Origin of the sequence: Nocardioides sp. zg-1230 (assembly GCF_013155335.1) — a bacterium.
Taxonomy (GTDB): domain Bacteria; phylum Actinomycetota; class Actinomycetes; order Propionibacteriales; family Nocardioidaceae; genus Nocardioides.
Genome location: NZ_JABJQZ010000001.1, coordinates 1,399,884 through 1,456,116, shown reverse-complemented (window position 1 = coordinate 1,456,116; position 56,233 = coordinate 1,399,884). Strand labels below are relative to the sequence as shown.

At 72.5% G+C, this 56,233-nt stretch carries 50 protein-coding genes and 1 riboswitch; of the genes, 18 read left to right on the top strand and 32 right to left on the bottom strand.

All coding sequences use genetic code 11. The features are described from left to right. Nucleotides 1-87: 87 nt before the first annotated feature. From HOO61_RS07070 to HOO61_RS07050, 5 genes are all read right to left on the bottom strand, one after another. Nucleotides 88-954, bottom strand: a complete 867-nt coding sequence (locus tag HOO61_RS07070; RefSeq protein ID WP_367650054.1) for an RNA polymerase sigma-70 factor — start codon at nt 952-954, stop codon at nt 88-90. Beyond that, nucleotides 951-1,475: a carboxymuconolactone decarboxylase family protein gene (locus HOO61_RS07065; RefSeq protein ID WP_253941976.1), complete on the bottom strand. Its 525-nt coding sequence runs from the start codon at nt 1,473-1,475 to the stop codon at nt 951-953. Before HOO61_RS07065 ends, HOO61_RS07070 begins: the two co-directional genes overlap by 4 nt. Before the next feature lie 103 nt (nt 1,476-1,578). Next, the gene (locus HOO61_RS07060; RefSeq protein ID WP_172257889.1) at nt 1,579-2,154 is read right to left on the bottom strand and encodes an alpha/beta hydrolase; all 576 of its coding nucleotides are present in this window, start codon (nt 2,152-2,154) and stop codon (nt 1,579-1,581) included. Beyond that, nucleotides 2,151-2,837, bottom strand: coding sequence for a class I SAM-dependent methyltransferase (locus HOO61_RS07055; protein WP_172257888.1), 687 nt, complete (start codon nt 2,835-2,837; stop codon nt 2,151-2,153). The genes HOO61_RS07060 and HOO61_RS07055 overlap by 4 nt, the downstream gene beginning before the upstream one ends. 1 nt (nt 2,838) lies before the next feature. Further along, nucleotides 2,839-4,908 carry an acyl-CoA dehydrogenase gene (locus HOO61_RS07050; protein ID WP_172257887.1) on the bottom strand — a complete coding sequence of 690 codons (2,070 nt, stop codon included), beginning with the start codon at nt 4,906-4,908 and terminating at the stop codon, nt 2,839-2,841. Between the two features lie 35 nt (nt 4,909-4,943). On the opposite strand from HOO61_RS07050, the gene HOO61_RS07045 reads away from it, so the two are divergent. Beyond that, on the top strand, nt 4,944-5,834 hold the full coding sequence (locus HOO61_RS07045; RefSeq protein ID WP_172257886.1) for a sulfotransferase domain-containing protein: 891 nt from the start codon (nt 4,944-4,946) through the stop codon (nt 5,832-5,834). Nucleotides 5,835-5,838: 4 nt separating this feature from the next. On the opposite strand, the gene HOO61_RS07040 is transcribed toward HOO61_RS07045, so the two are convergent. The 5 genes from HOO61_RS07040 to HOO61_RS07020 form a co-directional block, all read right to left on the bottom strand. Beyond that, on the bottom strand, nt 5,839-7,362 hold the full coding sequence (locus HOO61_RS07040) for a C40 family peptidase (RefSeq protein WP_172257885.1): 1,524 nt from the start codon (nt 7,360-7,362) through the stop codon (nt 5,839-5,841). A 246-nt stretch (nt 7,363-7,608) separates the two neighbouring features. After that, nucleotides 7,609-8,655, bottom strand: coding sequence for a phosphatase PAP2 family protein (locus HOO61_RS07035; RefSeq protein ID WP_367650053.1), 1,047 nt, complete (start codon nt 8,653-8,655; stop codon nt 7,609-7,611). A gap of 21 nt (nt 8,656-8,676) precedes the next feature. Continuing rightward, nucleotides 8,677-9,678: an ABC transporter ATP-binding protein gene (locus HOO61_RS07030; protein WP_172257884.1), complete on the bottom strand. Its 1,002-nt coding sequence runs from the start codon at nt 9,676-9,678 to the stop codon at nt 8,677-8,679. 4 nt (nt 9,679-9,682) lie between these two features. Next, the gene (locus tag HOO61_RS07025) at nt 9,683-11,341 is read right to left on the bottom strand and encodes an ABC transporter permease (RefSeq protein ID WP_367650052.1); all 1,659 of its coding nucleotides are present in this window, start codon (nt 11,339-11,341) and stop codon (nt 9,683-9,685) included. A gap of 30 nt (nt 11,342-11,371) precedes the next feature. Beyond that, entirely contained in the window at nt 11,372-12,463 is a 1,092-nt protein-coding gene (locus HOO61_RS07020; protein WP_172257883.1) for a thiamine ABC transporter substrate binding subunit, read from the bottom strand. Then, a riboswitch (TPP riboswitch) is annotated at nt 12,453-12,562 on the bottom strand. (Overlaps the previous gene by 11 nt.) Nucleotides 12,563-12,605: 43 nt before the next feature. On the opposite strand from HOO61_RS07020, the gene HOO61_RS07015 reads away from it, so the two are divergent. The 3 genes from HOO61_RS07015 to HOO61_RS07005 are packed head-to-tail and all read left to right on the top strand — an operon-like array spanning nt 12,606 to nt 14,685. Then, a complete protein-coding gene (locus HOO61_RS07015; protein ID WP_172257882.1) occupies nt 12,606-13,517 on the top strand; it encodes an alpha/beta hydrolase in 912 nt (303 codons plus the stop codon). Next, on the top strand, nt 13,514-13,969 hold the full coding sequence (locus HOO61_RS07010; protein ID WP_172257881.1) for a GNAT family N-acetyltransferase: 456 nt from the start codon (nt 13,514-13,516) through the stop codon (nt 13,967-13,969). Before HOO61_RS07015 ends, HOO61_RS07010 begins: the two co-directional genes overlap by 4 nt. A 56-nt stretch (nt 13,970-14,025) precedes the next feature. After that, nucleotides 14,026-14,685, top strand: coding sequence for a hypothetical protein (locus HOO61_RS07005; protein ID WP_172257880.1), 660 nt, complete (start codon nt 14,026-14,028; stop codon nt 14,683-14,685). 24 nt (nt 14,686-14,709) lie between these two features. Here the strand turns inward: HOO61_RS07005 and HOO61_RS07000 are convergent, their stop codons facing one another. After that, nucleotides 14,710-15,840, bottom strand: a complete 1,131-nt coding sequence (locus HOO61_RS07000; RefSeq protein WP_172257879.1) for an aldehyde dehydrogenase family protein — start codon at nt 15,838-15,840, stop codon at nt 14,710-14,712. Nucleotides 15,841-15,925: 85 nt separating this feature from the next. On the opposite strand from HOO61_RS07000, the gene HOO61_RS06995 reads away from it, so the two are divergent. From HOO61_RS06995 to icmF, 3 genes are read left to right on the top strand one after another with little or no spacing between them, the layout of a single operon-like run. Continuing rightward, entirely contained in the window at nt 15,926-16,681 is a 756-nt protein-coding gene (locus HOO61_RS06995; RefSeq protein WP_172257878.1) for a helical backbone metal receptor, read from the top strand. Nucleotides 16,682-16,692: 11 nt separating this feature from the next. Beyond that, nucleotides 16,693-17,181, top strand: a complete 489-nt coding sequence (locus HOO61_RS06990; protein WP_172257877.1) for a MarR family winged helix-turn-helix transcriptional regulator — start codon at nt 16,693-16,695, stop codon at nt 17,179-17,181. A gap of 58 nt (nt 17,182-17,239) precedes the next feature. Then, nucleotides 17,240-20,464 carry a fused isobutyryl-CoA mutase/GTPase IcmF gene (icmF, locus tag HOO61_RS06985; protein ID WP_172257876.1) on the top strand — a complete coding sequence of 1,075 codons (3,225 nt, stop codon included), beginning with the start codon at nt 17,240-17,242 and terminating at the stop codon, nt 20,462-20,464. Nucleotides 20,465-20,664: 200 nt separating this feature from the next. On the opposite strand, the gene HOO61_RS06980 is transcribed toward icmF, so the two are convergent. After that, a complete protein-coding gene (locus tag HOO61_RS06980; protein ID WP_172257875.1) occupies nt 20,665-22,629 on the bottom strand; it encodes an ATP-binding protein in 1,965 nt (654 codons plus the stop codon). Between the two features lie 134 nt (nt 22,630-22,763). Here HOO61_RS06980 and HOO61_RS06975 point away from each other — a divergent pair, with 134 nt between their 5' ends. Next, on the top strand, nt 22,764-23,117 hold the full coding sequence (locus HOO61_RS06975) for a response regulator (RefSeq protein WP_172257874.1): 354 nt from the start codon (nt 22,764-22,766) through the stop codon (nt 23,115-23,117). 9 nt (nt 23,118-23,126) lie between these two features. Here HOO61_RS06975 and HOO61_RS06970 read toward each other — a convergent pair whose 3' ends face one another. From HOO61_RS06970 to HOO61_RS06940, 7 genes are all read right to left on the bottom strand, one after another. Further along, nucleotides 23,127-24,203 (bottom strand): ABC transporter ATP-binding protein, encoded by a 1,077-nt coding sequence (locus HOO61_RS06970; RefSeq protein WP_172257873.1) that lies wholly within the window; start codon nt 24,201-24,203, stop codon nt 23,127-23,129. Next, nucleotides 24,203-25,270, bottom strand: a complete 1,068-nt coding sequence (locus HOO61_RS06965; RefSeq protein WP_172257872.1) for an ABC transporter ATP-binding protein — start codon at nt 25,268-25,270, stop codon at nt 24,203-24,205. The genes HOO61_RS06970 and HOO61_RS06965 overlap by 1 nt, the downstream gene beginning before the upstream one ends. Further along, the gene (locus tag HOO61_RS06960; protein WP_172257871.1) at nt 25,270-26,178 is read right to left on the bottom strand and encodes a carbohydrate ABC transporter permease; all 909 of its coding nucleotides are present in this window, start codon (nt 26,176-26,178) and stop codon (nt 25,270-25,272) included. Before HOO61_RS06960 ends, HOO61_RS06965 begins: the two co-directional genes overlap by 1 nt. Further along, nucleotides 26,178-27,119, bottom strand: coding sequence for a carbohydrate ABC transporter permease (locus HOO61_RS06955; RefSeq protein ID WP_172257870.1), 942 nt, complete (start codon nt 27,117-27,119; stop codon nt 26,178-26,180). Before HOO61_RS06955 ends, HOO61_RS06960 begins: the two co-directional genes overlap by 1 nt. Nucleotides 27,120-27,129: 10 nt before the next feature. After that, complete coding sequence (locus HOO61_RS06950; protein WP_172257869.1) at nt 27,130-28,563, bottom strand: extracellular solute-binding protein; 1,434 nt, start codon at nt 28,561-28,563, stop codon at nt 27,130-27,132. Nucleotides 28,564-28,641: 78 nt separating this feature from the next. Beyond that, a complete protein-coding gene (locus HOO61_RS06945) occupies nt 28,642-30,117 on the bottom strand; it encodes an NAD-dependent succinate-semialdehyde dehydrogenase (protein ID WP_172257868.1) in 1,476 nt (491 codons plus the stop codon). Next, a complete protein-coding gene (locus HOO61_RS06940; protein WP_172257867.1) occupies nt 30,114-31,397 on the bottom strand; it encodes an iron-containing alcohol dehydrogenase in 1,284 nt (427 codons plus the stop codon). The genes HOO61_RS06945 and HOO61_RS06940 overlap by 4 nt, the downstream gene beginning before the upstream one ends. Before the next feature lie 138 nt (nt 31,398-31,535). Here HOO61_RS06940 and HOO61_RS06935 point away from each other — a divergent pair, with 138 nt between their 5' ends. The 3 genes from HOO61_RS06935 (at nt 31,536) to HOO61_RS06925 (ending at nt 33,745) form a co-directional block, all read left to right on the top strand. Further along, nucleotides 31,536-32,249 carry a GntR family transcriptional regulator gene (locus HOO61_RS06935; protein ID WP_172257866.1) on the top strand — a complete coding sequence of 238 codons (714 nt, stop codon included), beginning with the start codon at nt 31,536-31,538 and terminating at the stop codon, nt 32,247-32,249. A 68-nt stretch (nt 32,250-32,317) separates the two neighbouring features. Continuing rightward, on the top strand, nt 32,318-32,887 hold the full coding sequence (locus HOO61_RS06930; protein ID WP_172257865.1) for a DJ-1/PfpI family protein: 570 nt from the start codon (nt 32,318-32,320) through the stop codon (nt 32,885-32,887). A gap of 24 nt (nt 32,888-32,911) precedes the next feature. Then, a complete protein-coding gene (locus HOO61_RS06925; RefSeq protein ID WP_216658576.1) occupies nt 32,912-33,745 on the top strand; it encodes an alpha/beta fold hydrolase in 834 nt (277 codons plus the stop codon). A 12-nt stretch (nt 33,746-33,757) separates the two neighbouring features. On the opposite strand, the gene HOO61_RS06920 is transcribed toward HOO61_RS06925, so the two are convergent. The 4 genes from HOO61_RS06920 to HOO61_RS06905 all read right to left on the bottom strand — a co-directional run bounded on the left by HOO61_RS06920 (nt 33,758) and on the right by HOO61_RS06905 (nt 36,455). Further along, nucleotides 33,758-34,561, bottom strand: coding sequence for a SurA N-terminal domain-containing protein (locus tag HOO61_RS06920; RefSeq protein WP_172257864.1), 804 nt, complete (start codon nt 34,559-34,561; stop codon nt 33,758-33,760). A 75-nt stretch (nt 34,562-34,636) separates the two neighbouring features. Further along, the gene (locus HOO61_RS06915) at nt 34,637-35,035 is read right to left on the bottom strand and encodes a hypothetical protein (RefSeq protein WP_172257863.1); all 399 of its coding nucleotides are present in this window, start codon (nt 35,033-35,035) and stop codon (nt 34,637-34,639) included. 17 nt (nt 35,036-35,052) lie between these two features. Beyond that, the gene (locus HOO61_RS06910) at nt 35,053-35,457 is read right to left on the bottom strand and encodes a hypothetical protein (RefSeq protein WP_172257862.1); all 405 of its coding nucleotides are present in this window, start codon (nt 35,455-35,457) and stop codon (nt 35,053-35,055) included. After that, nucleotides 35,454-36,455 (bottom strand): hypothetical protein, encoded by a 1,002-nt coding sequence (locus tag HOO61_RS06905; RefSeq protein WP_172257861.1) that lies wholly within the window; start codon nt 36,453-36,455, stop codon nt 35,454-35,456. Before HOO61_RS06905 ends, HOO61_RS06910 begins: the two co-directional genes overlap by 4 nt. Nucleotides 36,456-36,537: 82 nt before the next feature. Between HOO61_RS06905 and HOO61_RS06900 the strand changes: the two genes are divergently transcribed. Continuing rightward, on the top strand, nt 36,538-37,116 hold the full coding sequence (locus HOO61_RS06900; RefSeq protein WP_172257860.1) for a carboxymuconolactone decarboxylase family protein: 579 nt from the start codon (nt 36,538-36,540) through the stop codon (nt 37,114-37,116). Here the strand turns inward: HOO61_RS06900 and HOO61_RS06895 are convergent. From HOO61_RS06895 to HOO61_RS06885, 3 genes are read right to left on the bottom strand one after another with little or no spacing between them, the layout of a single operon-like run. After that, complete coding sequence (locus tag HOO61_RS06895; protein ID WP_172257859.1) at nt 37,110-38,537, bottom strand: aminobutyraldehyde dehydrogenase; 1,428 nt, start codon at nt 38,535-38,537, stop codon at nt 37,110-37,112. The genes HOO61_RS06900 and HOO61_RS06895 overlap by 7 nt on opposite strands. Nucleotides 38,538-38,560: 23 nt before the next feature. After that, nucleotides 38,561-38,899 (bottom strand): cupin domain-containing protein, encoded by a 339-nt coding sequence (locus tag HOO61_RS06890; protein WP_172257858.1) that lies wholly within the window; start codon nt 38,897-38,899, stop codon nt 38,561-38,563. A 50-nt stretch (nt 38,900-38,949) separates the two neighbouring features. Beyond that, nucleotides 38,950-40,581, bottom strand: coding sequence for a PucR family transcriptional regulator (locus tag HOO61_RS06885; protein ID WP_367650051.1), 1,632 nt, complete (start codon nt 40,579-40,581; stop codon nt 38,950-38,952). A 122-nt stretch (nt 40,582-40,703) separates the two neighbouring features. On the opposite strand from HOO61_RS06885, the gene HOO61_RS06880 reads away from it, so the two are divergent. The 3 genes from HOO61_RS06880 to HOO61_RS06870 are packed head-to-tail and all read left to right on the top strand — an operon-like array spanning nt 40,704 to nt 45,014. Then, complete coding sequence (locus tag HOO61_RS06880; RefSeq protein ID WP_172257857.1) at nt 40,704-42,245, top strand: CoA-acylating methylmalonate-semialdehyde dehydrogenase; 1,542 nt, start codon at nt 40,704-40,706, stop codon at nt 42,243-42,245. Between the two features lie 4 nt (nt 42,246-42,249). Further along, complete coding sequence (locus tag HOO61_RS06875; RefSeq protein WP_216658575.1) at nt 42,250-43,608, top strand: aspartate aminotransferase family protein; 1,359 nt, start codon at nt 42,250-42,252, stop codon at nt 43,606-43,608. Continuing rightward, entirely contained in the window at nt 43,605-45,014 is a 1,410-nt protein-coding gene (locus HOO61_RS06870) for an FAD-dependent oxidoreductase (protein ID WP_172257855.1), read from the top strand. The genes HOO61_RS06875 and HOO61_RS06870 overlap by 4 nt, the downstream gene beginning before the upstream one ends. Before the next feature lie 7 nt (nt 45,015-45,021). Here the strand turns inward: HOO61_RS06870 and HOO61_RS06865 are convergent, their stop codons facing one another. After that, nucleotides 45,022-45,807: an alpha/beta fold hydrolase gene (locus HOO61_RS06865; RefSeq protein ID WP_172257854.1), complete on the bottom strand. Its 786-nt coding sequence runs from the start codon at nt 45,805-45,807 to the stop codon at nt 45,022-45,024. Nucleotides 45,808-45,952: 145 nt separating this feature from the next. On the opposite strand from HOO61_RS06865, the gene HOO61_RS06860 reads away from it, so the two are divergent. After that, complete coding sequence (locus tag HOO61_RS06860; RefSeq protein ID WP_172257853.1) at nt 45,953-46,447, top strand: SigE family RNA polymerase sigma factor; 495 nt, start codon at nt 45,953-45,955, stop codon at nt 46,445-46,447. Next, the gene (locus tag HOO61_RS06855) at nt 46,444-47,547 is read left to right on the top strand and encodes a hypothetical protein (RefSeq protein WP_172257852.1); all 1,104 of its coding nucleotides are present in this window, start codon (nt 46,444-46,446) and stop codon (nt 47,545-47,547) included. Before HOO61_RS06860 ends, HOO61_RS06855 begins: the two co-directional genes overlap by 4 nt. Before the next feature lie 40 nt (nt 47,548-47,587). Here HOO61_RS06855 and HOO61_RS06850 read toward each other — a convergent pair whose 3' ends face one another. After that, nucleotides 47,588-47,932: a hypothetical protein gene (locus HOO61_RS06850; protein ID WP_172257851.1), complete on the bottom strand. Its 345-nt coding sequence runs from the start codon at nt 47,930-47,932 to the stop codon at nt 47,588-47,590. 393 nt (nt 47,933-48,325) lie between these two features. Further along, complete coding sequence (locus HOO61_RS06845; RefSeq protein ID WP_172257850.1) at nt 48,326-49,933, bottom strand: hypothetical protein; 1,608 nt, start codon at nt 49,931-49,933, stop codon at nt 48,326-48,328. Nucleotides 49,934-50,156: 223 nt separating this feature from the next. Here HOO61_RS06845 and HOO61_RS06840 point away from each other — a divergent pair, with 223 nt between their 5' ends. Beyond that, a complete protein-coding gene (locus tag HOO61_RS06840; protein WP_172257849.1) occupies nt 50,157-53,075 on the top strand; it encodes an AAA family ATPase in 2,919 nt (972 codons plus the stop codon). A gap of 63 nt (nt 53,076-53,138) precedes the next feature. Here HOO61_RS06840 and fgd read toward each other — a convergent pair whose 3' ends face one another. The 3 genes from fgd to HOO61_RS06825 all read right to left on the bottom strand — a co-directional run bounded on the left by fgd (nt 53,139) and on the right by HOO61_RS06825 (nt 56,141). Continuing rightward, a complete protein-coding gene (gene fgd / locus HOO61_RS06835; protein WP_172257848.1) occupies nt 53,139-54,152 on the bottom strand; it encodes a glucose-6-phosphate dehydrogenase (coenzyme-F420) in 1,014 nt (337 codons plus the stop codon). A 64-nt stretch (nt 54,153-54,216) separates the two neighbouring features. Next, nucleotides 54,217-55,047, bottom strand: a complete 831-nt coding sequence (locus HOO61_RS06830) for a sigma-70 family RNA polymerase sigma factor (RefSeq protein WP_172257847.1) — start codon at nt 55,045-55,047, stop codon at nt 54,217-54,219. A gap of 119 nt (nt 55,048-55,166) precedes the next feature. After that, nucleotides 55,167-56,141, bottom strand: coding sequence for a helix-turn-helix transcriptional regulator (locus HOO61_RS06825; protein ID WP_172257846.1), 975 nt, complete (start codon nt 56,139-56,141; stop codon nt 55,167-55,169). Nucleotides 56,142-56,233 lie beyond the last annotated feature (92 nt).

The following is a 56,233-nucleotide window of genomic DNA, read 5'->3' as shown; positions in this document are numbered from 1 at the left end:
CTCGTCCAACCGCAGGCCGGACGGCGGTGATACCGGATCCGGTTTCGCCCACCGCGAACGCGGCCCCCGCCGGCTGTAACGCCGGCGTTACAGGCGCGCCAGGGGGACCTCGCCCGCCACCCGGTCCAGCTTGTCGGGGTTGCGCACCAGGAACAGCCGCGTCACCACCCCGTCCTCGACGAGCATCGTGCCGACGCCGTCACGCCGGCCGGCGATGACGAACTGGATCGCCGGCGAGCCGTTGAGCCAGACCGGCTCCATCTCGAGCGCCTCCGGGGTGACGGCGGTGAGGAAGCGGAGGACCTTGTCGCGGCCGTAGATCGGGTTGAGCGCGGCCTGCACCTTGCCGCCCCCGTCGGTCATCAGCACCACGTCGGGCGCCAGCACGTCCATCAGTGACTGGAGGTCACCCGTCTCGGTCGCCGCGCGGAAACGCTCGATCACCGCGTCGCGCTCGGCCGCGCTGACCGACGTCCGCGGGCGGCGCTCGGCCACGTGCGCGCGGGCCCGGCTGGCGATCTGGCGCACCGCGGGCTCGGACTTCTCGACCGCCTCGGCGATCTCGGCGTACGGCACGTCGAAGACCTCGCGCAGCACGAAGACGGCCCGCTCGGTGGGCGGCAGCGTCTCCAGCACGAGCAGCATCGCGGTCGAGACGCTGTCGGCGAGCTCCACGTCCTGCGCGACGTCGGGCGCGGTCAGCACTGGCTCGGGCAGCCAAGTGCCGACGTAGTCCTCGCGGCGCCGGGCGAGGGTGCGCAGCCGGTTGAGGGCGAGCCGCGTGGTCACCCGGACCAGGTAGGCCCGCGGGTCGCGCACCTCCTCGACCGGGACCTCGGCCCACCGCAGCCAGACCTCCTGCAGCACGTCCTCGGCGTCGGCGGCCGAGCCGAGCATCTCGTAGGCGACGGTGAAGAGGAGGTTGCGGTGGGTCACGAAGTGCTCGGTGCTCACCTGCTGATCGTCCCAGCCTGCGCGAGGGGCAGCTCGCAGACGTCGCTGAAGCCCTGCGAGGCCAGGCCCATCGCGGAGTTGAAGCGCGAGCGCTCGTTCTCGACGGCGACCATCATGGTCAGCTCGACCACCGCGGCGTGCCCGAGCCGGCGGTCGAGCTCGGCGACCATCTCGTCGGTGACCTGCGGCGGCGTCACGGTCATCGCCTCGGCGTACGCCATCACGTCGCGCTCGAGGTCGGTGAAGACGTCCGACTCGCGCCACCGCGGCACCTCGCGCACCTTGGCCTCGTCGAGACCCTTGGTGTGGGCGAGGAAGTAGCCGAAGTCCAGGCACCACGAGCAGCCGATGACGCCGGCGCTCGCCATCTCGGCGTACGACTTGAGGTGCGGGTCGAGCGCCGACCACCGGCCGACCTTCTGCTCGAAGCCGAAGACGGCCTTGAGGACCGGCTTGTTGTGCCAGAGGACGTAGGCGTTGTCGGGGACCTGGCCCCACATGCGCTTCGCGACGCGGGTCATCAGGGCACCGTACGCGCCGTCGATTCGGGCCTTCGGCAACCGGAACTGGCTGGGCATGTCATCTCCTCGTGGGTAGGTGGATGGCATGGAGACACCGGCCGGGTCAGACCTGTGACAGGAACCCGTCCACCGCCCGCGCGACCTCGAGGTGGATCTCGACGGTGCGGACCGCGTCGGGGGTGCCCATGGAGTGGTCGGCGTCGGGCACCTCGAGGACCTCGCACCCGGCGTCGGCGAGCTCGCGCGCCACGGCCGGGTCCCACAGGTCGTCGGCGAGGCCGCCGACGAGGAGCTGCCTGCCGGCGTTCGCGGCGATGCCCTCGGCGACGACCGGGTCGACGAGGAGCGGGGTGAACCAGACCGCGTCGAGCCCGCGCTCGGCGGCGTACGACGCTGCGCGGGTGCCGAGCGACTTGCCGACCACCAGCACGTGGTCGGCGTCCTCGCCGGCGTGCGCCGCGGCCACGTGACGGCGTACCCACGCCTCGGCGTCCTCGTCGCCGCGGCTCGTCGCGTCCCACCAGAGCTGCTGGACGGTGAGGTCGTGCTGGAGCAGCGCGCGGGTCGCGAGGTCGAGCAGCGGAGCGGCCGGCGAGTACGCCCGTCCCGGCGCGACGATCGCGAGGCCGCGGCTCGCGCCGACCGGCTCGAAGCGGGTGGGCAGTCCTCCGAAGGTCATCCGAGGTCCTCCTGCTCGATCTGCTGCTTGGTCGCGCGGAAGTAGCCGATCCCGCCGTGCAGCGTGAGGTCGACGTCGCGACAGCCGGACTCCCGCAGCCACTCGACCGCCTCGGCCGTGCTGCACATCGGGCCGAGGATCCCGGCCCGGGTGCCGGCCCACCGCAGCGGCTCGTAGCGCGGGCCGGTGTCGGTGAACAGCGAGCTCCCGGTGAGCACGGCGCCGGGGGCGAGCACCCGCACCATCTCGCCGATCGCCCGGCGCGGGTCGGGGAAGCAGTGCAGGCCGGTCAGCGAGACGACGAGGTCGAAGGAGGTGTCGGCGAACGGAAGGGCGCCGACGTCGGCGAGGGCGGTGGTCACCTGATCCGCGACCCCCAGCCGGGTCGCGGCAGCGCGCGCCCGGGCGAGCATCGTCGTCGAGATGTCCGCGGCGACGTAGTCGATGCCCTGTCCCGGTCGCAGGCCGCGCAGGGCCACCCCGGACCCGGTCGGCACGTCCAGCACGCGCGCCCCGCGCGGCAGGGTGCCGATCTCGGCAGCCGTCTCCCACATCAGCGACAGGTCGCTGCCGGTGCCGGCGCGCCAGGCCGCGCCACCGACGCGGTCGTGCTCCACGAGCCAGGGGTAGACGTAGGACCACAGCGGGTCCTCGTGCCAGCCGCCCAGCCCGGGGAGCTTCACGTCAGGCGTCCGCGCCGATGGGCCAGCCGAGCAGCTCGGGGCTGCGCAGCATCTCCTCCGGCACCCCGAAGGCATCGACGAGGTCGACAGCCAGCGGCCGGACCTTGCGGCACAGCGCGTTGATCTCGCGACTGATCGCCTTGGAGCGGGCGCTGGAGAGGCGGCCGTGCTCCATGAACCAGGCCCGGTCGGCCTCGATCGTGGTCAGGGCGTGGAGGTCGCACAGCAAGTTGAGCGCGACCTTGAGGTCGCCGTCGGGCAGGGTCGCGGTCTTCGCGACGAACGCCTCGAGCACCAGCCGCTCGGTGTGGGCGCGGGCGGCGGCGATGACGTGGTCCTGCACCCGGGAGAAGACCGCACCGGGGTTCATACCCTGGTCGATGCCGCGCTTGAGCCGGCGGGCGACGCCGCCGATCATGTGCTCCTCGCGGAAGCGCAGCATGGCGAGCTGGTAGTTGGGGTCGAGCAGCCCGGCCTCCTGGTCCCACGTGTCACCCCCGGGCAGCAGGTCGCGCACGGACTGCACGAGCTTGTGCACCGCCGTGCGCTCGACGACGGTCTCCACGGCGAGCCCGGCGACGAAGCGGGCCATGCCGAGCTGGTCCATGTCCTCGAACTCGCCGGCGTAGTCGGTGAGCAGGCCCTTGGCGACGAGCTGCAGCAGGACGTGGTTGTCGCCCTCGAAGGTGGTGAAGACGTCGGTGTCGGCCTTGAGCGCGGCGAACCGGTTCTCGCTGAGGTAGCCGGCTCCGCCGCAGGCCTCGCGGCACTCCTGGATGGTGCGGGTGGCGTGCCAGGTGCCGAGGGCCTTGGTGCCGGCTGCGCGCGACTCGAGCATCCGCCGGGCGTGCTCGTCGCTGCCCTCCTCGATCGGCCCCGGGCCGGAGAAGACGTCGTGGAGCTGGCCTGAGACGACCTCCTGCGCGAAGTGGAGGGCGTACGTCCGCGCGAGGAGCGGCAGCAGGCGGCGCTGGTGCATGCCGTAGTCGAGGAGCACCTGCTCCTCGTCGGGCGACGTCGCCTCGAACTGGCGGCGGCGCACGGCGTAGCGGGTGGCGATGGTGAGCGCCACCTTCGCGGCGTTGATGCCGGCGCCGCCGACGCAGACGCGGCCCTGGACGAGGGTGCCGAGCATCGTGAAGAAGCGCTTGTTGGGGTTGTCGATCGGCGAGAGATAGCGGCCCTCGGGGGTCACCTCGGCGAACTGGTTGAGCAGTGCCGTACGCGGCACCCGCACCCCGTCGAACCAGATGCGACCGTTGTCCACGCCGTTGAGGCCCATCTTCGGGCCGCAGTCCTCGATGCGTACGCCGTCGCGGACGCGACCGCCCTCGCGGACCGGGACGACGAAGGCGTGCACGCCGTGGCGCTCGCCGGCAACGTCGAGCTGGGCGAAGACCACGGCGAGCTCCGCGTGGGCCGCCGCGTTGCCGATGTAGTCCTTGCGGCTCGCGTCGTCGGGCGTGGTGATCACGAACTCCTGCGCCTCGGCGTCGTACGTCGCCACGGTGCCGAGCGCCTGCACGTTGGAGCCGTGCCCGCTCTCGGTCATGGCGAAGCAGCCCATCGTCCGACCGCTGACGAGGTCGGCGAGGTACGCGTCGTGGTGGTGCTTGGTGCCGAGCTGCAGGATCGCGCCCCCGAAGAGGCCGAACTGCACGCCCACCTTCACCAGCACCGACAGGTCGCCGTAGGCCAGGGTCTCGAAGGCCGCGATCGAGGCGCCGATGTCGCCGCCCCCGCCGTACTCCTCCGGGAAGCCCATGCCGGTCTGGCCGGTCCCGGCCATCAGCTCCACCACGTCGCGCACGCGCTCACGGAAGTCGGTGGTGCTCATCTGCTCCTGGTCGAGCAGGACCTGCGCGTGCTGGGCGAGGTTGTCGCGGACGAGGTCGCGGACCTCGCGGTAGCGGCCGTCGAGGAGGGTGCGCAGCGCGTCGACGTCGACCTCGGGCTGGCGGTAGCCCGAGTCGTCGGCGTGCACCGCGTCGTCGTCGACGGGCGTTGTCGCGGTCTCCGGCTCGACGGTCGGGAGCTCGTCGGCGATGGGCGGAACCTGGTCGGTCGACATGTCGCCAAGGTAGCCGGGCGGGTAGGTTCACCGCGATGAACGTGTCGGATGCCACCCCTCCGGGCTCCCCGGGCGCGCCGCTGGGGACCATGGCCTACAACTTCGCCGTCGTGGGCGTGCAGAAGGGCGGTACGTCGACGCTGGCGGTGACGCTCAACCAGCACCGGCTCGTGTGCCAGGCGCCCGACAAGGAGCGGCACTACTTCGACGACGAGACGGTGAACTGGTCTGCCCCCGACCACGAGCGCGACTACACCGCACCGCGCCGCGCCCGCGTGCACCGGCTGCTCGGCGACGCCTCCCCGACCTACCTCTACTGGCCGCACGCGTTGGAGCGGATGCGCGCCTACAAGCCCGACATGCCGCTCGTCGCGGTGTTCCGCGACCCGCTGGAGCGGCTGTTCTCCCACTGGGTCATGCTGCGCTCACGCAACCTCGCCTGGCCCGACTGGCCGGACTTCCTCACCGAGTGGCCGCACACGTCGCTGCCCGACGAGGTGCCCGACCCCGCTGAGGTACGCACGATGCGGTGGCGGCACATGACCGGCTTGGCGCGTGGGTTCTACGGCGAGCAGCTGCAGCGCGGCTTCGAGCTCTTCGACCGGCCCCAATGGCTCCTGCTCGAGCTGCGCACGATGCTGGCGGACTTCCCCTCGACCGTCGACCGCACCACCGACTTCCTCGACCTGCCGCGCTTCGAGCACGTGCCGCCGCTGCAGAACTGGCACGCCGGGGCCGAGCAGGTGCCGGGCACCGCCCCCACCGCCGGCGACCTCGCCCGTGTCGCCGAGGTCTACGCCAAGGACCTCGCGCTCTTCGAGGAGCTCTCGGGCATCGACACCTCGGCCTGGCCGACCCGCCTCATCCTCGACGGGCGGCTCGACCCCGGCGAGCTGGCGGCCCGCTTCGCGCGGAAGGTGCGCTGAGGGTTCAGGGGCGGGCGAAGAAGTTCGGCGCGCGCCAGTAGTACATCGACTCCTGGCTGACCGGTCGGCCCGTGCGCGGCGCATGGATGATCTGGCCGTCGCCGATGTAGATCGCCACGTGGTAGATCGAGCTCGGGCTGCTCGAGGACCCCCAGAAGACGAGGTCGCCGGGCGCCAGCTGGGCGGCGCTGATCTTCGTGGACTGGGTGTACTGCGCGACCGAGTAGTGGGGCAACGTCTTCCCGCCCGCGGCCCAGGCGCCCGACGTGAGGCCCGAGCAGTCCCACGCGTCCGGGCCAGCGGCACCCCACTTGTAGGGGTCGCCGAGCTGGGACGTGGCGAACGCGATCGCAGCAGACGCGCCCGACGCCGCCGGTGGCGGGGGCGGGGTCGGCGTCGGGGTCGGGGTCTCCGTCGGTGCGGGGGTCGGCGTCGGGGTTTCGGTCGGCGTCTCGGTTTCGGTCGGCGTCGGCGTCGGGGTTTCCGTCGGCGTCTCGGTCGGCGTCTCGGTCGGCGTCTCGGTCGGCGTCTCGGTCGGCGTCGGAGTCACCGTGGCCGTCGGCGTCGGAGCTGCGGACGGGGTCTCCGTCGGCGTGGGGGTAGCGCTCGACGTCGGGGTCGGCTGCTCGGCCTGTTCCTGCTCGGCCTGGTCCTGGGCTTCCGCCTCAGCCTGCGCGTCCGCCGCAGCCTGGGCCGCAGCCTGGGCCGCAGCCTCCGCCTCCGCCTGGGCGGCGGCTGCGGCTGCCTCGGCGGCGGCCCGCTCGAGCGCGGACTGGCGCTTCTCCGCCAGCCGCACGCTGATCCCCTCGAGCTCGGCGAGCTCGGCGACGAGGTCGGCCTTGGTGGCGGAGACCGACTGGGCCTCGGCGCCGGCGGCTGCCTCGGCAGCCGCCGCGGCATCGCGGGCCTCCTCGGCCTCGGCCTCGGCGGCCGTGGCCCGCTCGGAGGCCTGGGTGGCCGTCGACGCGGTGACGTCAGCGACGGCCGACGAGGCGAGGAAGGCGTCGTACTGCTGGTCGAGGGCAGCCGAGGTGTTGCCCATCGTCACGGTGCGGTCGATGAGCGACTCGATGCCGTCGGCCTCGACGACGGCCGAGAGTCCCTGCACCTGGGTGCCGTCCTCGTAGGACTGCACGACCGTGGCGGCGTAGAGCGCTCGTTGTGCCGCCACGTCGTCGCGAGCAGCCTCCGCGGCCTCCTCCGCCTCCACGGCGTCGGCGCGGGCCTGCTCAGCCCGCCAGCGGGCACCGTTCCACGCCTCGGCGGCCTGGGCGGCGCGGTCGCCGGCGGACTCGAGGGCGAGATCGGCGCGGATGAGGTCGGCCTGCACGGCCGCGACATCGCGGCCCTTCGCGTCGGCGCGCTCCTCGGCGGCAGCGACGTCCGCCGTGCTCGGGACCGGGTCCCCGTCGGCGTACGCCGCGTGCCCGCCGCCCACCGCCAGCCCGGCGACGAGCACGACCGCGCTGGCCCAGCGCGACGTCGTACGACGCTGCGGCTCGTGGTCCTGCGGCGCTGTGACGGGCACGGGGCTCCCCTGGTGGTCTCGGGCCCGCGCGACTTCCCCTTCGCACGGGCAACTCGAGGCACGTTAGTGAACTTTCGTCACACGGGGAACAGTTTCCTCAACTTTTTCACCCGCCACCGGCGTGTCGGCTTGCGAACTACATCGCTGTAGTTCTCACGAGCGCGACGTCATCCGAACCCGCACCCATGGCTGCCGGTTCGTATGACGCAGCGGCCGGAGGCCGAGGAGGAGCAGGGCGTACGCCGGTCAGTCGGCGTCGACGGGCACCTGGCTGGTCGTGGAGGTGGGGTGGCTCGACAACCCCTTGCGATCGAACTTCTGCCCGCTGGCCAGCCCGCCGAGCCAGAAGGCGAAGAGGGCGATGACGACGCCGGCGAGGTCGTCGGCGATGTAGTGCCAGCCGAAGTAGAGGGTCGCGACGACGGTGATGGCGAAGTTGGCCCAGAAGACGATGTGGAGCACCTTGTTGCGCAGCGTGTACTGGACCATCAGCGCGACGAGCAGGGTGATCGCGACGTGGAGCGAGGCAAAGCCCGCGACGGACTGCACGGCTCCCTCGGCGCCGTCGCGGATGACGCCCTTGCGTCCGTAGAACAGCGACTCCATCAACGCGCTCGACCCGGTCTCGGGGAGGTCGGCGTAGAGGTAGCTGTACTGGAACCCGGGGCCGAGGGTGGGCAGCGCGTAGTAGGACGCGGTGCCGAGCGACCAGGCCAGGCACTGCGAGGTGGCGAACCAGTAGCCGAAGGTGATGTTGCGCGACCACACCAGCCAGGCGGCGAGCGCGAGGGGCACCAGCGGCAGGAACCACAGGTAGATCGTCGACAGGATGTGCGCGGAGAAGCCGGTGCCGAAGATCGTGTGCAGGATCGTCGCGGGCTCGTGGCCGAACATCAGCGCCCGGTCGATCAGGTGCAGCTCGCGGTCGTACTTGTCCTCGCCCATGAGGAAGGGGAGGAACGACTTGAGGTTCCGGTAGCAGACGTAGGTGATGTAGAAGGACACCAGGCCCAGCACCACGAGGGTGATCCGCTCGCGGTCCCAGTGGGTGCGGATGCGCTCGCGGACGATGTCGGGCATGAGCGCCGGCTTCATCTTGGAGTACCAGACCGCTCGCGGCAGCAGGTCGAGCAGGAACGCCCCGAGGATCAGCAGGGGCAGGCGCAGCCACGCCGGGCCGAGGAAGCCCTCGGGGTCCACCAGCCTCCGGTCGAGCACGAGCGCAGCCGTGACAGCCAGCACGCCCATGGTGGCGGCGACTCCCACGAGCAGGGCATAGGCCGGTCGGTACACGGACGTCAGTCTAGGGAGGGGTCAAGCCCGGGCCGTGATCGGCGGCACGGCGAGACGGGTCACGTCGACGCGCAGCGACACCTCGTCACCGGGGGCGATCCGGCCACCGAGCGGGGCGACCGCGTCCACGGCACCGACGCCCTCGACGTCGACGACGAGCCGCACCAGCTCGGGCGTCACGCGGGCGGACTCGACGACGGCGCGCAAGGGGCCGTCGTCGTCGACGACGAGGGCCGAACGGCGCAGCGCTACGGCGTACGCCGGTGGCAGCCCCGCGGCGTCCAGCACCCGCCGCGCGCCCGGCTCGCGCAGCACACGGGCGTAGCCGAGGAAGAGGGCGGTCTCCTCGTCGACCGGCTCGCGCCACACCTCGTCGATCGCGCCCTGCTGCACGACGCGGCCCGCGCGCATCACCGCGAGCCGGTCGGCGAGCGCGAAGGCCTCCTCGTGGTCGTGCGTGACCAGCAGCGCCGTCGTGCCGGCGGCGTGCAGGATCGCCCGCAGGTCGCCGGCCAGCCGCTCGCGCAGCGACGCGTCGAGCGCCGACAGCGGCTCGTCGAGCAGGATCAGCCGCGGCTCGACGGCCAGGGCCCGGGCGAGGGCGACCCGCTGCCGCTCGCCCCCGGACAGCGTGCCGGGCAGCCGGTCGTCGTAGCCGGCGAGCCCGACGAGGTCGAGCAGCTCGCGCACCCGCTCGGCGACGCGGGCCGACGGCGTACGACGCAGGCGCAGGGCGTAGGCGACGTTGCGGGCGACGGTGAGGTGGGCGAAGAGCTGGCCGTCCTGGAACATCAGCGCGAAGCCGCGCTTGTGGGTCGGTACGCCGGCCAGGTCGGCGCCGTCCCAGGAGATCGAGCCGGCGTCGAGCGGCTCGAGGCCGGCGACGGCGCGCAGCAGCGTGGACTTGCCGCAGCCCGACGGGCCGAGCACGGCGAGCACCTGCCCCGGCTCGAGGTCGAGGGACACGTGGTCGACGGCCGCGGTGGCGCCGTAGCGCACGGTGACGTCGGTGAGCTCAAGCATGGTCCTAGAACGCTCCCACACCCGGCACCCGCAGCCGCTCGACGGCCAGCATGACGGCGGCGGTGGCGACGGCGAGGACGACCGAGGCGGCGAGCGCCATGCCGTAGTTCATCTCGCCCGGGTGCCCGATCAGCCGGAAGATGACGACCGGGAGGGTCGGGTCGGTGTCGCGGGCCAGGAAGGACGTGGCCCCGAACTCCCCGAGCGACGCGGCGAACGCGAACCCGCTGGCGGCGAGCATCGGCTTCCACGCCACCGGCAGGTCGACGGTGAGGAGCGTGCGCCACGGCGAGGCGCCCAGGGAGGCGGCGGCCTGGCGCTGCTGGTCGTCGATGCCGCCCAGCACGGGGGTCAGCGTGCGCACGACCAGCGGCAGTGCCACGAGCGCCTGTGCCATCGGCACGAGCAGCGGGGAGTCGCGCAGGTCCAGCGGCGGCTCGGCGAGGGTGATGAGGAAGCCGAAGCCGAGGGTCACGGCACTCACGCCCAGGGGCAGCATGAAGAACCCGTCCAGGGTCGAGCGCAGCCGGCGCTCGGCGACGAAGTGCGAGCGCCGCGTCACGATCAGCGACACCGCTCCGCCCACGAGCAGCGCCATCCACGTCGCGTCGACGGCCGTGCGCAGGCTGGTGGCGAGCGCGGTGGTGACCGGCACGAGCAGCGCCTGGTCGTCGCCGGTCGTGGAGAGCGCGCGGTAGTTGTCGAGGCCCCACCCGTCGCCGACGCTCAGCGAGCCGAGGACCAGCGTGAGGATGGGCAGCAGCATCGCGACCAGCACCAGCAGCGTCGCGACGACGACGGGCGCGTCCGAGCGGCGTACGGCGCGCACGGGCGTCACGGCCCGCTGGGTGGTCGGGTCGGGGGTCGCGCGCAGCCGCGCGGCGAGGGCGAGCAGGCAGAGGACGGCCACGATCTGCAGCACCGACAGCGCGGCCGCTGCCTGCAGGTCGAAGACCGTCGTGGTGAGCAGGTAGATCTCGGTCTCGATCGTCGCGTGCCGGACCCCGCCGAGGGTGAGCACGATGCCGAAGGCGGTCGCGCAGAACAGGAAGACGATGCTGGCGGCGCCGACGATCGCGGGCCGCAGCGCCGGCAGGGTGACCGTGCGCAGCACCTGCCACGGCGTGGCGCCCAGCGCGGCCGCGGCCTGCCCCGGGCGCGGGTCGAGCGACTCCCAGGCGACGCCGACGGTGCGCACCACCACGGCGACGTTGAAGAAGACCAGGCCGCACACGATGGCGATCGGCGTGCCGTCCAGGCCGAGGAAGCCCAGGGGGCCGCCCTCCCCCAGCAGCTGCCGGAACGCCACCCCGACGACCACCGTCGGGAGCACGAACGGCACCAGCAGCGCGGCCCGCACCGCGGCGCGGCCGGGCAGTGCGAGCCGGTGCAGGGCGTACGCCGCCGGGAGGCCGAGGACGACCGCCAGCACCGTCGCGAGGCCCGAGGTCCACACGGTGAACCAGGCGACCCTTCGCACGCGGGGACGCGCGAGGACGTCGAGGACCGCCCCCGGCGCGAAGGTCCCGTCGACCACGAAGCCCTCTGCGAGCATGCCGGCCACCGGCAGCAGGAAGAGCACGCCGAGCACCAGGACGGGCCCCGCCGCCAGGAGCAGGAGGGCCGCAACGCGCCTTGCTCCGGCGGACCGTGGTCTCGACACGCTCGTCCCTCGCTGCTCAACCAGCGGTCGTCATCGCGAGATGACGTCGGTCCACTCGGTCAGCCACTGCTCGCGGTTGGCGTCGATGTCGGCGGGGTCGACCTCGTAGGGGTCGCTGGGCTGCGGGGCGAACGCGGCCCAGTCCTCGGGGACCGTCGCGCCCGGCATCACCGGGAAGACGTACATCGACTCCGGCAGGGCGCTCTGCACCTCGTCGCCCAGCATCCAGTCGACGAGCGCCTCGGCGCCCGCGGGGTTGTCGGCGCCCGCCAGCACGCCGGCGTACTCCACCTGCCGGAAGCAGGTGTCGAGCAGGGCCGCCGTCGAGGTCTTCCCGCCGCTCACGGTGAAGGCAGGCGAGGAGTCGTAGGACACGACGATCGGCCGGGTGCCGTTGTCCGACCCGGCGGTGAAGTCGCCGTAGTAGGCGTCCTCCCACCCGTCGACGACCTTGGCGCCGTTGTCGAGCAGGTCGGTCCAGTAGTCGGACCAGTCGTCGCCGAAGGCCGCGACGGTGGCGAGGAAGAACGCCATCCCGGGGCTGCTCGTCGAGGCGCCCGGGGTGACGAAGAGGTCGCGGTACTGCTCGTCGGCGAGGTCCTCGAGGGTGCGCGGCGGCTCGAGGCCCTCCTGCTCGAACCACGCGGTGTCGACGTTGACGCACACGTTGGCCGAGTCGATCGGCACGAGCCGGTCGCCGCCCTCGGGCAGGACGTACTCCGCGGGCGGCGTGGCCGTCGTGGTCACCTCGGCGAAGGCGTCCTCGCCGAGCGGGCGGGACGCGAAGGTGTTGTCGATGCCGAAGGCGGCGTCGGCGATCGGGTTGTCGGCGGTGAGGCTGAGCTTGGTGGCCAGGGTGCCGGCGTCGCCCGCGGCGCGGACCTCGAGGTCGTAGCCGGTCTCCGCCTCGAACGCCCGCACCAGCTTCTTCGGCAGGTGGAACGACTCGTGCGTGGCGAGGACGACGGTGCCCCCGGCCTGCTCGGCCCCGTCGGAGGAGGGCGACTCCGTGGCGCGCGGCTCCTCGCCGCTCCCCACGAGGCTGCAGCTGCTCAGCAGCAGGGCGGAGAGGATGGCCGGGATCGATGCCGTGCGGGCAGCGCGGACGCGTACGTGCTTCATCTGGACTCCCTTGCGCCGGTGCTAACCGGATCAGGTTCGGAGGGTCTGCGGCTGGTCCGCACTCTCAGCACGCCTGCACGTGCTCCCCTGTCTTCGTGGTCCCACCCTAGCGCCGACCCCAGCGGCCCCTACGCTGCCTCCCATGCCGAGCCGTCGCCACGACCTCCTCGCCCGCCTCGTGCCCGTCGTACGCCGCTCGCGCGAGCTCGACGACGAGCCGACCGAGCGGGCGCGCGTGGAGGCCTGGCACACCACCCTCGACCAGGGGCTCGAGCGGGCGCTGCCGACCCGTCTGGTGCCGCGCTTCGCGAGGCGCTGGGAGGCCACGGTCACCGACATCGGCTTCCCCTGCCACGTCCTGACGCCGCGCGGTCGCCCGGCGACCCGGACGCTCTACTACGTCCACGGCGGCGGCTTCATGGCACCGATCGACCCCTTCCACGTCCGCTACGCCACCCGCCTGGCCGACGCGATCGGCGCGCGGGTCGTGATGCCCGACTACCCGCTCGCCCCCGAGCACACGTGGAAGGACTCCCACGACGCGCTGGTCGACGACGCCGCGCGCTGGGCGGGCTCCGACGGCGGCATCGTCCTCGCCGGCGACTCCGCCGGCGGCGGGCTCGCGCTCGCCATGGCCCTCTCGATGCGGGACCGCGGGCTGCCGCAGGCGTCGTCGCTGGTGGTGCACGCGCCCTGGGTGGACCTCACCACCTCCACGCCCGAGACGTTCGCCGCCGACGCGGTCGACCCGTGGCTGTTCATCGGCAAGGTCGAGGCGTACGCCGCGTGGTGGGCGGGGTCGGCCGACGACCTCGGCCGCCCGGAGGTGTCCCCCGCGCTCGGCGACCTGACCGGGCTGCCGCGCGCACTCATGCTCTACGGCACCCGCGACCTGCTCGCCCCCGGCTGCCGGCTGCTGGCCCGACGGGCCGCGGAGGCGGGCTGGGACCTGACCGCGATCGAGGAGCCGGACCTGATCCACGTCTACGGCCTGCTCCCCGTCGTCCCCGAGGCGGCCCGTGCCTTCCGCCAGGTGAGGGCGTTCGTCCGGTGAGGGTGCTGGTGGCGGGCGTCGACGACCTCGCGGTGCGGACGGCGTACGACGTGTGGCGGCTGCGCCAGCAGGTGTTCGTCGTGGAGCAGGACTGTCCCTATCCCGATCTCGACGGCCGCGACCTCGAGGAGACGACGCGCCACGTGGTGCTGGTCGACGACGACGAGGGCGACGGCGCGGCCGTCCTCGGCACCCTGCGCGTCCTGGACGACGGCGGGTGGGCGCGCATCGGCCGGGTCGTGGTCGCGCCGACCGCGCGCGGGCGCGGCCTGGCGGCCGTGATGATGGACGAGGCCATGGCGCTGTGCGGCGACCGCGAGGTGCGGCTCGACGCCCAGACCGGGCTCACGTCGTTCTACGAGGGCTACGGCTTCGTGGTCACAGGCCCGGCGTTCGACGAGGACGGGATCATGCACGTGCCGATGGCCCGACCCGAGCGGACCCGCCGGTAGGCCTTGCGCCCGCTGCCGGGCGAGCGAGACTGGAAGGACACGGCTCGCCCAAGGAGATGATCGCCGTGATCACGCTCGCCCACGACCTCGACACGACCCACCACGACCTCCAGCACCGGCTCGCCCTGGCCAGCAGCGCGCGACCGGACCTGCGCCACCCCCGCGACCACTACGCCGCGATCGACACCTTCCTCGCCGTGGCCAGCCGCCACAACGCGGCGATGGTCGACGCCATCGCCCCGCTCGTTCGCGACCTCCCCGGCGGCCACGACCTCGCCCACGACTACCTCGCCACCAGCCGCAGCTACGAGGAGGCCCTCGCCCAGGTTAAGGCCCGGCTCTACGGCTCCACCTACGCCGTGGCCCGGCCGTGGCCCGACATCTGGGCCGAGGTGCACCGCGAGCTCGACGCGGTGTGCGCCCTCGAGCGCCGGCTCGCCGAGGCGCTGCTCGACGAGGACGACGGCACCGAGGACCTCGGCACCCGCCTCCACCACGCCGAGCTCGTCTCGCCCACCCGTCCGCACCCGTGGATCCCGCACCAGGGAGTGGCCGGCCACCTCGCCCGCGCCGTGGCCCGACGGGTCGACCGGTTCTGGGACGCCGCGGAGGGCCGCATGGTCCCCGAGCCCGTGCGCCACCACGACCGCACCCACCAGGGCAGGCTCACCCAGTACCTGCTGGCGGACCCCCACCTCGACGACGAGGAGGAGTGACAGCGCCACCGAGCGGTCCGGGGATCAGCCGTCGACCGCGACCATGACGACCGGGCCCAGCACCTCCTCGCGGACCAGCCGCGACGATGGGTCGACGCCGCCGATCACGGTGGGCGCGAACCACCAGCCGGGGCGGTCGAACGGCTGACCGCCGAGGGCGACGTCACCGCCCTCGGACCGGCCGAGGTCGACGTAGCGGCGCACCCGCTCGCGCGCGACCATCGAGCGCAGCGGCCCGCAGGTGCTGGCGGGGTCGGCCGGGTCGCCGACGACGACGTCCTGGGCCGCGGCCACCGCGGCGTGCAACGCCTCGGCGTGCCGGTGCACGGGTACGACGACGCTCGTGGGCAGGCGGCAACCCTGGCCTGCGTTGGCGACGACCGCACGCGCGGCCGCCGCGACGACCGCCTCGAGGTCGGCGTCGTCGGCCGGGCGGACCGTGCGCGGACCACCGACGTCGAGGCGGACGCGCTTGCCGGCGCGCTCCCCCGCGACCTGCACCCGCTCGGCCACGACGGACGACCCGGTGAGGGAGACCTCGTCGACGCGCTCGTCGAGGGTGAGGGCGATGGCGACGTCGACGTCGCGGGTGGTCACGACGTTGAGCACCCCGCGAGGCAGCACGTCGAGGGCGATCCGGCCGAGCTCGATCGCGGCGGTCGCGGCCTCGGGGGCTGGCTTGAGCACGACCGTCCCGCCGGCGCCGAGCACGCGGCCGACCTCCGCGAGCGCCACGGCCAGGGGCGAGGTGGCGGGGGTGACGACGGCGGTCACGCCCGCCGGCTCGCGCTGCGGACCCGCGGTCGCCGTCGACATCGCAGCCAGCGCGTCGTCGAGGTGGTCGGCGCGCAGGGCGACCGGGAGCCCGGTCTCCGCCGCCATCAGGGCCACGAGCTCGTCGGCGTGGTCGGCGACGGCGGCGGCGAGGCGTCGTACGGCGTCGGCGCGCAGGTCGGCGTCGGTGCTCCACTGCGTCGCGTCGAAGGCACGGCGGGCGGCGGTGACCGCGTCGCGGGCGTCGGTGACCCCGGCGTCCGGGACGTCCCACAGCGGCTCCGCCGTGGCCGGGTTGCGGGCCGGGAAGGTCCAGCCGTCGGCAGTGGGCCGCTCCACGCCGTCGACCGGCAGCCCCCGAGGGCGGGCGTGCTTGCTCACGGGGCAACTCCATCACGAGCGCCCCGTCGGCCCCACCACCCGGTCGGGCGGCATCCCCCGGCCCGATGTGGCTAGCCTCGGGACCATGCGCGACGACCTCGGGGCCGACGTCCCCCTGCAGTCCCCGGCAACGCGGGTCGTCTCGCTCGTGCCGTCGCTCACCGAGGCCGTCGCGGCCACCGCGCCCGACCGGCTGGTCGGGGCGACCGACTGGTGCACCCACCCCGCCGACCTCGACGTCGCGCGCGTGCGCGGCACCAAGAACCCCGACCTCGCCGCGATCCGCGCCCTGTCCCCCGACCTCGTCGTGGCCAACCAGGAGGAGAACCGCGAGCTCGACGTACGACGCCTGCGCCACGCCGGGGTCGCCGTCTGGGTGACGCGGATCGAGACGGTCGAGGAGGCGCTGGAGTCGATGACGCGACTCCTCGACGAGGCCCTGGGGTTCGACGAGCCCGACTGGCTGGTCGAGGCGCGCTCCCTGTGGTCGCTCCCGGCGCCACGGCGGCTCGCGGTCGCCGTGCCGATCTGGCGCGACCCGTGGATGGTCGTCGGGTCGCCGACCTACACCGACGACCTCCTCGCCCGCGCCGGCCTGGCCAACGTGCTGGCCCACGGGCCGGCAGCGCACGACGGCCGCTACCCGACGGTGACCCCGGACGACATCGACGGCGCCGGCGCGGACGTCGTACTCCTCCCGGACGAGCCCTATGTCTTCACCGCCGACGACGGCCCGGAGGCGCTGCGCACACCGACGCGGCTGGTGTCGGGCCGGCTGCTGACCTGGTACGGACCCGCGATGGTCGAGGCGCACGCCGTCCTCACCGCCCTGCCTGAGTAGCCTCCCCTCCCATGACCCGCGACCCGATCAGCGAGGCCCACCGGCAGTGGGTGGCCCACGGGTGGGGTGACGCCGCCGACGGGATGGCGATGGTGACCTCCGTGGTGCGCGCACAGCAGCTGTTGATGGAGCGGATCGACGCCGTGCTCCGCCCGCGCGGGCTGACGTTCGCCCGCTACGAGGTGCTCCGGCTGCTGTCGTTCAGCCGCGGTGCCGCGATGCCGATGTCGCGGCTGGGGTCGCTGCTGCAGGTGCACCCGACGAGCGTCACCAGCGCGGTCGACCGGCTCGTGGCGCAGGGCTACGTGGAGCGCGTGCGCAGCGACGAGGACAAGCGCGTCGTACGTGCAGTGCTGACCGACGCCGGGCGCGAGGCCGTCGAGGAGGCGACCGACGCCCTCAACGGCGAGGTGTTCGAGGCACCCGGCCTCCCCGGCAGCGAGGTGCGGGAGCTGACCGACCGGCTGACGACGCTCCGGACGAGCCTCGGCGACGGCTGACCGGGAGCGCCCCCCGAGGTGACTCGCGAGTAATACTTGGAAGTCCTACTATCTACTCATGGCCGACCTGCACACCCCTCAGCACCCGATCCGCCTCGTCACCGCGTCCGCGCTGTTCGACGGGCACGACGCGTCGATCAACATCATGCGGCGGATCTTCATGAGCCAAGGCTGCGAGGTCATCCACCTCGGGCACAACCGCTCGGTGCAGGAGGTCGTCGACGCGGCGCTGGAGGAGGACGTCCAGGGGGTTGCGGTGTCGTCCTACCAGGGCGGCCACGTGGAGTACTTCGAGTACCTCGTCGACTCGCTGCGCGCCGCGGGAGCGGGCCACGTGCGCGTGGTCGGCGGCGGTGGCGGCGTCATCGTCCCGAAGGAGATCCAACGGCTTCGCGAGTCCGGCGTCACCATCTTCTCCCCCGAGGACGGCCAGAAGATGGGCCTCGTCGGGATGATCAACTCCGTCGTCGCCGACTGCGACGTCGACCTGTGGGCCGACCAGCAGGTCACGGCCGAGCAGGTGCTCTCGGGCGACCGGTTCGCCGTGGCCCGCGCGATCACCGGCGCCGAGGGTGGCCGCCTCGACGAGACGCTGATGGAGGAGGTACACCGGGCCGCTGCGCGCCGCGTCGTGCCCGTCCTCGGCATCACCGGCACCGGCGGCTCGGGCAAGTCGAGCCTCACCGACGAGATCGTCCGCCGCTTCCGCACCGACCAGCAGGACAAGCTCCGGATCGCGGTCATCGCGGTCGACCCGACCCGTCGCAAGGGCGGGGGTGCGCTGCTCGGCGACCGCATCCGGGCCAACTCCCTCGACGGCGACCGCGTGTTCTTCCGCTCGCTGGCCACCCGCGGCGCCCACGAGGTGCCCGAGCACCTCGCCGACGTGATCGACGTGATGAAGGCCGCCGGCCACGACCTGGTGATCGTCGAGACGCCCGGCATCGGCCAGGGCGACGCCGGCATCGTGCCGCTGGTCGACCACTCCCTCTACGTCATGACGCCGGAGTTCGGCGCCGCCTCGCAGCTGGAGAAGATCGACATGCTCGACTTCGCCGACAGCGTCGCGATCAACAAGTTCGAGCGCCGTGGCGCCAAGGACGCGCTGCGCGACGTCGGCCGCCAGCTGGTGCGCAACCGCGAGGCGTTCGGCAAGCAGCCCCACGACATGCCGGTCTTCGGCACCAGTGCCGCGACCTTCAACGACGACGGCGTCACCGCGCTCTACCAGCACCTGCGCGCCGAGCTCGCCGGCGCCGGCCTCGAGGTCAGCGAGGGCACGCTGCCGCACGTCGACGTACGCCACTCCTCCGGCATCCGGCAGGTCGTGCCCGCAGACCGCGTCCGCTACCTCTCGGAGATCACCGAGACGGTCCGCGGCTACCACGCCCGCACATCCGAGCTGGCCGCGGCAGCCCGCCACCTGCAGCGCGTGCAGCACGTCGCCGACCAGCTGGCCGACGGCGACCTGGGCCGGGTCGCCGAGCTGCTGGAGTCCGCGCGCAAGGCGGTCCCGCACGAGGTGACCGAGCAGGTCGAGCGCTGGCCGGCCATCGTGGAGTCCTACTCCGGCGACGAGCAGGTGGTGAAGGTTCGCGACCGGGAGATCACCACCCGCCTGACCCGCGAGTCGCTCAGCGGCAACAAGATCCCGCGCGTCTCGCTCCCCCGCTTCACCGACCACGGCGAGCTGGTGCGCTTCTGGCGCAACGAGAACCTCCCCGGCTACTTTCCCTTCACCGCCGGCGTCTTCCCGTTCAAGCGCGACAACGAGGACCCCGCCCGCATGTTCGCCGGCGAGGGCGACCCGGCGCGCACCAACCGCCGCTTCAAGATCCTCTCCCACGGCAACGACGCGACCCGCCTCTCGACCGCCTTCGACTCGGTCACGCTCTACGGACGCGACCCCGACCCGCGCCCCGACGTCTACGGCAAGGTCGGCACGTCCGGCGTCTCGGTCGCGACGCTGGACGACATGAAGGCGCTGTACGACGGCTTCGACCTCGTCGCGCCGACGACGAGCGTCAGCATGACGATCAACGGACCGGCCCCGACGGTCCTGGCGTTCTTCCTCAACACCGCCATCGACCAGCAGGTCGACGCGTTCCGCGAGCGGGAGGGGCGCGAGCCGTCCGAGGAGGAGCGCGAGCAGCTGGCGGCGTACGCCCTCGCCAACGTGCGCGGCACCGTGCAGGCCGACATCCTCAAGGAGGACCAGGGTCAGAACACCTGCCTGTTCTCCACCGAGTTCAGCCTGCGGATGATGGCCGACATCCAGGAGTGGTTCATCGAGCACGAGGTGCGCAACTTCTACTCGGTGTCGATCTCCGGCTACCACATCGCCGAGGCCGGGGCGAACCCCATCAGCCAGCTCGCCTTCACCCTCGCCAACGGCTTCACCTACGTCGAGGCCTACCTCGCGCGCGGCATGGACATCGACGACTTCGCGCCCAACCTGTCGTTCTTCTTCTCCAACGGCATGGACCCCGAGTACTCCGTGCTCGGTCGCGTCGCCCGCCGCATCTGGGCGGTGACGATGAAGGAGAAGTACGGCGCCTCGGAGCGCTCGCAGAAGCTGAAGTACCACGTCCAGACGAGCGGCCGGTCGCTGCACGCGCAGGAGATGGACTTCAACGACATCCGCACCACGCTTCAGGCCCTCATCGCGATCTACGACAACGCCAACAGCCTCCACACCAACGCGTACGACGAGGCGGTGACGACCCCGACCGAGGACTCCGTGCGCCGCGCGCTGGCGATCCAGCTGATCATCAACCGCGAGTGGGGGCTGGCGATGAACGAGAACCCGCTCCAGGGCTCCTTCGTCATCGACGACCTCACCGACCTCGTCGAGGCGGCGGTCCTCGCCGAGTTCGACCGGATCAACGAGCGCGGCGGCGTGCTCGGCGCGATGGAGACCGGCTACCAGCGCGGCCGCATCCAGGACGAGTCCATGCTCTACGAGCACCGCAAGCACGACGGCTCGCTGCCGATCATCGGCGTCAACACCTTCGTCAAGGAGTCGGCGGCCGACGCGCAGCCGAAGGAGGTCGAGCTCGCGCGGGCGACCGAGTACGAGAAGGAGTCGCAGCTCTCCCGGGTGCGTGCCTTCCAGGCCGCGCACGGTGCCGAGGCGCAGGAGGCGCTGGCCCGGCTCAAGGACGCCGCGATCTCCGGCGACAACGTCTTCGCCGTGCTGATGGACGCCGCCCGCGTGTGCTCGCTCCAGCAGGTCACCGAGGCGTTCTTCGAGGTCGGCGGGCAGTACCGCAGGAACGTCTGAGCTCGCGCACGAGCGCAGCGAGGACGCGACGCGAAGAGGTTGAGGAAGCCCCGCAGCGGGGGGCGCGGTGCGGAACCGTCGGGCTGCGTCCGCCTGCGTCTGGCGACCCGACCGTTCCCCAGACGCACGTCCGCCGAACAGCACCCGATATCTGAGGACGTCGTGGACGGATCGGGCCGGAGCTCACGACCAGGACGTCCTCAGATATCAGGCCCTGGGTCGGCGGCTGGCAGGTCGAACCGGAAGACCGTCCCGGTGCCGGGCGGGGTCGTGAGGCACTCGATGGTGCCCCCGTGGCGCTGCACGATGGTCTTGCAGATCGACAGACCCATCCCGGTACCCCGGAAGTGGGCGCGGACGGCCCCGCTGCGGTGGAAGCGCTGGAAGATCAGCGCCCGCTCGGAGTCCTCGACGCCGACCCCCTGGTCCTCGATCTCGACGACGACGCGCGATCCCTGGCGCCTGGCGCGCACGGTGATCATCGCGGGCTCGCCGGGCTTGGCGTACTTGACCGCGTTGCCGATGAGGTTGCCGAAGAGCTGCCGCACCGCGACCGGGTCGGCACGCACGGACGGCAGGTCGGGTGCCGCCTCGAGGACGTCGTCGGGCCCGAGCAGCCCGGACACCTGGCCCAGGACGCCACCGGGGCCGACGATGGGCACCTCGCGCGCGGCGATCTCACCCGCCTCGGCCAGGGCGTGCTCGAGCAGGTCGCCGATGAGCTCCCCCATCTGCTCGGAGGCCCGCTCGGCACGGCGCAGCGGCTCGACGGCCTCGGACCCGGGTTCCAGGTCGTCGACGGCCAGCGAGAGCCAGGACCGGATGGCCGAGAGCGGCCCGCGCAGGTCGTGGGCGGCGGTCGACGCGAAGCCGGCGAGCGGCCGCAGCCCGGAGCGGTGCTCGGTCACCTCCCGCAGCACGAGCAGCACACCGGGGTTCCCGCTCGTGCGGGACAACGTGGCGCGCGACACGGCCAGCACGACCTCCTCGCTGTTGGGGAGCGGGATGACGACGTCGCCGACGCCCAGCTCGGCACGTACGGCATCGGTGTGGGACCGCTCGGGGTCGCGCAGCAGCGCGACGAGCTCGGCCAGCGCCTCGTCGTCGGTGGTCGCGAGACTGACCCGGTGGGCCAGCCGGCGGCTGGCGCCGTTGCTGCGCTCGACGCGCCCGTCGGGGTCGAGCACCACCAGCCCCTCGTCCATGCTCTCGGTCATCTCCGCGAGCAGCTCGGCCTGCTCGGCGGCGTCGGCGCGGGCCGCGGTCTCGGCGGCGTACGACTCGTCGACCCGGTCACCGAGCGCTCCCACCGCCAGCCCGGTGAGCAGCACGGCGACCATGAAGAGCTGCGAGACCAGCACCTGGACCACCGGGTCGTCGATGGCGGCGAACGGGCCGTGGTCGGTGAGGCTGAGCACCAGCGCGATGCCGCCCAGGACCAGGCAGTGGAGGGCTGCGGGGAACGTGCGGAAGCGGGCGGCCGACCACACGGCGAAGGCGATGACGAGGTAGGTGACGGGGTAGGGCTGGACGAAGAGCACCACGGTCGCGGCGACCGACACCACCCACAACAGGGCCAGCTCGGTGTCCGATCCACCCCGGGTGCGCGCCGGGATCGTCTGCGTGCGCCACTCCCACGCGAGGTGGCCGACCGCACCCACCGTCACGACACCGACGAAGTGGCGTGCGAACCACGCCACGGGGGTCAGCGCCTCCACCGGGACCCCGTCGAGCCAGAGGCCGAGCGTCCCCACTACGGCGCCGAGGGCGCAGCCGATGGCCGCCGCCCCGGCGGTTGCGGCGAGGTTGCGGGGTGACCGGATGCTGTGGGTGCCCCCGGCGCCCAGCATCGTCGGGCACCACCGGCGCAGCAGGAGGCCGGCGACGGCGGTCTGCAGCGTCACCGACACCGCGCCGAAGAGGCCCAGCAGCGGCGAGACGCCGGTCGCGACGACGACACCGAAGTGGAGGACCAGCAGCGGCGCGAGCACGCGCAGCACGTGACGGGGCGACTCGGCGAGCAGCCACAGGAACGCGACACCCGAGCCGGGCCAGACGAGGCTGACGACCTGGCCCTCGATCGCGGTCGCTCGTCCGACGAGGGTGAGCACGACGTACGCCGCGGCGAAGGCGGTCGCCCGTGCCGGCGACAGGGCCCTCGTCATGCGCAAAGACTACGACCGGGTACGGGCGTCCCGAGGGGGTTCGCGGAGCGCAGACCTCACGATCTGCTCACATCTGCCGCAGAAACCGCGGCACGGCGCGACAGTAGCGCGGGCAGGGGTCCAGACTCGGGCGCATGTCCCTGCGCAGCCTCGTCGCCGACGACGAGCCCGACATCCGCGACTTCATCGGGCACGTGCTCGAGCGCGCCGGCCACGTCGTCACCCTCGCCGGGGACGGCGCCGAGGTCCTCGAGCACACGTCGGCGGAGAGCTTCGACCTCGTGGTGGTCGACCACCACATGCCACGGCTGACGGGCCTCGCGGTCGCCGAGGAGCTGCGCCGCTCCAGCCCGTCGACCAAGGTCCTGATCATGTCGGGGGACCTCGACGTGGGCGACGAGCACCGGCACTTCCTGCCCAAGCCGTTCAACCGGCGCGAGTTCCTCGCAGCCGTCGACACCCTCCTCGCCCTCCCCGGCGGCGGGTGAGCGGCGCGCCTAACGACCCGAGGCGGACAGGGCGAGCCCGGTGTCCGCGTCGAAGAGGTGGGCGCGGTCGAGGTCGACCGCGACCGAGACCCGCTGCCCGGGCGTGCCCGTGACAGTGGGCCGCGCCTTCACCTTCACCATCTCCGCGCCCACCTTGACGTCGACGACGGTGCGGTCGCCGAGCGGCTCCAGCCCGTAGAGCTCGCCGGGCAGGGCGGCGTCACCGCGCTCCTCGACCGACACGTCCTCGGCCCGCAGGCCGAGGAGCAGGGGGCGCCCGTCCTCGGCGGTGGTCCAGCGCGGTCGCGGAAGGGACCAGCCCTGCTCCCCGACGAGCCGGTCGCCCTCGGCGCGGCACGCGAGCAGGCTGATGCGGGGGCTGCCGACGAAGCCGGCGACCCACTGGTTGGCGGGCCGCTCGTAGACCTCGGTCGGGGTGCCGACCTGCTGGACCCGCCCCTCCCTCAGCACCGCGATCCGGTCGGCCATGGACAGCGCCTCCACCTGGTCGTTGGTGACGTAGACGAAGGTGCCACCGAGCGTGCCGTGGATGCGGGTGAGCTCGGTGCGCATCTCCACGCGCAGCTTGAGGTCGAGGTTGGTCAGCGGCTCGTCCATGAGGAAGGCGCGCGGGCGACGGACGAGGGCCCGGGCCAGGGCGACACGTTGCATCTCGCCACCCGACATCTGCGCGGGACGACGCTCCAGCAGCCGCTCGATGTGGAGCAGCTCCGCGACCTGCTCGACAGCCGCGGCGATGTCGCTCGAGGAGGCCTTGCGGGCCCGCAGCGGCGAGGCGATGTTGTCGTACGCCGTGAGCCGCGGGTAGAGGGCGTAGCTCTGGAACACCATCGCGAGGTCGCGCGCCGCTGGGGTGTCGGCCGTGGCGTCCCTCCCGTCGAGGTGCACCGTCCCGTCGTCGAGCTTCTCCAGGCCGGCGATCGCCCGAAGGGTCGTGGTCTTGCCGGCACCGGACGGACCGAGCACCACGAAGAACGAGCCGTCGGGCACGTCGAGGGTGACCCCGTCGAGGGCCTGCACGTCGCCGAACGACTTGCGCATCCCGTGCGCTGCCACGGTTCCCATCAGGCCACCAGCTCTTCCGTGCTCGTGTCGTAGACCGGCGGGGTGCCGCCGGCATGGCGCAGCCCGACCTGCTCGTCGGCGGCGAACTGGATGGTCGGTGGCATCCGGACCCGTACGTCGTTCGCGCCCCCGTGGTCGACCACGTAGATGATCTCGTCGCCCAGGGCCTCGGCCGAGACGACCCGCGCCGGAACGGTTCGCTCGGCACCGGGCGCGGTGACCTCCAGCGCTTCCGGCCGTACGCCGGCGACGAGGGCACGGTCGCGCGGCAGCCCGTCCGGCGGTGTCAGGACGAGCCCACCGGGACCACGCAGGGTGCCCTCGGCCACCTGCACCTGGATGAGGTTCATCGGCGGTGAGCCGATGAAGGCGGCACAGAAGAGGGTCGCCGGCCGGTCGTAGACCTCCAGCGGGGTGCCGACCTGCTCCACGCGCCCCTTGTTGAGGATGGCGATCCGGTGCCCGAGCGACATGGCCTCGACCTGGTCGTGGGTGACGTAGACCATCGTGGTCCCGAGCTCCGCCTGCAGGTGCTTGATCTCGGTGCGCACGTCCGCGCGCAGCTCAGCGTCGAGGTTGGTCAGCGGCTCGTCCATCAGGAAGGCCCGCGGCCGGCGGACGAGGGCGCGGGCCAGTGCCACGCGCTGCTGCTCGCCTCCCGAGAGACGCTGCGGCTTGCGGTCCAGCAGGCGCTCGAGCTGCATCATGCGCGCGACCTCGGCGACCCGCTCCCTGACCTCCTTCTCGGGCTTGCCCTCGGCTCGGAGGGGGAAGGCGAGGTTGTCGCGGGTCCTGAGGTGCGGGTAGAGCGCGTAGAACTGGAAGACCATGGCGATGTCGCGCTCCGCCGGCGGCAGGTCGTTGACGAGCGTCCGGCCGATGCGGATGTCGCCGGAGGTCTGCCGCTCCAGCCCGGCCATCGCCCGCAGCGTGGTCGTCTTGCCGCAGCCCGACGGACCGAGCATCACGAACAGCTCACCGTCACCGATCGACAGGTCCACGTGCTCGACCGCGACGGTGCCGTCGGGGTAGCGCTTGTGCAGCGAGGTCACCTCGATCCCGGCCATCAGCGACGCACCGCCCCGAGGGTCACGCCGGCCACGAGGTGCTTGCGCACCAGGTAGGCGAACACCAGCACCGGCAGCGCGAACACCACCGCGGACGCCGCGACCAGGCCCCAGTCGACGGTGGTGCCGCCGATGAGCCCGGCGATGGCGGGCGGGGCCGTCCGGACCTCCTGGCTGGACGTCAGGAAGATGGCGAAGACGAACTCGTTCCACGAGAAGATCAGGGCGAAGACCGCCGTCGCGGCGATGCCCGGCACGAGCAGGGGCAGCGTGACGCGCCAGAACGCCTGGAGACGGGTGTAGCCGTCGATCATCGCGGCGTCCTCGTACTCCGCCGGCACCTCGTCCACGAAGCCCTTCATCATCCAGATGGTGAACGGCACGTTGAACGCGGCGTAGATGAGGACCAGGCCGAGCTTGGTGTCGATCAGCCCGAGCGTGCGGTACATGAGGAAGATCGGGATCACCACGACGACCGGCGGCATGAAGCGCGTCGAGAGGATGAAGAACAGCTGGTCCTTCTTCGCCTTGAGCGTGAAGCGCGAGTAGGCCCACGCCGCCGGGACGCCCAGGACCGTGGCGAGCACGGTGGAGGCGCCCGCGACGATCACCGAGTTCAGGAGCGACCCGGACAGGTCCGACCGGCCACCGCCCGGTGCGACGAACACGTCCTTGTAGTGGTCCAGCGTGACGTCGAAGCCGAAGAACTTCGCGGGAACGGCGTAGACGTCGCGGTTCTCCTTGATGGACGTCTCGAGCATCCACAGCACCGGGAAGAGCATGGCCACCGCCAGCGCAGCGAGGAGCAGGACCTCGACCACCATCCGGCCCCGACCACCGCGGCGACGCTGCGGGTGCGCGTCGTCCGTGGCGGGACCGGGCACGGCCTCGTCGATGGAGATGGCCATCACCCCTCCTTGAGCTTGTTGAGGTAGCGCAGGTAGAACTGCGCGAGGACGATGACGACGAGGACCATGAGGATCCCGTACGCCGACGCGAGGCCGGTGTTGAAGCCGAGGAACGCGACCTTGTAGACGTGGAACGACAACGTCTCGGTCGAGACCCCGGGGCCTCCGCTGGTGAGGATGTAGACGAGGTCGAACAGGCGGAACGCCTCGATCGCGCGGAACATGACGGCGATCAGGAGCAGCGGCCACACCAGCGGCAGCGTGATGTTGCGGAAGCGGAACCACTCCGACGCGCGGTCGATGGACGCGGCCTCGTAGAGGTACTTCGGGACCGCGGTGAGGCCGGCGAGCGCGATGAGCATGATGAACGGCGTCCACTGCCACGTGTCCACCACGATCAGCGACAGCAGCGCCGTCCGCTGCCGGGTGAGCCACTCCACCTGCCCGAGGCCGAGCGAGCCGAGCATGGAGTTGATGACCCCGAACTGGGCGTCGAGCATGAACTTCCAGAACAGGCCGACCACGACCGGCGACAGCATCATCGGCACCAGGAACAGGGTGGTCAGCACGCCGCGTCCGCGGGTCCGCCGCGAGATGAGGTAGGCGATGCCGAATCCCAGCACGGTCTGGAGCACCACGGCCCCGGTGACGTAGACCAGCGTCGTGAGGGCCCGTTGCCAGACCTCCGGGGACGTGAGGACGGTGGTGTAGTTCTCGAAGCCGACGAAGTCGGCCGGCGCGGCGCGCGTGGCGGAGTAGTCGGTGAAGGACAGGTACAGCGCCCACAGCAGCGGGAACACCGACATCGTCAGCAGCAGGAGCATCGCCGGCGAGATGAACAGCAGGGCGAGCCGGCGGTCGGTGAGGCGGGGGGACCGCCCCGGTGCAGGCGGCGAGGTCGCGGACGCCTCCTGCACCGGGTGGTCGGTCGTGGTGGTCATGGTCGTCGACTCACAGCCCGCCGCCGCTGGAGTCGAGCACCTGCTGCTGCTGCTCGGCGATGTCGTCGAGCGCCTCCTCGGGGTCCTTCGCCCCGTTGAGAGCAGCGTTGACGTTGGTGTTCTCGATGTCGATCAGCTGGGCGTACTCCGGCACGTTCCACATGTCGCGCATCCGGGACACCGAGTCGGCGTACACCTGGTTGAACGGCCCGGCCTCGAGGAACTCCGGGGACTCGAGCGCGTCGGTGCGCGCCGGCACACCACCGGCTGCGGCCCACTTCTTCTGGATGTCCTCCTGCTCGAACCACGTCATGAAGTTCAGCGCCTCGGCCTGCCGCTCGGAGGGGGCGTAGGCGGAGATGTGCATGCCCATCCCGCCGAGCGGCACGACGTCGGCGTCCTGCGTGGGCAGGGTGGCGAAGCCGAGCTTGTCGAGGATCTCGTCCTCGGTCCCGCCGAGTGTCGACTGTGCGGGGTCCACCAGGCCTCCGGCGGCGGCGATCCACTGGAACGCGATGCAGGCCTTGCCCTGCGCGACCGCGGCGTTGACCTCGTCGATGAACCAGTTGCCCGAGCCCTTGGCGGTCAGCGGCTTCATCTCGTTGACCAGGACGTCCATGGCCTTCTGGCCGGCCTCGTCGTTGATGACGCCCTCGATCGTCTTGTCCTCGGCGTTCCAGAGGTTGCCGCCGTAGACACCGTTGACCGTGTTGTACGTGACGGCTGCCGCGTCGGAGCCGTTGGCCTGGTGGAAGGCCAGGCCGCTCACGCCGGGGTTCTGCTCCTGGCACGTCCGGGCGGCGTCGATCATCTCGTCCCAGGTCTCCGGCGGCTCGTCGCCGATGAGGTCCTTGCGGTAGATCATCGTCCACGTGTCGCCGAGCAGCGGCAGGCCGTAGAGGCTCGCGTCCTCGTCGCGCTGGCCGGTCTCGGCCTGCGGGTACTGGCCGTAGGCGGCCAGGAGGTAGGGGTCGTAGGCGTCGACCTCGATGTTCTCGTCGACGAAGTCGGTGATGTCGAGGATGTTGCCGTTGGTCACCGCCTCGCCGATGTGCTGCGAGTCGAGGATCGGGATGTCGAAGTCGGTCTGGCGCGCGGCGAACTGGGTGAACATCGCGTCGTGCCAGTTGGCGTTGGGCACCGTGTTGACCTCGATGGTCACGTTGGGCCGCTCCTTGGTGTACTCCGCGTTGGCGAAGTCCTCCAGCGCCTGGGCCGGCGGCCACTCGAACCAGATGAAGCTGAGCGTCAGGGGGTCGTCGGTCAGCTCGGGGATCGTGGCGGGCGCCTTGGGTCCGCTCGCCGCCTCCGCGCTGCCCCCGCCACCGTCGTCATCACCGCCGCCGCAGGCCGCCAGGGCCGAGGCCACCAGGATCGCCGCCGTGGCCAGGCGTGCCGGCCGGCCGGGAAGGGACCTGCGTCCCGCTCGCTGTAGGTACCGCATCTGCTTCCTGCTTCCTGCTCGGGGTGGGGTGATCGGGTGGTGCTGGCTGTCCGAGACGTCCGAGAAGACGGGTGGGTGCTACCAGGAGGTGGCGACGTACTGGGCCTCCAGGAACTCGAGGAGCCCCTCGGTGCTGCCCTCGCGGCCGAGCCCGCTCTGCTTGGTGCCGCCGAACGGGGCGGCGGGGTCGGACACGAGTCCCCGGTTGAGCCCGACCATCCCGCTCTCGAGGCGCTCCGCGAGACGGAGGCCGCGGGCGAGATCGCGGGTGTAGAGGTAGCTGACCAGGCCGAGGTCGGTGTCGTTCACGACCGGCAGCAGGTCCTCCTCACGCTCGAAGCGCACGATGGGCGCGACCGGGCCGAAGACCTCCTCGTGGAGGACACGCGCGTCGGGTGGTACGTCGACGAGCACGGTGGGCGGGTAGAACGAGCCAGGACCGTCGGGCACCCGACCGCCGATCATGGCGCGGGCGCCTCGCTGGACGGCGTCGCGGACCAGCAGGTCGACCTTGCGCACCGCGTGGTCGTTGACGAGCGGTCCGCACTGGGTCGCCTCGTCGGTGCCGGGGCCGACGTGCACGTCACCCATCCGGGAGATGAGGCCCTCGACGAACGCGTCGTGGACCGAGGCGTGCACGTAGAACCGGTTGGCGGCCGTGCAGGCCTGGCCGCCGTTGCGCATCTTGGCGACCATCGCGCCCTCCAGCGCGGCGTCCACGTCGGCGTCCGCCAGGACGATGAAGGGGGCGTTGCCGCCGAGCTCCATCGCTGACTTGAGCACGTTGTCGGCTGCCGTGCGCAGCAGCACCCGGCCGATCTCGGTGGAGCCGGTGAACGACACCATGCGCGTGCGCCGGTCCGTCAGCATCGCCTCCACGACCGGGCCCGGGTGGGAGGTGGTGACGACGTTGAGCACGCCGGCCGGCAGCCCGACCTCCTCGAGGAGCGCGGCGACGGCGAGCGCGGTGAGGGGGGTCTCGGCCGCAGGCTTGAGCACGGCCGTGCAGCCTGCGGCGAGCGCCGGCGCGATCTTGCGGGTGGCCATCGCGGCCGGGAAGTTCCAGGGCGTCACGAGCACGCTGACACCGACGGGCTGGTAGGTCACCAGCAGTCGGTTGGCACCGCTGGGGGCGTGGCCCACCTGGCCGCGCAGCCGGACGCCCTCCTCGGCGTACCAGCGGAAGAACTCCGCCGCGTAGGTCACCTCACCGCGGGCGTCGGCGAGCGACTTGCCGTTCTCGAGGGCGATGAGGAGCGCGATCTCCTCGGCCCGCTCGTGCATGAGGTGGAACGCCTGCATCAGGAGGTCCGCCCGGTGGCGGGGCGAGGTCGCGGCCCAGCCGGCCGCGGCGCCGGCCGCCGCCTCGACCGCCGCGATGGCGTCGTCGGTGTCGGCGTCGGCCACGGTGGCGAGCACCGACCCCGTGGCCGGGTCGCACACGTCGAGCCGGCGCCCGCTGGCGGCGGGCCGCCAGGCACCGCCCACGTAGAGCTCGGTCGGGACGTCGATGACATCGGCGACCGGGCGCAGCACCTCGTCCACGACGGTCATCGCGCACCTCCCGTCGCGCCGAGGCCGGCGGGGGCGGGCACTGCGCGAGGTGGCACCGCCTCGCGCAGCGCCCGGCGGTCACCCGCGTGGGCGGCGCGGACGATGTGCTCGAGCGCGTCGACGTCGAGCGGCCGCGGGTTGTTGGCGACCAGCCGCTCGGCCCCGGACGCCTGCTCGGCGGTCCAGCGCAGCTGGTCGGCCGGGAGGCCGAGCTCGTCGAGTGTGGTGGGGATCCCCACCGAGGCCAGCAGGGCCGCGACGCGGTCGATCGCCTCGTCCGCGAGGTCCTCGGCCGACCACTCCGGCGAGGCACCCATCGCGACGGCGACGGCGGCGAGCTCGGGGACGCGGGCGGGGCGGTTGAACTCCATGACGTAGGGCAGCAGGGCGCCGACGCCCACGCCGTGGGGCGTGTGGGTGAGGGCGCCGACCGGGTACTGGATGGCGTGGGCCGCCGCCGTGCCCGCGGTACCGAGGGCGAAACCGCCCGCGGTCGCGCCGAGCATCATCGCCTCACGCGCCCCGACGTCGCCGGGCGTGGACCACGCGCGGTGGAGGCTGGCGGAGATCAGTCGTACGCCGAGCAGGGCGTAGGTGTCGGTCAGCTCGTTCTTGCCGACGAAGACGCGTTCGGTCGCCAGCTCGCTGGTCACCGGGCGCCGCACGGCGGTGAACGCCTCGACCACGTGCGACAGCGCGTCAGCCCCCGCGCTCGCGGTGAGCGGGGGCGGACACCTGACGGTGAGCTCGGGGTCGCACACGGCGGCGTGCGGGATGAGGTGGGGGCTGGAGATCCCCACCTTGCTGACGCGGTCCGGGTCGGTGAGCACCGCCACCGGCGTCACCTCGGACCCCGTGCCCGCCGTGGTGGGCAGCGCGACCACCGGGAGGACGGGCCCGGGCACCCGGAGCTCGCCGTAGTAGTCGGCGGGCGTGCCGCCGTGGGTCAGCAGCACCGCGACCGCCTTGGCCAGGTCCAGACAGCTGCCGCCGCCCATCCCGACCACGACGTCGGGTCCGGCTGTCGCTGCGAGCTCGGCGCACCGGATCACCTGGTGCACCGGGACGTCGGGCTCGACCTCGGCGTAGGACGTGACGTGCACGCCGGACTCCTCGAGGAGGCGGACGAGGTGGTCGAACTCGGGGGTGGCGCCGAAGCGCGCGTCGGTGCAGACGAGGGCACGGGAGCCCAGCGCCGAGACGACCGTCCCGAGCGCATGGCGCTGCCCGGCTCCGAACAGGACCTGGCGCGGACCGCGCAGGACGCCGAGCATGCTCATGAGGGCTCCGTGGTGAGGAGGGATGAAGCCTTGCCGTCGGACCCATTTCATATACGATCCGATTGGTGCGAGAGCATGAGCCACTACACCGGCCCCTGTCAACAGGTCCGGCCACGACACGTTGAGAGGTGACCAGGGATGGACCGCACCCGCGGACGCTTGGCCGACGAGGTCTACGACACGCTCCTCGGGCAGCTCATGTCGCTGCGCATCGAGCCCGGCTCGCGGGTCACGATCGACGCGCTCGCCCGCGAGCTGCGCGTCTCCCAGACCCCCATCCGGGACGCGCTCAACCGCATGGAGGCCGACGGCCTCGTGGTCCGGGTGCCCCACGCCGGTTACCGGATCCCGCCCCAGATCACGCGTGAGAGGTTCGAGGACATGGTGGAGATCCGCCTGCTCCTCGAGCCCGCCGCTGCCCGACATGCGGCCGAGCGCGCCTCGTTCGAGCAGGTCAGCAGCATGCGGCAGATGCTCGACGACATGGCCGAGCTCGTCGAGGGCGACCGCCATGTGGCGTACGGCGCCTTCGGCCTGCGCGACGCCGCCTTCCACGACCTGGTGGCCGACAGCGCGGGCAACCAGGTGGTGCGGGAGGCACTGGCCCGCCTGCACACCCACGTGCACCTGTTCCGCCTGCTCTACGACGCCGAGGTCACCTACCTCGCCATGGGCGAGCACGAGGAGGTCCTCGGCGCGATCGCCGCGCGCGACCCCGATGGCGCCGCCTACGCCATGCGGCGCCACATCCTGCTCTCGCGCGACCGCTTCCGGCGGCTGTTCGACGAGTCCGAAGAGGCGGGTCGGTCCGGACAGGGCCTTGACGGCGACACCGGTCCGCAGGAATCCTAGGCAGATCAAATCCGATCCGATCGGGTTGGCGGTCAGCCCACCCGCCCCAGAGTGCGAGGAGAACCCAGGTGCCCAGAGCGCTGCTCATGACCGGTGACGCCGCCGAAGAGCTCGACACCATGTATCCCTACTACCGCGTGCAGGAGGGCGGCTGGGACGTCGACGTGGCGAACCTGACGATGCGGGACGTCCAGCTGGTGATCCACGAGTTCGACCCCAACTGCGACGCCTACGTCGAGAAGAACGGCCGCAAGCTGCCGGTCGACGTCACCTGGGCCGAGGTCGACCTCGAGCGCTACGACGCGTTGATCATCCCCGGCGGTCGCGCCCCGGAGTGGATCCGGGTCGACGCCGACGTCCGTCGCATCACCGAGCACTTCTTCGCCCGCGACCTGCCCATCGCCCTGGTCTGCCACGGTGCCCAGGTGCCGGCGGTCTACGGCCTGTTGAAGGGCCGCAAGACGGCGTGCTTCCCGCCCATCACCGGCGACATGGAGAACGCCGGCGCCACGGTCGTCGACGCTCCTGACTGCGTGGACGGCAACCTCGTCTCGTGCCGCGGCTGGCCCGACATGCCGCAGTTCGGCCGGGCCATGATGGAGGTCTTCGACAAGTCCATCGGCGACGCGTCGGCATGACCACGACCGCATGACCTCGACCGCATGACCACGACCGCCGACGCTGCGGTGCTCGAGCACCGCAGCGTCGAGGTCGCCGGAAGCCTCGTGCACGTCGCGGAGACGGGCACCGGGCCTGCTGTGCTGCTCTTGCACGGCTCGGGCCCCGGCACCACCGGGGCCGGCGCCTGGACGACCACGGCCGTGGCGCTGGCGTCGTCACACCGCATCGTCGCCCCCGACCAGGCGGGGTTCGGCCGCACGCCGCTGCCTGACGGGACCACGGGCGGACTGCGCGTGTGGACCGAGCAGGCCGCCGGGTTGATGGACGCGCTCGCCGAGACGTCGTACGCCGTCGTCGGCCACTCGATGGGGGGCGCGGTCGCCCTCGCCCTCGCCGCCGCGCGGCCACGTCAGGTCACGCGCGTCATCGCCGTCGCGACCATGGGGGCCCCCGACGCCCCGCTCTCCAGCGACCTCAACGCGGTGTGGGCCGCCGCCCCTGGCGAGGCCGGTGCCCGCGACATGCTGGGCCGCCTCGTCCTCGACCAGTCGCTGGTCACCGACGAGGCGGTGCAGGCGCGCGCTGACGCGATGCGGGCCGGCGCGGAAGCGTTCGCGACCATGTTCCCCGCACCCCGCACCCGCTGGGTCGACGACCTGACCTTGTCGGCCGCCACCCTGGGCGCCGTGCGCGCCCCCGTGCTGCTGGTGCACGGCGCGCAGGACCGGCTCACGCCGCTGTGCACGGCCGCGCTGCCGATGCTCGACCACCTCAGCGACGTGCGCCTGCACGTCCTCGGCCGCTGCGGCCACGCGCCCCCGCTCGAGCAGCCCCCTGCGTTCCAAGAGCTGTTGCGGGGATTCCTGGCGCTCTGAGCCAGCGGCTGCTCAGAGGTTGATCGTGATGTCCGCGTCCTTGCGCAGGTCGTCGACGAGCGCCGTGGCCACCCGCCCGGTCTCCTGGCTGGTCGCCTGCTCCACGAGCTGGTCGCGCACCTGGGCGAAGGGCGGGAACTCCTGGCCACCGCCACCGGAGGCGGCCTGCTGCTGCTTGGCCTGGTCGTAGATCGCGCGCAGCTCCTTGTCGGTCGGCTCGATCGGGCCGTTCTCGTCGGCGACGAGCTGCTCGACCAGCGCCTGCGTCTCGACCTGCTCGCGCGCCTGGTCGGCGCTCACGCCCTGGGCCTCGACTGCCTCCAGCAGCTCCTCGGCGGACTTCATGCCGTTCTGCTCGGCGAGGTCGGTGAGCTCGGCGTCGACGGCCTCGTCGGTGACCTCGAGCCCACGCGACTCGGCCTCCTGCATGAGCAGCTCGGTGTCGACGAGGTTGTCGGCGGTCTGCTTGCGCAGGGCCTCCTCGTCGGGCTGCTCGCCACTCATCTGCGCCTGGGCGGCCGCCTGCTGGAAGGCCGCCTCGTAGATCGGGACGAACTCGTCCTTGGTCACCTCCTCGCCGTTGACCTCGGCCACCACGTCGGGGATGGCGTCGAGGTCGGGCTGGGGGCCCTCGGCGGCGTCGGCGGACGCGTCCGCCGACGGCGACGTGCTCGCCGAGGCGTCCTTGCCGGAGTCGGAGTCCGACGAGCCCGGGCCGACCATGTAGGCGGCGAAGGTGAGGGCGGCTGCGACCGCCAGGACGCCGACGGCGGCGAGGATGCGGGAGCTGAACACGGAGGTCTTCGTGGAAGTCATCAGCGTCGACGGTACGCACCCAACCTGAGCGCGGTCCTCAGGGTTCTCAGGTCGTGGCCGGGGTCATGACGCAGGTCACAGGTCGTCGAGGGAGTCGGGTACGACGAGCGCGTCCGGGTCCTGGCGCACCGGGAGCTGCGCGAGCGCCGTACGCACGAGCGTGAGGCGGGCCGCGACCGCCACCTTCTGGCGCAGCCGGCCCACACCGCTCTCACCGAGCGTCTGCTCCACGGCCGCCGTGATCTGGGCGTCGGTGAAGGTGGGCCGGGTGCCGGCGGGCACCTCGACGTCGGGCAGGGCCAGCAGCACCGGCAGCACCTGGCTCCCGACCGCCTCCAGCAGGTGGTAGCGGTCGATCTTGCTCATCGACTCCCACGCCGCCTCTCCCTTGGCGCGGCGGCCGACCTTGCCGCCGGCCACGATCTTGGCGGCGGCCGTGACGGCGACGGTCAGCTCGTGCTCGGTGAAGCGCATGGCTCCAGTGTGCCCCGTCACCGCGTGCGCTCACCGCGGAGGGGTGAGCCCCCGGAAGTGGCTCCCGACGACGTCGTCGGTGCGGGAGTAGTCGGTCGCGCTGGACTCGAGCAGCGTGACGACGGTTCCCACCGCGGCGTGGTCGACCGCGGTGTCGTACGCCGTCGGGCCGCCTCCAGCGCACCCCGCGCCCGCTCGAGGGCCACGCGGGTCAGCGACAACCCGTGCCGCAGCCCGGCGGCACGCCCCACGAAGGCGGTCGCCGCCGCCCCGGACCACACCGGCACGTCCTGGGCGTCGGCGAGATCGGTGCGCACGCCGAGCAGGTCGCGCGTCCCCGCCAGGAGGTCCTCGGCGCGTGCGCGGACGGCCGCCGCGTCGCCCGACACCAGGCGGGCGTACTCGATCTCCGGGTCGGTCACGACGCCTCCCGCGGCCTCAGGTCGAAGCGCCCCGTCGCACCGGGGTGCAGCGGCAGGTGCACGAGCTCGCCCTCGGTGCCGCCGACCAGCTCACAGGCGCCGGACGGCACGTCGCACGTCATCAGGGTGAGGGTGTCGTCGGGTCCGACCGCGTCGCCGTCACCCGGTCCGTCGACCGCGACACCGACCACGGTCGTGTCGTCGAGCCAGCGCGACAGCGTCCACCTGGCGGTGCCGGTGTTCGGCACGACCTCGTCCACCGAACGGGCCACGACGACGTCGCGCAGTCCGTCGCGCTGCTCGATGCGCCAGGAATCGTCCGGGCTCGCCAGCGGGTCGGCCGGGGCACCCGGGGGCTCCTCGCCCTCGAGCGCCCGGCCCTCGCCGGTCGCCAGGTCGTACGCCCAGTCGCCGTTGACCACCCGGGCCGCGACCTCCTGGTCGGTGATCCCGAGGATCTCCACCTCCGCCTCCAGCAGGTGGTCGACGGGGTCGTCGATGCCCGAGGTGTCCATGCCGTCCTCCGAGGTGGTCTCCTTCCCGGAGGAGAGGTCGAACAGCCGCATGACCGCGCTGCCCTCGTCGGTGTCGGCGTCGAGGACCGCCAGTGCACCCCCGTCGGGCGAGACGGCCACCCCGGTGCCGGCGACGGACAGCCCGGTGTCCTCGGCCTCGCTCCCCGGGGCCGCGAACCACAGTGGGGCGTCGGTGAAGGTGACGTCGTCGTCATCGCCCTCGGCCGGGACGAAGAAGACCCCGTCGCCCCCGACCAGGAACGCGCGCACCGGGGTGCCGGTGTCCACCGTGGTCCCGTCGGCGAGGTGCACCGTGGACCCGGCGGCCCACGCCAGTCCCTCCGTCGCCACCGGGGCGCGGGAGGTGCGCCAGGCAGCGGAGTCGTCGAGGGCCGGCTCGTCGCCGGCGCAGCCGGCCATCGCACCGGCGAGCACTGCCAGTGCGAGCGCGGCCGCTCCCCGTGCCGTCCCCCGTGCGGTCATGCGGTGATCGTGCCACCCCCGTGGCCGCCTCGAACCCGTCCGGTCATCCTTGTCCTCGACCCGCCCCGCCCTGGAGGACCCCGTGCGCCTGCCCGACCTGACCCCTGCCCAGCTCGACGGGGCGCAGCGCGCCCTGCGCACGCGCATCGTGGGCGGGCCGCGGGGCAGCGGTCCGCAGCACTTCCCCCTGGAGCGCGAGGACGGCTCCTTGACCGGTCCGTTCGGCGTGATGCTGCACGAGCCGGCGCTCGGGGCGCCGCTGCAGGAGCTGGGGTCGGCGATCCGCTACCAGTCCGGCCTCAGCGCCCGCACGCGAGAGATCGCGATCCTCGCCGTCGCCGCCGCGACCGGCAGCGCGTTCGAGGCCTGGGCCCACGAGCGGGTCGGACGAGCCGTGGGGCTGACCGAGGCGGAGGTGGCCGCGCTCGCCGACGGCTCGTTCACCTCCGGCGACCCCCACGAGGCGGCCGCCCACGCCTTCTGCCTCAGGCTGCTCGACGGCGCGGGTCCGGGCGCGCGCCTCGACGACGAGGCCTACGCCGCGTACGCCGCCGCGCTGGGCACCACGACGATGACCGAGCTGGTCGTGCTGGTCGGCTACTACCGCACGCTCGCCCAGCTGCTCGACGTGTTCGACGTGGGGGTGCCCGGCGATCAGTAGTGGGCGGTCATCACGTGCTTGATGCGGGTGTAGTCGTCGAAGCCGTAGCCGGACAGGTCCTTGCCGTAGCCCGACGCCCCGAACCCGCCGTGCGGCATCTCGGAGACGAACGGGATGTGGGTGTTGACCCACACGCAGCCGAAGTCGAGCTCGCGGGTGAGCCGGTCGGCGATCCCGACGTCGCGGGTCCACACGCTCGCGGCCAGGCCGTAGGGCACGCCGTTGGCCATCGCGACCGCGTCGGCCTCGTCGTCGTACGACTGCACGGTGAGCACCGGACCGAAGACCTCCTCCTGCACGATGCGGTCGTCCTGCCGCACGCCGGTGACGACCGTCGGCGCGAAGAAGAAGCCCGCCTCGCCGTGCCGGGCTCCGCCCGTGCGGACCGTCGCGTGGTCGGGAAGCCCGGCGAGGAACGCCTCGACCTTCGCGAGGTGGGTGGCGTTGTTGAGCGGGCCGTAGTCGGCGTCGGTGTCCGACGGCGGCCCGGGGCGGGTGCCCTCCGCCTCTTTCACGAGCAGGTCGACGAGCTCGTCGTGGACGCTGGCGTGCGCGACGACGCGCGTCGCGGCGGTGCAGTCCTGGCCGGCGTTGAAGTAGGCCGCGGCGGCGATCATCTCGGCGGCTCGCGGCAGGTCGGCGTCCGGCATCACGACCGCGGGCGCTTTGCCGCCGAGCTCGAGGTGCACGCGCTTGAGGTTCTTCGCCGCCGAGAGCGCGACCTCCGTGCCCGCCCGCACGGAGCCGGTGATCGCGACGAGGCCGGGGGTCGGGTGCTCGACGAGGTGGCGACCGGTGGAGGCGTCACCGTTCACGACGTTGAGCACCCCGGGCGGCAGGATCGCGCCGGCGATCTCGGCGAGCAGCACCGTCGAGCGCGGCGTGGTGTCGCTGGGCTTGAGCACGATGGTGTTGCCGGCGGCGAGGGCGGGCGCGATCTTCCAGATGGCCATCGCGAAGGGGTAGTTCCACGGCGTCACCTGCCCGACGACGCCGATGGGTTCGCGCCGGATGGCGGACGTGTGGCCCTCGAGGTACTCCCCCGACGACTTGCCCTCCAGCAGCCGGGCAGCGCCGGCGAAGAAGCGCAGCTGGTCGACGCCCTGGTCGACCTCCTCGCTCGCGACGTAGCGCACCGGCTGGCCGGTGTCGCGGGCCTGGACCTCGCTGATCTCGTCGCGCCGCTCGGCGATGGCGGTGGCGAGGTCGAGGAGGTGGGCCTGCCGCGCGCCCGGCGTGAGGCGCTTCCACGAAGCCGAGGCGCGCTCCGCGGCGGCGTACGCCCGGTCGACCTCCTCGGGCGTCGAGATCGGCGAGCGGCCGTCGGGCAACCCGGTGACCGGGTCGACGAGGTCGATGAAGTCGGTGGTGTCCGACGCGACGAGCTCGCCGTCGACGAAGTTGCGGATCGTCTCGCTCATGGTGCTCCTCGTGAGGCCTGCGGTCAGGCGACGTAGATCTTGCGGATGGTCTCGTGGACGACCCAGGTGGTGCGCTCCCCGGCCCGGAGTCGTACGACGCTGCCCGGGCCGAGGTCGACCTGCTCGCCGTCGTCGGCGAAGGACACCGTGCCGGAGCCCGACAGCACCACGAACACCTCGTCGACCTCGACGTCCGTCGCGGTGCCGGGGGTCATCTCCCACACGCCGACCTCCACCCCCGACACGGCGGCGAGCGCGCGCGAGCCGGCCTCGGGGGCGCCGTCGACGACGGTGCCGGGGTCGAGCGGGGTGGTCGGCACGGCGGCGGCGACGTCCAGCACACGGGTGGTCACGCGGGTCATGTCGAGCATCGTGCCCAGCGCCGGGGCACCGGCGGACCGACGATCTGTCGTCACTTCGCCCGCCCACCCAACAGTTCGTCTGCCACGAGCGCGACGTGCAGCGAGACGCGGACGTCGGGGTCGTCGAGGTCCGCGCCGAGGACCGACTCGATCCGCGCCAGCCGGTCGTAGAACGCGGCCCGCGACAGGTGCAGGCTCGCGGCGGCCTCGGTCTTGCTGGCGGGGTGAAGCAGCAGGGCGCGCAGCGCGGCGAGGAGCTCGGTGCGCGAGCCGTCGGCACGGTCGTGCTGCTGCAGCGGCCCGAGCTCGCGCTCGACGAAGAGGCGCACGCGCTCGTCCTCGCCGAGCAGGGCCAGCAGCCCGCGCAGGTGCAGGTCGGCGAGGCGGTGCACGTCGGGGTCCTTCCCGCGCCGGGCCTGCGGGACGGCGTCGGCGACCTGCCCGGCCTCCGCGACCGTCCGGGCCACGCCGGTGCGGTCGGGCACGGTGCGGCCCGCGGCGACCACGACCTCGTGGTGCGCCAGCACGCGCGCGGCCAGCCGGTCGACCAGGTCGTCGGCGTCCGCGCCGGGCGAGGTCGAGACCAGCACGCGCAGGTCGCGCTCCACCTCGCAGACCAGCGCCGGGAGCCGGAGCGCATGGGCCGCGCGGACGACGGTGGCGGCCACCTCGTCCAGGTCGACCGGAGGCACGGCCCCGACCCGTCCGCGTACGACGACGCCGGTGAGGCTGCGCCGGTGCACCGGGAAGCCCGCCAGCTCGCAGCGGCGCCCCACCTCGTCGGCGCCGGCGTCGTCGGAGCCGCGACCCTCGGCCAGGCCGGTGAGCAGCTCGAGGTGGGTGCGGCGCATGAGCGTGCCGCGGTCGCGGTCGTGCAGCCGGTGCAGCGCGAGCGCCGAGGCGGCCCGCTCGGCGACGGCGACCAGCCGCTGCGACGGCGCGTCCGGCGACCCGATGACGAGGCGGCCCCAGGCCCGGTCGGTGGTGCCGAGACGGGTCACCAGCCAGCCGTTGGCGGCGTCCCAGCCGGTGCGGCCGGCCACCTCGACGCGCCTCGAGCGCGCCGGCCAGCCGTCGAGGAAGCCGTCGTCCGCGTCGGGTCCGGAGAAGTAGTCGAGCGGCCGGTGCTGCGCGTTCTCGACGACGACGGGCGCGTCGGCCAGGCGCTGCACGGCACGGAGGATGTCGACGGGGCTGGCGAGGTCGTTGCTGAGCTCGGTGAAGGTCTCGTGCACGCGCTGGGCCTCGCGGAGCTCGGCCAGCTGCTGGTCGACGACGCGCTCGCCGATCTCCTGGGCCAGTGCCGCGAACCGGGTCTCGCGGGCCAGCACGACCAGCGGGAGGCCGTGCCGCTCGCAGGCGGCGACGAGGGCGTCCGGCAGCGCGTGCTCCCATCGCCGGCCGAGCTCGACGACGACGCCCGCGCTGCCGACGTCGGCGAGCTCGTCGACGAACGACGCCAGTCCGGCGGCGTCGTCGTCCTCCGGCAGACCAGTGCCCATGGTGAGCAGCAGGTCGCCCGCGCGCAGCAGCTGGCGCACGTCGGGGCGTTCGGTGGCGTGCACCCAGCGGATCGCCCGGTCGGTCCCGGCGACGCCGGCGACGACCTCCGGGGCGGCGCGGCGGAAGGTGGGCAGCTCCAGCGCCTCGCGGAGCGTCACCCCCGGCGTCACGTCCACCACGGCCTCGCCCTCCTCACCGACGCAGCCTACGCGTGAGCAGGGTGACGATGTGTCCGGCAGACGTGGCCGATGCCGACGATCCGACACCCGCCCCGACGTCGTACGACGAGCAGGATGGCGCCATGACGGACAACGCTGCCGAGATCGTGCACTGGGTCGACGGCTCCCCCCTGACCGGCTCCCCGACCGGCTGGGCCGACGTCACCAACCCCGCCACCGGGCAGGTCACCGGCCGCGTCGCTCTGGCGAGCGAGGCCGACGCCACCCACGTGATCGCCGCCGCCTCGCGCGCCGCGAAGAGCTGGGGCACGACCTCGCTGGCTCGGCGTACCCAGGTGCTCTTCGCCTTCCGCGAGCTGCTCAACAGCCGCAAGGGGGAGCTCGCCGCGATCATCACGAGCGAGCACGGCAAGGTGCACTCCGACGCCATGGGCGAGATCTCGCGTGGCCTGGAGGTCGTGGAGTTCGCGTGCGGCATCGCGCACCTGCTCAAGGGCGGGCACAGCGAGGAGGCCTCGACCGCGGTCGACGTGCACTCCAAGCGCGTGCCGCTCGGCGTGGTGGGCATCATCAGCCCGTTCAACTTCCCCGCGATGGTGCCGATGTGGTTCTTCCCCATCGCGATCGCCGCCGGCAACACCGTCGTGCTCAAGCCGAGCGAGAAGGACCCCAGCGCGGCGAACTGGCTGGCCGCGCTGTGGCAGGAGGCCGGGCTGCCGGACGGGGTCTTCAACGTGCTGCACGGCGACAAGACCGCCGTCGACGCGCTGCTCACCAGCCCGGAGGTGCAGGCGATCAGCTTCGTCGGCTCGACCCCGATCGCGGAGTACGTCTACGAGACCGCGAGCCGCCACGGCAAGCGCGTCCAGGCCCTCGGCGGCGCGAAGAACCACATGGTCGTGCTGCCCGACGCCGACCTCGACCTCGCCGCGGACTCGGCGGTCAACGCGGGGTACGGCAGCGCGGGCGAGCGCTGCATGGCGATCAGCGTGCTCGTCGCGGTCGACCCGATCGGAGACGAGCTCGTCGCCCGGATCGCCGACCGCACCCGCACGTTGCTCATCGGCGACGGCGGCAGGTCCGCGACGGGCGAGGACCCGTCCGGCAGGGAGGCCGACATGGGCCCGCTCGTGACCAGGGCGCACCGTGACCGGGTCAGCTCGTTCATCGCCTCCGGCGAGGCCGCCGGCGCGAAGGTCGTCGTCGACGGCCGCGACGTCGCCGCCCGAGGCGGGGAGGAGGGCTTCTGGCTCGGTCCGACGCTCTTCGACGAGGTCACCCCCGACATGGACGTCTACCGCGAGGAGATCTTCGGCCCCGTGCTGTCGGTGGTCCGCGTCGGCACCTACGAGGAGGCCGTCGCGCTGGTCAACGCCAACGAGTACGGCAACGGCACCGCGGTGTTCACCAACGACGGCGGCGCGGCTCGCCGCTTCGAGGCCGACGTGAGGGTCGGGATGATCGGGGTCAACGTGCCCGTCCCGGTGCCGGTCGCCTACTACTCCTTCGGCGGCTGGAAGCGCTCGCTCTTCGGCGACACCCACGCCCACGGCACCGAGGGCGTCCACTTCTTCACCCGCGGCAAGGTCGTCACCACCCGGTGGATCGACCCGGCCAACCGCCCCGAGGGCGGCCTCGAGCTGGGGTTCCCGCGCAATGACTGACCTGATGAGCAGCACCAGCGACCTCGGCAGTGACTTGTCGGACACGTACGACGCCGGGCGGGCCTACGAGCTCGACCGCGCGCACGTCTTCCACTCCTGGTCGGCCCAGGCCGAGATCAGCCCTATGGTCATCACGCGCGCCGAGGGCAGCCACGTGTGGGACGGCGACGGGAAGCGCTACCTCGACTTCTCCTCCCAGCTCGTCTTCACCAACCTCGGTCACCAGCACCCGCGCATCGTGGCCGCGATCCGGGAGCAGGCCGAGCACCTGTGCACGATCGCCCCGGCGATGGCCAACGGCACCCGCTCCGAGGCCGCCCGCCTGGTCGCGAGCCACACCCCCGGCGACCTCGACCACGTCTTCTTCACCAACGGCGGCGCCGACGCCAACGAGCACGCCGTACGCATGGCGCGGCTGCACACCGGCCGGCACAAGGTGCTGACCACCTACCGCAGCTACCACGGCGGCACGCACCTCGCGGTCAACATGACGGGTGACCCGCGCCGGTGGGCCAGCGACCACGGCTCGGCCGGCACGGTGCACTTCTTCGGGCCGTTCCTCTACCGCAGCCCGTTCCACGCGACCACCGAGGCCGAGGAGTGCCAGCGCGCGCTGGAGCACCTCGACCAGGTCGTCGCGCTCGAGGGCCCGGCCACGATCGCCGCGATCGTCCTCGAGGCCATCCCCGGCACCGCGGGGATCATGGTCCCGCCCCCGGGCTACCTCGCCGGTGTGCGCGAGATCTGCGACCGCCACGGCATCGTGCTCGTCGCCGACGAGGTGATGTCGGGCTTCGGGCGCGCCGGTCGGTGGTTCGCCGTGGAGCACGGCGGCGTCACCCCTGACCTCCTGACCTTCGCCAAGGGCGTGAACTCCGGCTACGTCCCGCTCGGCGGCGTCGCGATCAGCGACGAGATCCACGCGACCTTCGCGCACCGCGCCTACCCCGGCGGGCTGACCTACTCCGGGCACCCGCTCGCCTGCGCCGCGGCCGTCGCCACGATCCGGGCGATGGAGGACGACGACGTCGTCGGGCGGGCCGCCCGCCTCGGCGACGAGGTGCTCGGCCCCGGCCTGCGGGCGCTCGCGGAGATGCACGAGTGGATCGGCGAGGTGCGCGGCACCGGCGCCTTCTGGGCCGTCGAGCTGGTCAGCGACCGGTCGACGCGCGAGCCGCTGGCGCCGTATGGCGGGTCCAGCCCGCAGATGGGCGCGATCGTGAAGGGCTGCCAGGAGCGCGGCATGCTGCCGTTCAGCAACTACAACCGCATCCACGTCGTGCCGCCGCTGACCACGACCGACGACGAGGCGCGCGAGGGCCTCGACATCCTCGACGCCGCGCTGACGGCTGCGGCGGGGTGACAGCCCACCGCACCGCGTACGAGCGGCACGCCCCGGACCCGCGGCTCGTGGCGGAGTCGCTGGCGTCCAGCGAGCAGGCGGTGTTCTGGCTCGACGACGTCGGTGCCGCGCCGGCGTACGACCCGCTGACGGCATCGACGCGCGCCGACCTGACCGTCGTGGGCGGCGGGTACCTCGGGCTGTGGACGGCCGTGCACGCGAAGCGGCGCGACCCCGGTCGCCGGGTGGTGCTGCTCGAGGCCCAGACCGTGGGATGGGCGGCGTCGGGCCGCAACGGCGGCTTCTGCGACGCGTCGCTGACGCACGGCGAGGACAACGGGCGGGCGCGGTGGCCCGAGGAGTACGACGTCCTGGCGCGGCTGGGTGCCGACAACCTCGACGCCTTCGAGGCCGACGTGCGCGAGCTCGGCCTGGCCTGCGAGTGGGAGCGCACCGGCGCCCTGTCGGTCGCGGTCGAGGAGCACCAGGTCGACTGGTTGCAGGATGCCCCTGACGTCTTGGACCGCGAGCAGGTGCGGACCCGGATCGACAGCCCGCTCTTCCTGGGCGGGGCGTTCGAGCCCGACACGTCCGCGCTCGTGCACCCGGCTCGGCTCGCGCTGGGCCTGGCCCGGGCGGCCGTCGACCTCGGCGTCGAGGTCCACGAGCACTCGGCGGTGACGGGCTTACGCCGTGAGAGCGGTGCGGTGCAGGTCGCGACGGCCCGGGCCGTCGTGACGTCGGACCATGTCGTGCTCGCCACCGGCGTCCACCCGTCCCTGCTACGCCGCAACCGGCTCATGACTGTGCCGGTCTACGACTACGTGCTGGTCACCGAACCGCTCTCCACCGAGCAGCTGGCCTCCATCGGCTGGGCCGGACGGGAGGGCCTCGGCGACCTCGCGAACCAGTTCCACTACGCCCGCCTGACCGCCGACGACCGCATCCTGTGGGGCGGGTACGACGCCGTCTACCCGGCGGGCGGTCGGGTGCACGTCCGCCACGAGGACCGCCCCGAGAGCCATGCCCGGCTGGCCTCGCACTTCCTCGCGACCTTCCCGCAGCTCGAGGGCGTCCGGTTCACCCACCGCTGGGCCGGCGCGATCGACACCTCCACCCAGTTCGCGGCGTTCTACGGCACCACCCACGGCGGCCGGGTCGCCCACGCGGCCGGCTTCACCGGGCTCGGGGTGGGCGCCACCCGCTTCGCCGCCGACGTGCTCCTCGACCTGCTGGCAGGTCAGCCGACGGAGCGCACCGAGCTGCGGATGGTGCGCAAGCGCCCGCTCCCCTTCCCACCCGAGCCGCTCGCCTCCGCCGGTATCAACCTCACCCGCTGGTCGCTCGACCGCGCCGACCACCGCGAGGGTCGGCGCAACGTGTTCCTGCAGGCGCTCGATCGGGCGGGGCTGGGGTTCGACTCCTGAGCCGGCGTCAGCTGGCGCGTGACGGCGTGGGCCTCTCCTCCGACCGCTGCCACAGGCTGCGCAACGACGCGGCCAGCGCCGGTGCCTCGGCCCGGTGGGGCGGGTCGAAGTGATGACGGCGAGGGAAGACCTCGAGCCAGAAGTCGTCGAAGACGCGCGTCAGGCGCTCCGCCTCCTCGCGGAACTGGTCGGGGTTGCTCTGGGCTCCGAGAGCGAAGTACACGGGACGGTCGAAGCCTCGTAGTGCATCCCGATCGAGGTCGTAGGTCCGGAAGGCCTCGATGATCGCGCGTATGCCCTGGGGACGCCGCGCCATCCAGGGTGGCGGCGGTCCCGGTGGCGGAGCCGGGGGCTCCACCCCACGGCGCAGCTGGATCCGGACGAAGGCGGGCATCGACTCCTCCGGGGGCAGCGCTGCGAAGCGGCGGTACTCGGGCCACAGCGCCTGGTGGGCCCGGCTGGCGTCGTCCCAGTTGCCGGCCCACGCCGGCTCGAGCAGCGCGAGACTGGTGAGACGCTCGCCGTGCAGGGCGGCACACGCCAGCGCCACCGAACCGCCGGCGGAGTACCCGACCAGGTGGAACCGGTCCCACCCCCGCGCCCGGGCGGCCTCCAGGACGCCGGTCACTTCGACGTCCAGGGAGTATCCGGCCGGCGGGGTGTCGGCGACGTACACCTCCAGGTCCTTGGCGACCGCGTCCACGTCGACGCCGAGCTCGGCGAGCAGGCTGGCGAACGCGTCGGCTGCAGGCATCACGATCCCCGGCAGCAGGATGACTCGCCACGTCTCCATGCCAACAGGCTCCGCCGGTGCTGGCTCGCACGCAACCTCAGGGAGGATGCGGCTGAGTGCGACGATGAGTGGCACTCGCGTCCTGTCGGGAACGTCAGGGCGATCAGGGGGCAACCATTCGTGGCCTCCGACGCGTAGGAGTGGGATGGCGGAGAAGTCGGAGTTCGACGCCTTCGCTTCGGCGAGGTGGGGATCGCTGGTGCGGACGGCGTACCTGCTGACGCGGGACCAGGGCCACGCCGAAGACCTCGTCCAGGAGGCGTTGACGAAGCTGTGGTTTGCCTGGGACCGCGTCGACGGCGATCCGGGGCCTTATGCGCGACGGATCCTCGTGACGACGTACGCGTCATGGCGTCGGCGTCGGTGGTGGTCGGAGCTCGTCTCCGAGCGTGTCGGCGAGCTGCCCGCACCGAGCTCCGACACGGTCACGGACGTCGACATGTGGACCGCCATCGGCCGCCTTCCGCGAGGTCAGCGGGCGGTGCTCGTGCTGCGCTACTTCGAGGACCTGACGGAGTCCGAGACGGCTGAGACGCTCGGGTGCACGATCGGCACTGTCAAGAGCCAGCACGCCAAGGCGCTGCGCCGGCTCCGGATGGCTCGCATCGGCTCCGAGCCGAACCAGGAGGCGCAGGCATGAGTATCGAGATGGTTCGGAGGGTCCTGGCCGAGCGCGCCGAGGACGTCGCGAGCAGCGGTCCCGATCTGGCAGGTCTTCACGCCCGCGTGGCAACCGAGCGCCGCCGCCGTCGCGTGCGGTCCGCGTCAGCCTCGCTGGCAGTCGTTGTCGCACTGGTGGCCGGAGCTGTTCTCGGTGGGGGATTCGACAGCGGCACCCCCGATCCGGCGCCGGCACCTCAGCCCACACAGACCCGTGCTCCCGCCGCCGAATGGCCCCTGGGGCAGCCACTTCCCCACCGTCCGGACCAGGTTCACGTCGTCCCGACGCCGTACGACCGGGCGGATGTCCGGCCGGCGCGCGTCCTCGCGACTCTTCGCAACGACCCGGGCAGCTCGACCCTTCAATGGACGGTGGACCGAACCGCTGACATGACCTACGTCCAGGAAGCCTGCCGTGGCGCCACAGGCACCTGGCTGGTCGTTGACGGTGCCCGCGGCTCCAGCTCGACGACACCCTGCGGAGGGAGTGGCGGTCTTCAGGATCAGCCGATGCCCACGATGCCGTTCCTCGTGGACCACGGTGTGGTGCTGCCCGAGATTGGAGAGATGCTGAATGCCTTCGTCACCACTGCGGACCCGGCGGACGTGAGCGGGCCACGGGAAGCGGAGCGCGGCATCCCGCCTGAGACGAGCGCAGCCGTCGAGCTCGTCGTGTGGGGCCAGGACTTCGTGCCGGTCGCGACTCTCCTGGGACGTGGGGTGTCACCACTCGGTGTGGCAGCGGGACGGGACTGGTGGTTCACCTACGGTGTCGAGGCAGCCACGGGCGCCGACGACCTGGTGCTCGAGCTGCCGGCCTCGCCCGTTGACCGGGTGGTGCAGACGATGGCTGACTACGGTCGGTTCGACCCGCGCGGAACGATGCCGTTCGTGGAGATCCTGGTGGACGGTCGCAAGGTCGACCATCGATTCGATCCACCTCGGGTGAACTTCCAGGACGAGACCACGGCTTTCGTGCCGGCCGGCGAGCCCCACACGGTCGTCCTGGAGGTTGCCGAGGGAGAACCGGGCGACGTCGACTTCGGAGCGGCCGTCTTCGAGGCAGGTACTAGTAGATAGTCACGCGGGAAGATGTCGACGCCTGCGGGTGCCGACACCTTCAGTCGAGCGAGACCGGTACGCACGCAGTCTCATGGACGACGGCGGCGCTGGCGTCCGTGACCTGCCAGCGGAGGTAGTACGTCGTCCGGGGCAAGCCCTCGACCGCCGCCGGGACGAACGTCGTACCGCTGCGCGCATTCCCGGCGGTGTTGGTCGTCATCGTCGCCGTCCCGGGCACCGCCACCACCAGGTCACCGCAGTCGGGGTCGCTGTAGGCGTAGAGATTCATCACGTACGTCTGTCCCGGTTCCACGTCGTGCAGCAGGTACCGCTCCTGTGCATAGATCCGCGGACCTTGCGCGTGGATGTCGATCACCCACCCGTGCACCGACCCGTCGGCCACCGAGGACAGTGGGTACCGGGTGGTGTGGAACCCCTGGTCGGCCTGGGCTGGAATCGCGGGAAGCAGGAGCAGAAGGCCTGTCAGCGAGGCGAGACGGGCCAAAGGAGGCATGGGGGTCGCTCTGGTCAGGAGCAGACGCTTCACGAGGTTGTGCATGGGAGTGACCTTCAATCGGCACAGGAGCGTTGGGGGGCACGGGTTGACTGCTCCGCCTGTGGGGTGACGAACCGGAATCCCGGCTCGCCCTCGTGTGCGCTGACCGCGCAGGGGTCGTGCACTGCCAGCGTGCGACGCTCGGTGGCGGGTGTCATCGCCAGTGCGGGGGAGGTCCAGACCACCCACGATCGCGACCGGTCGGGTTGTGGGAGCTCGCACGGCAGGCGCGAGCGACAGTCACGCGTAGTAGAGGTCGACGCCGGCGGGTGCTTCGAGGATGATCCGGGCTTGTTCGGGGTGGATGCGGTGGGTGCCGGTGTGGTCGATGAGGAAGCCCATGTTGTGGGGGGTGAGCCAGACGTAGCGGCCTTCGCCGCACTGGCGTGAGCGGTAGCCGGCGTGGGTCTTCCAGCGGTGGTGTCGTCGGCCGAGGGGGCCGGAGTTGTGGGATCCGGTCTGGCCGGGCGGGGGATCTCGACCCTCGTCGCCGCTCTGGCCGTGGTCGTAGGGGGTGGGGTGGTCGAGGTCGACGTGGCGGCTGGTGGAGGTGGCGTAGGGCCAGTAGTCACCGCCGGTGACGAGGTGGACCTGGTCACGCAGCGACTCGGGGTGCTCGTAGGCGGTGTGGCGGACGCGGTCGGAGAGGTCCTTGACGGGCTGGACCGTGAGGTCGTGGCGACCCAGGAGCTCGACGAGCCGGGTCAGGGTGACCGGGCCTAGGCCCTCGACCCGCGCCACCCCTGCCACGCCGTCGACCCCGTCGAAGCCGTGCAGGGACGCCTCGTGCAGGTGGACGTGCAGCACCGCTTTGGGGGCGAGGGGTCGTACGTCGACCTCGCGCAGGGCGTCGAGGAGGTCGGCGGGGAACGCCAGCGCCCGGGAAAGCCCCCGCTCCGCTCCCGGCTCCAAACCCAACTGGCTGTCCTCAAGGTCGAGGTCGAGGTCCGGTTCCGGCTCGACGACATCCTCGGGCTCGGCCACGTCCTCGGTTTCGGTCTCGGCCACGTCCTCGGCCACGTCCTCGGCCACGTCCTCGGCCACGTCCTCGGGCTCGGGCGCGGGCTTGGGCGGGCTGTCGGTGTGTTCGAGGAGGAGGGTGAAGAGCTCGGCGGGGCGGGCGAGCCACCCGAAGGCGAGGGCGCGGAGCTCGTCGGGGTGGGCCTCGGGGTGGCGCGGGGCGAGGATCTCGGCCACGCGGTGCACGATCGCGTCGACCGCGGCGGCGTCGCCGGCCTCGAGGCGGGCGATGAGGGTGCGCAGGCCGTGCTCGTCGGTGCGGCCGAGGCCGACGTAGCGGCGGCGGCGTTCGGCCTCGCACCGCTCCTCGTGTACGGCGGGGTCGGCCTCGATGATCTTGGCTGCCGCGACGTCGAGGACCCGGCCGATGGCCTCGGTGGCGATCATCCGCGACACCGCGGAGTCGACCAGCCCGACGGTGTCGGCGCCGAGGTGGCGCGACAGCTTCGCGACCCGGCGGGCGACCCACACCTCGCACTCCCCGCGCCGGCAGACCGCCCAGGTGAGCGGGAGGCGGTGCTGCAGGTCGAGCACGTCGGCCAGGGCGTGCTGGGTCGCGGTCGCCCCGGCGCCGCGGGCGAGGGCGATCTCGCCGAGGCAGAAGTCCTGCACCCCCGGGGTGCCCTGTCCGCCGACCTGGCGCAGCACGTTGCCGATCCGGCGGGCGATGCGGCCGTCGGGGCCCTCGGTCGGGTCGGTGGAGTGGACCGCGGCCCAGGCGGCGAGCACCTCGAGCTTGTGGACCTCCGCCAACCTCGCGGCGTGCTCGGCCTCGGTCGCGGCGGCCAGCAGGCCGGTCGCGTCGAGGTCACAGAGGTCGCCGTTCATGAGTTCCACGCTAGACGTGACCACCGACACTCACCCCGCCAGATCACGCGTGGATCCACATGACGGACACCTATTTCCGACCATCTGATCGACGGTGAGGAGATGAGCCGCGTCGTGCTGAATCGCTTGAGCGCGACGTCCGACTGGGGACCGATGAACAGGTCGGCAGTCCGAGACTGCCGGGCGATGGACACCACGCGGCACGCGGAGGGATGCTGGCTCGATGGGGGCGCTGCCGCGGCCTGATGTCGCTCCCGGACCCCACCGGGAGCTCGTCGACGCGCTCCACGACCTGCACCACCACGCCGGATGGCCGAGCCTGCGCCGCCTCGCCGGACACAGTGGCGTCTCGCACACCACGGTGTCGAAGGTGTTCTCATCCCCTTCCGTCCCGACCTGGGGGACGCTCGAGCTGTTGGTCGAGGCGTTGGGAGGGGACGTCGCGCGCTTCCGCGACCTGTGGTTGGCGGCATCCGCCCCGGCGTCCCCCTCCGAGCCGCGCCTCATCGCCGGCCGGGTCGCCGAGCTCGCGACCGTGCGTCACCACCTCGAGTCCGGCTCCGGCCCGCTCCTCGTGACCGGCGAGGCGGGCATCGGCAAGACCACCCTCGTGACGACCGCCGTCGAGACCGCCGACGCCCGCGTCGTCGTCGGCCGGTGCCTGAAGCTGTCCGGGGAGGTGCCGCTGCTCCCGGTCATCGACGTGCTGCGCTCGATCCTGGGCATCGAGGACGGGGAGTGGCTCGAGCAGGCGCTGTCGGACTGTCCGGCCTACGTACGGGCGTCACTCGGCCGCCTGCTGCCCGAGCTCGACACCGTCTCGAACGGCACCCCGCACGACGACCCCTGGGGCCTGGAGAAGCTCTACCTCTCGATCACCACCGTCCTCGACGTTCTCAGTGCCGCGCACCCCGTGGCCGTGATCATCGAGGACGGTCACTGGGCGGACCGCAGCACGCTCGACCTCCTCACCCACATGACGGGCGCGCCGCCGCAGTGTCCGCTGGTCATCACGTGGCGAACGGGTGACCCCGACGTGCCGGGTGACCACAGCGAGTGGCTGTCGCGGGCCCGGTGGACCTCGGGCGTCCCCTCGGTGGACCTCGGCCCGCTGACGCCCGAGGAGACGGCGGAGCAGCTGAGGCTGCTGACCGGGTCGAGCGACGCCGCGGCGGCACAGCGCATCCACGCGAGGTCCGAGGGACTGCCCCTCTACACGGTGCAGCTGGCATCCAGCCCGGACGGAGCCGGTCTCCCCCAGCACCTCGCGGACCTGCTGGACCGACGCATCGGCGACCTCGACGACGACGCCTGGAGCGTGGCCAGCGTGCTGGGCGCGGCCGAACGCCGCATCGGCCCCGCACTGCTCAGGAGCGCGAGCGGGCTCGAGGCCGACCGGTGCGCCGTGGCCCTCCGTCGGCTGGCGCGGCGCAGGTTGCTGCGGACGGACACCTCGGACGACGCGGAGCTGGCGCACCCGCTGCTCGTGGATGCGGTCCGCCGTCGACTGCTGCCGGGCGAGGGCGCGCACGTCCACGGCCGGCTCGCGCAGGCCATGGCGGAGGAGCCCGGCGTGGAGCCGGCGGAGGTGGCCGACCACTGGCGCGCCGCCGGTCGCCCCGATCAGGAGGTCGGACCCCGGGTCGCTGCTGCGACCCGCGCCCATGACCGTTTCGCCCACCGCGAGGCGCTCGAGGCCTGGCTGCGGGTGCTCGAGCTGTGGGACGCCGGGAACCCCACGGACGGCATGGGGCTGTGGGACGTCCTGGCAGGGGCGCTCGAGTCGTCGATCGAGGTCGGGGACCTCGACACGTCCCGAGCCCTCGTCGCCCGGGCCGAGGGGCTCGACCTCCCGGACCGCCGGCGCGGCGCGATGCTCACGCTCGTCGGTGTCTTCCTCATCGACGACGGACAGGCGCCCGAGGGCCTCGCCCTCCTCGACGAGGCCCTCGCGCTGCTGGAACGACACGAGCCCTCGCCAGAGCTCGCCGAGGTGCTCGCGGAGCGGGTGAACTTCTTTCTGCAGTCCGGTCGGTACGACGACGTGAAGGCCGCCGTACGTCGTCGGCAGGAGCTCTTCGGCGCCGAGGACGCTCGGACCAGACGTCGTTGGGAGGCGTCATCGATCTGGCTCGCCGCCCATGACGGAGACCTCGACCAGGCCCTGGCGACCGCTCGGGACGTCCTCGGAGACCGGTACGCGGGACAGGATCCCTTCGCGGACCTGGTCATCGCCGCCAATGCGACCGGGGTCATGTCCTTCGCCAACGTGCCCCCTCGCGAGATCGAGGAGCTGGCCCGCAGCGCACTCCGAGAAGCGGATGCCAACAACCTGACCGAGAGCTACCCGTCCGTGATCGTGCGCATCAACATCGCTGTGCCCCACCTCAACACCGGCGACCTCGTCGGCGCACGAGACGCGCTGGCCCCCGTGACCAGCTCGGCCCCGAGCCTCAACACCGCCGACGCCCACGTCGTGCTGGCCGCCATCGAGCTGCGCGAGGGCCACCTGGACGCCGCGCTCGACCGGTGGCGGCGAGCGGACGCGCAGGTGTCCAACCACAACCAGAACTGGGCGGAGGGGGTGCACTGGCACGTCGAAGGCCTCATCTGGGCCGGCCGCATCGACCTGGCACTCGAGCTCCTCGAGGAGGCGATCGAGGTGTCGCTGCCGACCGAAGCGGTCTTCAACACGGTCCCGCTGCTGTGCCTGCGTGCTCGTGCGCTGGCCGACCAGCTGGACCGCGATGGCACCGCCCGCGCAGAGCGGGCCGCGGTCACCCAACAGCTCCGACGCCTCGCAGCCAGCGCGCCACGTGACCCGTTCGAGGCGCGGCCGCCCTACGCTGCGATGCCCGCGATGGGGCACCTCTGGCGGGCCGAGCTGGCCCGCGCCTGCGGCGACCCCGCGGTGCACCTGTGGGTCGCTGCAGCGGTCGCGTTCGACCGACTCGGCTGGCCGCACAACGCGGCGTACTGCCGGTGGCGCGCTGCCGGGTCAGCCCTGCAGCACGGGGAGGGCACCCGCGCCGCCCGTCTGCTGGCTCGCGCCGCTGCTCAGGCCCGCCACCATGCGCCGCTCTCGGCCGCGATCGCGGCGACGGCCACGACCCGAACGAGAGCCAGTGGTCATGCGACGTAGAGATGGACGCTCGCACCCACCTCGCTGGACGACGACCCCGCGCCGTGGGAGGCAGGAGACGGCTCAGCCAGCCAGCTCGCGGAGAGCGGGTACGACGTCAGAGCCGAGGGCGGCGAGGAGCTTCTCCTGGTCGTGGCCGGGGCCGTGGAGGACGAGGTGGTCGAAGCCGGCGTCGACGTAGGGACGGACCGCGTCGACGACCTCGTCGGGCGTCGTCGCGACGATCCAGCGTGAGGCCACCTGCTCGATCGGCAAGCGGTCGGCGGCGGCGGCCATCTGGACGGGGTCGTCGAGGCGATGCTTCTCCTCGGCGCTGAGCGACAGCGGGGCCCAGAAGCGGGTGTTCTTCAACGCCTCCTCGCGAGTGGCGGCGTAGGACAACTTGATCTCGATCATCCGGGCGAAGTCGCGCGCCGGGCGGTCCGACGCCGCGCGGCCCTCGTCCACGGCGGGCAGCAGCTTGTCGGTGTAGAGGTCCATCCCCTTGCCGCTGGTGCAGATGAAGCCGTCGCCCACGCGTCCGGCGTACTTCGCCATCTGCGGTCCGCCGGCGGCGACCCAGATCGGGACGCCGCCCTCGGGCCGGTCGTAGATCGTGGCGTCGACGGTGCGGTAGTAGTCGCCGTCGAAGCTCACCCGCTCGCCGGCCCACAGCTCGCGCATCAGGCGTACGGCCTCGCGCAGCCGGGCCCAGCGCTCCTTGAAGTCGGGCCACTCCGGCAGCCCGACCGAGATCTCGTTGAGCGCCTCGCCGGTGCCGACGCCGAGCACGACGCGGCCCGGGCTGAGCAGGGCGATCGTGGCGAGCTGCTGGGCGAGCACGGCCGGGTTGTAGCGGAACGTCGGCGTCAGCACGCTGGTGCCGAGCACGACGCGCTCGGTGCGTTCACCGAGGGCCGCCAGCGCCGCGAGCGCGTTGGGGGCGTGGCCGCCCTCGTGGCGCCACGGCTGGAGGTGGTCGCTGACCCAGACGCTGTCGAGGCCGACCTCCTCGGCGCGGACGCCGAGCTCGACGAGCTCGCGGGGCCCGAACTGCTCGGCGGAGGCCTTGTAACCGACGACGAGGGAGGGGGTCACCGCGCCATGGTGGCACGGCGACCCCCAGCAGCCCCGCCCAGATCAAGCAAGGGTGCAACGGTCGTCAGGCGGCGGGCGGCCGCTCGACCAGACCGACCCGCAGGTCGGCGAGGATCCGCGTCAGGACCCGCGACACCTGGGCCTGGGTCAGCCCCACCGAGTCAGCGATCTCCTGCTGCGTCTGCTCCTGGTAGTAGCGCAACCGCACGATCCGGCGGTCGCGAGCCGTGAGGCCGCGCATCAGCGGCTCCAGCATGACCTTGGCCTCGGCCTGCGCCAGGGCGCGGTCCTCGTCGCCCAGCAGGTCGCCGAGCGACGACGAGCCGTCGGCCACCGGGGCATCGAGCGAGGTGGGCGTGAAGCACCCGTCGGCGGCGAGCGCCTCCACCACGTCGGAGGTGTCCTCCTCGAGGTGGGCAGCGATCTCGCTGGGTCGGGGCGACCGGCCGAGCTCTCGCTCGAGCTCCTCCTGTGCACCGGCGATGCGGGTCTGCAGGTCCTGCACCCGGCGAGGCGGGCGGACCATCCAGCCGGAGTCACGGAAGTGGCGGCGCAGCTCGCCGCGCACGGTCGGGACGGCGAACGACAGGAAGTCGTGGCCGGCGTCGGGATCGAAGCGCTGGGCGGCCTTGGTGAGGCCGAGGAGCGCGACCTGCTCGAGGTCGTCGAGGTCGATCCCGCGGTTGCGGTAGCGGGAGGCCATGCTGCGGGCCACGGCCGCATTGGTCTCGATGAGCTGACGGGTCAGCTCGTCGGCGTCCGACTGGCGGCGGACGTCACGGAGGTCGCTGACGATGGCATCGGTGCGACGGGCACGGGCCCGGCCCTCGAGGGGCCGGGTGGAACGAGGCTGGACGGGGTTGGGTCCAGCGGGGCGTACAGGGGCGATCGACATGGAATCCACGGCTCGCTTCCTGGGTGTTGATGGCGCCTGCCGTGGTCTCCAGCAAGACGATCAACCACCACGGTTGCATGGTCTGGACCACCACGACAGCCGCAAAGCGAACTCACCCGTCAGGACGAGGCGCGAGTCAACGTCTGTCCAGGGTTCTCGCCGAAGACCTGCCGGTACTCGGTCGCGAAACGACCGGGGTTGAAGAAGCCGAATCGGGCGGCGGCGTCGCCCACGGTGGCCACGGAGCCGTCGCGCAGCACCTGGTGGACCAGGTCGAGGCGCACCTGCCGCAGGTAGGCGTGCGGCGTGCAGTCGAGGTGGCGTCGGAACGCGTACTGCAGGGCCCGCGGGGTGACGTGGCACTCGCGGGCGATGTCGGACATCGTCAGGTCGTCACCGGCTCGATCGTCGATGATGCGCTGCGCGAGACGTACGACGGACTGGGTGGCGTCGCGGGCGTCGCGGACGATCCCACGGTCGTCGCCCGCCAGGAGGTTGTTCTCGAAGGTGTGCAGGAGGCTGTGGGCGAGGAGGCGCGAGGCGTCGGCCTGGCCGACCGAGTCGTCGGCCGCCACCGGCGTGACGCTGAGCCGGTCCACCACGGCTCGCCACTGGGCGGCCGCGGCACGCGATCGCGGCACGAACCTGGCGAACGTGAGGTCGGCGCTGGTCTTGTCGGGGTCGATGTCGGCGATCGCCGCGTCGAGGACCCCGACCGAGATGCCGGTGTTGCGCACGTCGTAGCCCGTGCCACCTCCCGAGAAGGGCATGTCCCACCCGGCTGCCAGGACGGTGTCACCCTCACGTCCACGGTCGGTCACGGATCTGCGGGTGTACTCGATCTCGCCGCTCAGCACGTCGACGACCACGAGCGACGGCAGGGGGTCGGCGTCGAACTCGACCGGACCGTCGATCTGGAGCCGGTCGAACGACACTCCTCCGCGATCGCGTCGGCGGTGGTGGATCGTTCCCATGCGACCGTGCAGGCCCAGCGAGGAGCCGTATGCGGTGTCGAGCCACTCGCGAGCCTGGTCGCCATCGCCCTCGAAGTCGAACACCTCGGGGGTGTCAGTGCGGGGTGCCCTGTCGGGCATGGGGCACCTCCTGGAGGAGAGTGCGGACGACCCGACGGCTTGAGTCTTCTCGACTGTAACCCAGTCCGCTCGTTTGCGCCCCTTCGGATGTG

What these genes read in the sequence shown, in the direction of transcription:
- HOO61_RS07065 (WP_253941976.1), bottom strand. Translation starts at nt 1,475, where the DNA reads ATGACCCGCGTCGCGAAGCGCATGTGGGGCCAGGTCCCCGACAACGCC.
- HOO61_RS07060 (WP_172257889.1), bottom strand. Translation starts at nt 2,154, where the DNA reads ATGACCTTCGGAGGACTGCCCACCCGCTTCGAGCCGGTCGGCGCGAGC.
- HOO61_RS07050 (WP_172257887.1), bottom strand. Translation starts at nt 4,908, where the DNA reads ATGTCGACCGACCAGGTTCCGCCCATCGCCGACGAGCTCCCGACCGTC.
- HOO61_RS07045 (WP_172257886.1), top strand. Translation starts at nt 4,944, where the DNA reads ATGAACGTGTCGGATGCCACCCCTCCGGGCTCCCCGGGCGCGCCGCTG.
- HOO61_RS07030 (WP_172257884.1), bottom strand. Translation starts at nt 9,678, where the DNA reads ATGCTTGAGCTCACCGACGTCACCGTGCGCTACGGCGCCACCGCGGCC.
- HOO61_RS07020 (WP_172257883.1), bottom strand. Translation starts at nt 12,463, where the DNA reads ATGAAGCACGTACGCGTCCGCGCTGCCCGCACGGCATCGATCCCGGCC.
- HOO61_RS07015 (WP_172257882.1), top strand. Translation starts at nt 12,606, where the DNA reads ATGCCGAGCCGTCGCCACGACCTCCTCGCCCGCCTCGTGCCCGTCGTA.
- HOO61_RS07005 (WP_172257880.1), top strand. Translation starts at nt 14,026, where the DNA reads ATGATCGCCGTGATCACGCTCGCCCACGACCTCGACACGACCCACCAC.
- HOO61_RS06995 (WP_172257878.1), top strand. Translation starts at nt 15,926, where the DNA reads ATGCGCGACGACCTCGGGGCCGACGTCCCCCTGCAGTCCCCGGCAACG.
- HOO61_RS06990 (WP_172257877.1), top strand. Translation starts at nt 16,693, where the DNA reads ATGACCCGCGACCCGATCAGCGAGGCCCACCGGCAGTGGGTGGCCCAC.
- icmF (WP_172257876.1), top strand. Translation starts at nt 17,240, where the DNA reads ATGGCCGACCTGCACACCCCTCAGCACCCGATCCGCCTCGTCACCGCG.
- HOO61_RS06980 (WP_172257875.1), bottom strand. Translation starts at nt 22,629, where the DNA reads ATGACGAGGGCCCTGTCGCCGGCACGGGCGACCGCCTTCGCCGCGGCG.
- HOO61_RS06975 (WP_172257874.1), top strand. Translation starts at nt 22,764, where the DNA reads ATGTCCCTGCGCAGCCTCGTCGCCGACGACGAGCCCGACATCCGCGAC.
- HOO61_RS06970 (WP_172257873.1), bottom strand. Translation starts at nt 24,203, where the DNA reads ATGGGAACCGTGGCAGCGCACGGGATGCGCAAGTCGTTCGGCGACGTG.
- HOO61_RS06965 (WP_172257872.1), bottom strand. Translation starts at nt 25,270, where the DNA reads ATGGCCGGGATCGAGGTGACCTCGCTGCACAAGCGCTACCCCGACGGC.
- HOO61_RS06960 (WP_172257871.1), bottom strand. Translation starts at nt 26,178, where the DNA reads ATGGCCATCTCCATCGACGAGGCCGTGCCCGGTCCCGCCACGGACGAC.
- HOO61_RS06955 (WP_172257870.1), bottom strand. Translation starts at nt 27,119, where the DNA reads ATGACCACCACGACCGACCACCCGGTGCAGGAGGCGTCCGCGACCTCG.
- HOO61_RS06950 (WP_172257869.1), bottom strand. Translation starts at nt 28,563, where the DNA reads ATGCGGTACCTACAGCGAGCGGGACGCAGGTCCCTTCCCGGCCGGCCG.
- HOO61_RS06945 (WP_172257868.1), bottom strand. Translation starts at nt 30,117, where the DNA reads ATGACCGTCGTGGACGAGGTGCTGCGCCCGGTCGCCGATGTCATCGAC.
- HOO61_RS06940 (WP_172257867.1), bottom strand. Translation starts at nt 31,397, where the DNA reads ATGAGCATGCTCGGCGTCCTGCGCGGTCCGCGCCAGGTCCTGTTCGGA.
- HOO61_RS06935 (WP_172257866.1), top strand. Translation starts at nt 31,536, where the DNA reads ATGGACCGCACCCGCGGACGCTTGGCCGACGAGGTCTACGACACGCTC.
- HOO61_RS06925 (WP_216658576.1), top strand. Translation starts at nt 32,912, where the DNA reads ATGACCACGACCGCCGACGCTGCGGTGCTCGAGCACCGCAGCGTCGAG.
- HOO61_RS06920 (WP_172257864.1), bottom strand. Translation starts at nt 34,561, where the DNA reads ATGACTTCCACGAAGACCTCCGTGTTCAGCTCCCGCATCCTCGCCGCC.
- HOO61_RS06915 (WP_172257863.1), bottom strand. Translation starts at nt 35,035, where the DNA reads ATGCGCTTCACCGAGCACGAGCTGACCGTCGCCGTCACGGCCGCCGCC.
- HOO61_RS06905 (WP_172257861.1), bottom strand. Translation starts at nt 36,455, where the DNA reads ATGACCGCACGGGGGACGGCACGGGGAGCGGCCGCGCTCGCACTGGCA.
- HOO61_RS06895 (WP_172257859.1), bottom strand. Translation starts at nt 38,537, where the DNA reads ATGAGCGAGACGATCCGCAACTTCGTCGACGGCGAGCTCGTCGCGTCG.
- HOO61_RS06890 (WP_172257858.1), bottom strand. Translation starts at nt 38,899, where the DNA reads ATGACCCGCGTGACCACCCGTGTGCTGGACGTCGCCGCCGCCGTGCCG.
- HOO61_RS06880 (WP_172257857.1), top strand. Translation starts at nt 40,704, where the DNA reads ATGACGGACAACGCTGCCGAGATCGTGCACTGGGTCGACGGCTCCCCC.
- HOO61_RS06875 (WP_216658575.1), top strand. Translation starts at nt 42,250, where the DNA reads ATGAGCAGCACCAGCGACCTCGGCAGTGACTTGTCGGACACGTACGAC.
- HOO61_RS06865 (WP_172257854.1), bottom strand. Translation starts at nt 45,807, where the DNA reads ATGGAGACGTGGCGAGTCATCCTGCTGCCGGGGATCGTGATGCCTGCA.
- HOO61_RS06860 (WP_172257853.1), top strand. Translation starts at nt 45,953, where the DNA reads ATGGCGGAGAAGTCGGAGTTCGACGCCTTCGCTTCGGCGAGGTGGGGA.
- HOO61_RS06855 (WP_172257852.1), top strand. Translation starts at nt 46,444, where the DNA reads ATGAGTATCGAGATGGTTCGGAGGGTCCTGGCCGAGCGCGCCGAGGAC.
- HOO61_RS06845 (WP_172257850.1), bottom strand. Translation starts at nt 49,933, where the DNA reads ATGAACGGCGACCTCTGTGACCTCGACGCGACCGGCCTGCTGGCCGCC.
- HOO61_RS06840 (WP_172257849.1), top strand. Translation starts at nt 50,157, where the DNA reads ATGGGGGCGCTGCCGCGGCCTGATGTCGCTCCCGGACCCCACCGGGAG.
- HOO61_RS06830 (WP_172257847.1), bottom strand. Translation starts at nt 55,047, where the DNA reads ATGTCGATCGCCCCTGTACGCCCCGCTGGACCCAACCCCGTCCAGCCT.
- HOO61_RS06825 (WP_172257846.1), bottom strand. Translation starts at nt 56,141, where the DNA reads ATGCCCGACAGGGCACCCCGCACTGACACCCCCGAGGTGTTCGACTTC.